We start from the raw sequence: 54996 nt of genomic DNA on the forward strand, positions 1-54996 counted from the left end.
ATCTGCCGCATCTCATCGCCTACAACATCGTCGGCACGGCCGAAGACCTGGAGGCGGTGACGCAGTCCGAGGTGATCAAGTTCTCGGCCGGCGGCTTCCGCGATTTCACCCGTATCGCGGCGTCGGACCCGACGATGTGGCGCGACGTCTTCCTGCACAACAAGGAAGCGGTGCTGGAGATGCTCGGCCGCTTCAACGAGGATCTCGCCCTATTGACCCGTGCCATCCGCTATGGCGACGGCGAGACCCTGCACAAGCACTTCACTCGCACCCGCGCCATCCGCCGCGGCATCGTCGCGCTCGGGCAGGAGAAGCCGGAGACGGAGAAGCTGCGCAAGGATTGACGGCTGCCGTGTGCAGCCGCGTCGAGACGGTGTGCATGACGGTGAGTTTGGCTTGCCAAGCCATCCGCCTGCTGGTACAGCGCCACCCGTTGCCGCTTTAGCTCAGCTGGTAGAGCACCTCATTCGTAATGAGGGGGTCGGGGGTTCGAATCCCTCAAGCGGCACCATCCAACCGCTTTGGTTGTTGATTCTCCTCGCTAGTTTCGATCTGACGCCGCCCGCAGCGAGGCGCGGACGGCCGTCTTTCACTTCATCGAGCTTTTACGACCCGTCACGCCGCCATTCGACATTGGGCTGCCTCTCGCTCATCGAATACGAAAGGAGGCGTCGCGGGCTGCTCTGATCCGCCCCAGCCATGAACAGTTCACGGAAACGGGGCAACTCCGACTCGGAGCTTCAGGTCTTCCCGGAAGATCGCCCCGGATTGGAGCAAGACCGGCAATGGTGTAAGAATATCGTGAAAGTCTGTGCGGCTCGGCCGTGGACTGTCGGATCGGGTCGCATCCAAATTCGAAGGAGAGCCTTCGATGCTGCGCTGGACCTTGATGGCCTCGTTGATGTTTGCGGCTCTGTCCCACCCGGCCCAAGCGGTCGGCGATCCTGCTGCCGGTGAGAAGATTTTCCAGAGGTGCCGCGCCTGCCACCAGATTGCGGAGGCGGCCAAGAACGCGGTGGGGCCGAAACTGAACGGCCTTATCGGCCGGCCGGCGGGATCGATCGAGGGCTACAGCTATTCAGCCGCTAACAAGAACTCTGGCATCCTGTGGGATGAGCTCACCTTCAGGGACTACATCAAGGCGCCGCAGGTAAAGATCCCGAACACCAAGATGGTGTTTCCAGGCCTCAAGGTCGAGCAGGAGATCGACGACATCGTCGCCTTCCTCAAGCAGTTTGATGCAGACGGAAAGAAAAAATAACCGGGTCGGCGTTCGAATGCAGCTGTTCCGGCGATGGCCTGCGATGCGGGATCGATTGACAACTCCCGCGAGCAGGATGACAACATGATGCGAAGGGCTGAAGGCTTGAAGTTCCTGCAGCCCGGCTGAAAGCTTTTGCATCAGATTCGACGTGTGGTCGTCCAGGCGAACCCAGGGTTCGGCGATGGCGAACAGGAAGCAAAACTTGCAGCCCGAAGGCGCGCTCGCCCGAGCCCGCGCCCCGCAGCGGTCATGTGCCGCAAGCGATGCCTTCAGCCGCGTTCGTTTTGAGCTGGGGCCCGATCCATCGCGGGCCGCGACACTGTTCCCATGCCGAAAGGGAGTTCGTCCACGTAGCGCATGACGCATGCCATGCGCCGCGACATGGCTTGGTTCCTGTTCACGCTGCCCTCGCCAGGAGGAAAGAGGGATGGGCATCGCAATCGTCTTGGTTCTCGTCGTGATCGGCTCGGTCGCCTTCCACTTCCTGAGTCCGTGGTGGTGGACGCCGATCGCCTCCAACTGGCGCTACATCGACGACACCATCATCGTCACGTTCTGGATCACCGGCGTCGTCTTCGCGGCCGTCGTGCTGTTCATGGCCTATTGCGTGCTCCGGTTCCGCCATCGTGAGGGCAACCGCGCCGCCTACGAACCCGAGAACAAGCGGCTGGAATGGTGGCTCGCGATCGGCACCGGTATCGGCGTCGCGGCAATGCTCGCACCCGGCCTCGTCGTCTGGAAGCAGTTCGTGACGGTGCCCGGCGATGCCGCGACCGTCGAGATCGTCGGTCAGCAATGGCAATGGAGCTACCGTCTGCCGGGGGCCGATGGCCGGCTCGGCGCGACCGACGCCGCCCATGTCACCCCGGAGAATCCGCTCGGCCTTGCCCCGAACGATCCGTACGGGCAGGACGACGTCATCATTCAGGGCGATCAGCTCCATCTCCCGCTCGGCAAGCCGGTGAAGCTCCTGCTGCGCTCGCTCGACGTGCTGCACAATTTCTACGTGCCGGAGTTCCGCGCCAAGATGGACATGATCCCGGGCGTCGTCACCTATTACTGGCTGACCCCGACCCGCACCGGCACGTTCGAAGCGCTTTGCGCCGAGCTCTGCAGCACCGGCCACGCCTTCATGCGCGGCGGCGTCGTGGTCGAGCCGGGCAGCAACTACCAGGCCTGGCTGCAGCAACAGAAAACCTTCGCCCAACTGCAGGCGCCGTCCAGGGCGCAGGCGAGGAATTAGGAAGGGGCGGGATCGGCCCTCAACGGGCCGCCCGATCCGACGAGGAGCGGAAGGATGCCCTGATGGCGGATGTGGCGCATGGCGTGGCAGGCCCGGCTCCGGTGGCGGAGCACGACGATGTCGAGCTCTATCACCCGAGGAGCTGGATCACGAAATACGTCTTCTCGCAGGACGCCAAGGTCATCGCTATCCAGTATGCGCTGACGGCGCTGGCAATTGGGCTGGTCGCGCTCGTGCTGTCCTGGCTGATGCGGATGCAGCTCGCCTTCCCCGGCCTGCTGAGCTTCATCGACGCCGAGCGCTACTATCAGCTCATCACCATGCACGGGATGATCATGGTGATCTATCTGCTGACCGCGCTCTTCCTCGGCGGCTTCGGCAACTACCTGATCCCGCTGATGCTCGGCGCGCGGGACATGGTCTTTCCCTATGTGAACATGCTGAGCTTCTGGATCTATTTCCTCGCGGTCATGGTCCTGGTCGCCGGTTTCTTCGTTCCGGGCGGGCCGACCGGCGCGGGCTGGACGCTCTACCCGCCCCAGGCGATCCTCGCCAGCACGCCCGGCCAGCAATGGGGCATCGTCATCATGCTGGCCTCGCTGATGCTCTTCATCATCGGCTTCACCATGGGCGGGCTGAACTATGTCGTGACCGTGCTGCAGGGGCGCTGCAGGGGCATGACCTTGATGCGGATGCCGCTGACGATCTGGGGCATCTTCACGGCGACGGTGATGGCGCTGCTCGCCTTCCCGGCGCTGTTCGTCGGCGCGGTGATGATGACGCTCGACCGGCTGATCGGCACGAGCTTTTTCATGCCCTCGATCATCGCGATGGGCGAGCGGCTGGCCTATCGTGGCGGCAGCCCGATCCTGTTCCAGCACCTGTTCTGGTTCTTCGGCCATCCGGAGGTCTACATCGTCGCGCTGCCGGCCTTCGGTATCGTCTCCGACCTGATCAGCACCCACGCCCGCAAGAACATCTTCGGCTATCGCATGATGGTCTGGGCGCTGGTCGCGATCGGGGCGCTGAGCTTCGTGGTCTGGGCGCACCACATGTATGTCAGCGGCATGCACCCGGCCTTCGGGTTCTTCTTCGCCACGACGACGCTGATCATCGCCATCCCCACCGCGATCAAGGTCTACAACTGGATCCTGACGCTCTGGCGCGGCGATATCCACCTGACGCCGCCGATGCTGTTCGCGCTCGGCTTCATCGTCACCTTCGTCAATGGCGGGTTGACCGGGCTCTTCCTCGGCAATGTCGTGGTCGACGTGCCGCTCTCCGACACCATGTTCGTCGTCGCGCATTTTCACATGGTGATGGGGGTCGCGCCGATCCTCGTCGTCTTCGGCGCGATCTATCACTGGTATCCGAAGATCACCGGCCGCATGCTCAACACGGCGCTCGGCAAGCTGCACTTCTGGATCACCTTCCTCGGCGCCTACGCGATCTTCTTTCCGATGCACTATATTGGGCTGATGGGGGTGCCCCGGCGCTATTACGAGATGGGCGCGATGAGCTTCGTGCCGCCGTCGACCGTGGACCTCAATATCTTCATCACGGTGGTCGCGCTGATCGTCGGCGCGGCGCAGCTCGTCTTCCTGTTCAACCTGTTCTGGAGCCTGAGGCGCGGCGAGTCCTCCGGCGGCAATCCCTGGCGCGCGACGACGCTGGAATGGCAGACGCCGCAGACGCCGCCCGCCCATGGCAACTGGGGCAAGGAGCTGCCGGTGGTCTACCGCTGGGCCTATGACTACAGCGTGCCCGGCGCGGCGCAGGATTTCCTGCCGCAGAACCAGCCGCCCGAGCCCGGCGTGACAGAGGGGGCGCGGCCATGATCGTGATCGTCGCCTTCATGGTCGTCCTGGCGGGCTTTGCCGGCTGGTGGCTCCTGCACCAGGGGCTCGCCGCGAAGCCCTGGCTGGAAGTGGGCATCCCGCAGGCGGCGGACTGGCACGCCCCGGCGCAGCGCCCCATCGCCAAGCTCGGCCTCGCCGCCTTCCTCGCTGTGGCCGGCTCGCTTTTCGCGCTGCTGGTCAGCGCCTATTTCATGCGGATGGGCATGGCCGATTGGCGCATGCTGCCGATGCCGATCGTGCTCTGGTTCAGCACGGGGTTGCTGATGCTGAGCAGCCTCGCGCTGCAGGCCACGGTTGCAGCCGCACGTCGCGGCGAACTCGACGGCATTCGCTCCGGCCTGCTCGCGGCGGGCGTATCGGCGCTGGCCTTTCTCGCCGGCCAGCTGTTGGCCTGGTGCGAGCTTGCCGATGCCGGCTACTTCGCCGCCTCGAACCCGGCGGGCGCCTTCTTCTGCCTGGTCACTGCGATCCATGGCCTGCACATGCTGGGCGGACTGGTCGCGCTCTGCCGCGTCACGACGAGAGCCTTCGTCGTTCCGTTGGGCAGCACGCCACAGGCGATCGGCGCCTTGCGGCTCGGTGTCGAGCTCTGCGCCACCTATTGGCATTTCATGCTCGCGGTCTGGCTCGTGCTGTTTGCCGTGATGATGCGCTGGACGGACGAGCTGATCGCGATCTGCCGGGGGCTGCTGACTTAGAGCGAGGTTGCGAGCGATGAACGAGGTTTTGCCCTACGCCGCGCATAAAGAGGCCGCCGCCTCCGCCGGCCTGCCCGGCCTCGTCTCGGACTGGTCGTCCGACCGGCGGGCCTTCAAGGACATCTCCTGGGGGAAGGCCATGATGTGGGTCTTCCTGCTCAGCGACACCTTCGTCTTCGCGACCTTCCTGATCTCCTACATGACCGCGCGGATGTCGACGACCATAGTCTGGCCCAACCCCAGCGAGGTCTTTGCGCTCGAGGTCGCCGGTCACCATTTCCCACTCCTGCTAATCGCGATCATGACCTTCGTCCTGATCAGCAGCAGCGGCACGATGGCGATGGCGGTCCATTTCGGCTACCGGCGCGACCGCCGGACGACGGCGATCCTGATGCTGCTGACCGCCCTGCTGGGCGCCGCCTTCGTCGGCATGCAGGCCTTCGAATGGTCCAAGCTGATCTCGGAAGGCGTCCGGCCCTGGGGCAACCCCTGGGGCGCGGAGCAGTTCGGCGCGAGCTTCTTCATGATCACCGGCTTCCACGGCACTCATGTCACGATCGGCGTGATCTTCCTGCTCATCATCGCCCGCAAGGTCTGGCGCGGCGATTTCGACGATGGCCGGCGCGGCTTCTTCACCAGCCGCAGGGGGCATTACGAGATCGTCGAGATTGCCGGGCTCTACTGGCATTTCGTCGATCTCGTCTGGGTCTTCATCTTCGCGCTGTTCTATCTCTGGTGAGGTCGCCATGGCACAGGCAGAAGCTCATACCGAGGCTCGGCAGTATCCGATCAGGCTCTATCTTGTCGTCTGGGGCTGGCTGTTCGTCCTCAGCGCCTGCTCCTACCTGGTCGATTATTTCGGCCTTGTCGGCTACCTGCGCTGGTCGCTGATCCTGACCTTCATGATGCTGAAAGCAGGCCTGATCGTCGCAGTCTTCATGCACATGGCCTGGGAGCGGCTGGCGCTGACCTATGCGATCCTCGTCCCGCCGCTGGTGCTCTTGGTTTTCGCCGGGATCATGGTCTTCGAGTCGGAGCACACGCTGTTCACCCGGGTCTTCTACTTCGCGGCCGGTTCATGACGGGCGATCCGGGGGCTCCCGACCGCTGAGCGTGCCGGCGTTTTGGGGGGCGAGGAGGCAATGGCTTGCGCGACAGGGCCGGCCCCATGAACGGCAGGCCGCAGGCTTCGATCCGGCAAAGGGAGGCACTGATGAGAACCTACTGCTTGTTCCAGGCCGCGAACTCCCCTGACCTGCGCGCCTTCGCCGAGGAGCGTACTGGCGGCAGATTGCCTACGGGTCTTGGGCCGTGGACTCTCGTGCGAGAGATCCAGCCCAATGAGGAGTGGGCCATCCCCGTCAGCAGGGCGGTCGTGGCGGCCGGCATCCTCGAGAACGGCTTTTATCTCTGGGGGCCCGCCGAGCGACCGGCTGCGCCGCATCTGATCATCGAAAGTGATCGTGTCGAAGGGACTGCCGTATTTGACCTCAAATATGATCAGATCGGCACCATCAAGCGGCTGTTGATCGAGAAGGTCAGTGGCCGTGTCGTCTTCGTCGACGTGACATTCGGGGGCTTTCTTGGCATCGGCAGCCACCACGTTACGATCCCATGGGACAAGCTCACCTACGACAAGGAGCTGGAGGGTTATCGCACCGACCTCACCGAGGCCCAGATCCGGGGCGCCGCGAGCCTCTACGGGGACAAAGGCGTTTTGCCGGACCGGAAGAGTCAGCAGGAAATGAGCGACTACTGGAACGAGGTTCGCAACTGACCAATCCGAACCCGGTCCGAGGCTGCCTTCGGAGGTCTCGCTATAACCCTAATCTCCGATTCCGGGCGCGCATTCGCCGTCTGGTTGCGGCACCGTTCCGGTTTTCAGTGACAGTCGCAGGCGCCCCGAAAGGGCGGCTTTTTGTTCGGCTTGATCAGGATTTGCGCTGTTACCGTTCAAAGACCGGCTTCGCTGCTCCGCGAATCTCAAAGCGCCTGCCTAGAATGACGCCAATTTTACTCTTCTGGCGCCCCGTGCTCAGGAAATAGGCGTTTCCGGGCCGACATGGCGGGGCGGCGCTATCGTTGAGCACTTGATTGCTCCTTGTACCCCTCGAAAAGGGCCACCAGACCCCGCAAACGGGCGCTGCCACATGGGTTGGCACACCGCTTGCGAAGCTTGGGGACATGGGCCGCACGGTCCGTCGGCGTCGAGGGGCGCCGTCAACAACAATCCTTCGGGAGATGGCCGTGAACAGCAACCGTCGTGAATTCCTCGGCACCGCTCTGGCCGGTGCCGCTTTCCTCGGCTCCTCCCGCCTGCCGGCGGTGGCGCAGCAGGACACCATCAAGGTCGGCATCCTTCACTCGCTCTCGGGCACGATGGCGATCTCCGAGACGACGCTGAAGGACGTCATGCTCATGCTCATCGAGGAGCAGAACAAGAAGGGCGGCCTGCTCGGCAAGAAGCTCGAGGCCGTCGTCGTCGATCCCGCCTCGAACTGGCCGCTCTTCGCCGAGAAGGCGCGCGAGCTGATCACCAAGGACAAGGTCGCGGCCACCTTCGGCTGCTGGACCTCGGTGTCGCGCAAGTCGGTGCTGCCGGTCTTCAAGGAGCTCAACAACATCCTGTTCTACCCCGTCCAGTACGAGGGCGAGGAAAGCGAGCGCAACGTCTTCTATACGGGCGCGGCGCCGAACCAGCAGGCGATCCCCGCCGTCGACTATCTCGCCAAGGAAGAGAAGGTCGAGCGCTGGGTGCTGGCCGGCACGGACTATGTCTATCCGCGCACGACCAACAAGATTCTCGAGGCGTATCTGAAGTCCAAGGGCGTGAAGCCCGAGGACATCATGATCAACTACACGCCCTTCGGTCATTCCGACTGGCAGACCATCGTCTCCGACATCAAGAAGTTCGGCTCGGCCGGCAAGAAGACCGCCGTGGTCTCGACCATCAACGGCGACGCCAACGTGCCGTTCTACAAGGAACTCGGCAACCAGGGCATCAAGGCGACCGACATCCCGGTCGTCGCCTTCTCGGTCGGCGAGGAGGAGCTTGCCGGCATCGACACCAAGCCGCTCGTTGGCCATCTCGCCGCCTGGAACTACTTCCAGTCGATCAAGACGCCGGAGAACGAGGCTTTCATCAAGCAGTGGCAGGCCTTCACCAAGAACCCGAAGCGCGTCACCAACGACCCGATGGAAGCCCATGTCGTCGGCTTCGCCATGTGGGTGAAGGCGGTTCAGAAGGCCGGGACCGTCGATCCCGACAAGGTCATCGACGCGCTGCCCGGCATCGAGGCGCCGAACCTCACCGGCGGCATCTCGAAGATGCTCCCGAACCACCACATCACCAAGCCGGTCTTCATCGGCGAGATCAAGGACGACGGCCAGTTCGACGTGGTCTGGAAGACCGCGGGCCTCGTTCCCGGAGATGCCTGGTCGAAGGAGCTCGACGGCTCGAAGGATCTCGTCGGCGACTGGGTCGAGAAGAAATGCGGCAATTTCAACGTCAAGACCGGCAAGTGCGGCGCCGTCTGAGGTCATGAGGGGGAGGGGCGGCACGGGAAACATCCCGGCCGCCCTTCATTCGCCGCTACGCGGCGCGGCTTTTCCAGGCAATCACCAGCCGACAAGTGAACCGGATCGATGCCGATCTTCCACCGCCTGAAGCATGCGCTCGTCATTCTCGTCGCGCTGGTCGCCGCCTCGTTCGCGTCGATCGCGCAGACCGCAGACGAAGCCTTCACGCGGCTGGCGGCAGACAGCTATTCCGACACGTCCCGCGCCATCGAGATACTGGTCTCGACCGCTCACCCCAATGCCGCGCTGATCGTCGAAGCCTTGAGCGACGGGCGCCTGCTCGCCGGTCCCGGCGGTGTTGCAGTCAAGACGGCGGCAGGTAGCTTCGTCGATGCGAAGACGGGCGCTGCACTCGCAGCCGCTCCTGCCGATGTGAAGCCCGTTCGCCTGAATAATGCCGTCCGTCGCGCGGCACAGGCCGCGCTCGGCGGTCTCGGCCTGCTCAATCCCGATCCGGCGAAGCGCGCGGCTGCGGCGGAAGCGGTCTTCAAATCCCGCGATGCGGGCCTGCTGCCGATCGTCGAGGCGGCCATCGGCAAGGAAACCACCCCCCGTGCGCTTGCCGCTCTGCGCCAGGCCCAGGCCGCAATCCTGATCGCCAAGCCGGACACGCAGCCCCTTGATCGGCACGCCGCGATCGAGGTTCTGCGCGAGCGGGGCGATCAGGACGCCCTCGCGACTTTGCGTGCCTTGCCTGGCGATGCGACGCCGGCCCTCAAGGAAGCGCAGGCCAAGGCGATCACCGCCATCGAAGGCCGTTTGAAGCTCTGGGCCGCCGCTCAGAACCTCTGGTACGGGCTCTCGCTTGGCTCGGTGTTGCTGCTCGCCGCTATCGGCCTCGCCATCACCTTCGGCGTCATGGGCGTCATCAACATGGCCCATGGCGAGATGGTCATGCTCGGCGCCTACACCACCTTCGTGGTGCAGGAGGTGATCCGCTCCAATGCGCCCTGGCTGTTCGACTGGTCGCTGGCGATTGCGCTGCCGGCCGCCTTCATCGTTGCCGGGGCGGTCGGCATCGCCATCGAGCGCGGCGTCATCCGCTTCCTCTATGGCCGTCCGCTGGAGACGCTGCTCGCGACCTGGGGCATCAGCCTGATCCTGCAGCAGGCGGTGCGCACCGCCTTCGGCCCGACCAATCGCGAGGTCGGCGCACCCTCCTTCATGTCGGCCGCCTTCGAACTCGGCGGCCTGGCGATCACCTATAACCGGCTCTGGATCATCGTCTTTGCCGCGCTGGTCTTCGCGACCCTGCTCGCCATTTTGAAGCTGACGCCGATGGGCCTGCAGATGCGGGCCGTCACCCAGAACCGGCGCATGGCCTCGGCGATGGGCATCCGCACCGGCCGTATCGATGCGCTGACCTTCGGGCTGGGTTCGGGCGTCGCGGGACTGGCCGGCGTCGCGCTCTCGCAGATCGACAATGTCAGCCCCAATCTCGGCCAGAGCTACATCATCGATAGCTTCATGGTCGTGGTCTTCGGCGGAGTCGGCAATCTCTGGGGCACGCTGGTCGGCGCCATGACGCTCGGCGTCGCCAACAAGCTGCTCGAACCCTATGCCGGCGCGGTGCTCGGCAAGATCGCGCTGCTCGTCTGCATCATCCTCTTCATCCAGAAGCGCCCGCGCGGTCTGTTCGCGCTCAAGGGCCGGGCGGTGGAAGCATGATCACCCGCTTCCTCCTCCAGAACATGGACCGGCGGGGCGGTATCTTCCTCGCGATCCTGCTGGGCCTGGCCGTGCTGGTGCCGCTGTCGAACCTGCTCCTGCCGGCATCCTCGCCCTTCCATGTCCCGACCTCGACCATGTCGCTCTGGGGCAAATATCTCTGCTACGCGCTGCTGGCGGTCTCGCTCGATCTCGTCTGGGGCTATTGCGGCATTCTGAGCCTTGGCCATGGCGCCTTCTTCGCTCTCGGCGGCTACGCCATGGGCCTCTATCTGATGCGCCAGATCGGCTCGCGCGGCGTCTATGGCAATCCGATCCTGCCGGACTTCATGGTCTTCCTGAACTGGCAGGAACTGCCCTGGTACTGGTGGGGCTTCTCATCCTTCCCCTTCGCCATGCTGATGGTGCTGGCGGTGCCCGGCCTGCTCGCCTTCGTCTTCGGCTGGTTCGCCTTCCGCTCGCGCGTCACCGGCGTCTATCTCTCGATCATCACGCAGGCGCTGACCTATGCGCTGCTGCTCGCCTTCTTCCGCAACGACATGGGCTTCGGGGGCAATAACGGCCTGACTGATTTCAAGGACATCCTCGGCTTCAACGTCCAGGCCCAGACGACACGCGCTGCTCTGTTTGCCATGACCTGCGTCATGCTGGCGGCCGGTTTCCTGATCGCGCGCGGCATCGTCGTCTCGAAGCTCGGCAAGGTCGTGATCGCGATCCGCGACGCGGAATCCCGCACGCGCTTCCTCGGCTACCGGGTCGACCGCTTCAAGCTCTTCGTCTTCACCGTCTCGGCCTGCATGGCGGGCGTGGCCGGCGCGCTTTACGTGCCGCAGGTCGGGATCATCAATCCCAGCGAATTCGCTCCGGCCAACTCGATCGAGACCGTGATCTGGGTCGCTGTCGGCGGGCGCGGCACGCTGGTCGGCGCGGCGCTCGGCGCCGTCGTGGTCAACTGGGCGAAGACGATGTTCACCTCCGGCTTCATGGCGCCGTACTGGCTCTTCGCGCTCGGTGGGCTCTTCGTCGTCGTCACGCTCTTCCTGCCCAAGGGCATTCTGGGCACGGCCGAGGCCTTGTGGGCACGCCGCCGCAAGCGCGATGCAACGCCGGCCGCCGAGCCGGCCCCGGCGGAGTGAAGGCGATGAACGCTCCCGTGCCCGGCGCGCTGACCTCCTCGCTGCTCTATCTCGACGGCGTCAGCGTTTCCTTCGACGGCTTCAAGGCGATCCGTGGCCTGTCGCTCACCATCGAGCCCGGCGAAATGCGCGCCATCATCGGCCCGAACGGCGCCGGCAAGACCACGATGATGGACATCATCACCGGCAAGACGAAGCCGGACGTCGGCACGGTGATGTTCGGCGGCACCGTCGACCTGACCAAGCTCGACGAGGCTGCGATCGCCAATCTCGGCATCGGCCGCAAGTTCCAGAAGCCGACCGTCTTCGACAGCCACACGATCGAGGACAACATCCTGCTAGCCCTGAAGTCGAAGCGCACGGTGGCTAAGACGCTGTTCTGGAAGACGGAAAGCCCGCAGCAGAAGCGCATCGACGACATCCTCGGCATCGTGAAGCTCGCCGACAGGCGGGATCGGCTTGCGGGTTCGCTCTCGCATGGCCAGAAGCAGTGGCTGGAGATAGGCATGCTGCTGGCCCAGGATCCCAGGCTCCTGCTCGTCGACGAGCCCGCCGCCGGCATGACCGACGGCGAGACCGCGCAGACGGCCGTGCTGCTCAAGGAGATCGCACGGGATCATTCGGTGATCGTCGTCGAACACGACATGGGCTTCATCCGCGAACTCGGCGTGAAGGTCACGGTGCTGCACGAGGGTTCGGTGCTGGCAGAAGGCCCGCTCGACCATGTCAGCGCCAATGAGCGCGTCGTCGAAGTCTATCTGGGGCGGTGAGGGATGACCATAACACTCGCCTTGCTCCTCCTCCGTCATCCCGGACAAGCCGCCCTCGGGTCCGACCTTCGGTCGGCCCAAGGACAGGCTCCGCGGCGCCGATCCGGGATCCATGCCGGAGCGTTGCCAATGAAGGTTCCGGCATGGATCCTGGGTCTGCGCTTCGCTCCGCCCGGGATGACCCGCGCTTTTTCCTGCAAGATCAGGGTGGAGGCGACACGATGCTGACCGTCGACGCCATCAACCTGCATTACGGTGCCGCCCAGGCGCTGCGCCGCGTCTCCGTCACGGCCGAGACCGGCAAGGTCACCTGCGTGATGGGCCGCAACGGCGTCGGCAAGACCTCGCTGATGCGCGCCATCGTCGGCCATCAGCCGATTTCCGGCGGCCATATCCGCCTCGATGGAGAAGACATCTCGGTCCTGCGCAGCGAGGATCGCGCGCGGGCCGGCATCGCCTATGTGCCGCAGGGGCGGGAGATATTCCCGCTGCTGACGGTGAAGGAGAATCTGGAGACCGGCTTCGCGCCGCTGAAGCGCAAGGAGCGCTTCGTCCCGGATGAGCTCTTCGACCTGTTCCCCGTGCTGAAGACCATGCTGGGCCGGCGCGGCGGAGACCTCTCGGGTGGCCAGCAGCAGCAACTCGCGATTGCGCGGGCGCTGGTCACCCGACCCAGGCTGCTGGTGCTGGACGAGCCGACCGAGGGTATCCAGCCCTCGATCATCAAGGATATCGGCCGCGCAATCGACTATCTCCGCCAGAAGGGCGGCATGGCGATCGTGCTGGTCGAGCAGTATTTCGACTTCGCCTGCGATCTCGCCGACACGATGTTCGTGATGGATCGCGGCGAGGTCGTGCTGTCCGGTGCGATGGCCGAGCTCGACGGGGCGCAGGTTCAGCGCTTGATTCAGGTCTAGATGCAGCGTCTTCTGCAAACCCTGCTGCATGCGAAGCGGCCCTGACGATGCTGGCGATTGACGATCTCCAGAACTCCGTGACGGCGCGGATGCAGCGCGCCCATGGGCAGGCGAGCGTGAGCTTCCGCTCGCGCGATGGCCAAACCTGCCTCGATCGGCTGTTCCAGGAGGGCTGCGCTAAGCTGCGCTTCCCGCGACCGCTCGGAACCGACGATCCGCAGGCGATCATCATCAACACGGCGGGCGGGCTGACCGGGGGAGACCGCTTCGGTGCCGAGGTGACCCTCGCTGCCGGCGCCGCGGCCGCCGTCACCACTCAGGCCTGCGAACGCATCTACCGCTCGACCGGGGCGGATGCCGCCGTAACCAACCGCCTGCGGCTCGCAGCCGGCGCCCGGCTCGCCTGGCTGCCGCAAGAGACCATCCTGTTCGACGGAGGGCGCCTGTCCCGTTCGCTCGATGTCGATCTCGCCGATGCCGCCGAGTTGGTCGCCGTCGAGGCCGTGCTCTTCGGCCGGCAGGCGATGGGCGAGACCTTGCATAGCGGCCATCTGCACGACCGCTGGCGCATTCGCCGCGACGGCCGACTGCTCTTTGCCGACGATCTGCGCGTCGGGGGCAATATCGCGGCCCGGCTCGCACCGCAGCCCGCCATGGCCGGCTGCCGCGCCATGGCGACGGTGTTGTTTGCCGGAGCCGCGCCCGAGCGCTTTCTCGATCAGGCCCGATCCATCATTGGACCCAACGGCGGCGCCAGCGCCTGGAACGGCAAGTTTCTCGCACGTCTGGTCGAGGAGACCGGGCTCGCGCTCCGGCGACGGCTGGAGCCGCTGCTCACCCTTCTCCTGGGCGGCCGGCCGCTGCCCAAGGTCTGGCAACTCTAGAGGCTTTCATGAACCTGACACCGCGCGAGAAGGACAAGCTCCTGATCTCCATGGCGGCCATGGTCGCCCGGCGCCGGCTCGAGCGCGGGGTGAAGCTCAACCACCCCGAGGCCATCGCCCTGATCTCCGATTTCGTCGTCGAGGGCGCGCGCGATGGCCGCAGCGTCGCCGATCTGATGGAGGCGGGCGCCCATGTCGTCAGCCGCGCGCAGGTCATGGAGGGCATCGCCGAGATGATCCACGACGTGCAGGTCGAAGCCACCTTTCCGGACGGCACCAAGCTCGTCACCGTCCACGAACCCATCCGTTGAAGCCGGAGGCCGCCATGAAGAGATTGTCGATCGCCCTGATCCTGAGCGTCGGTGCGGCTAGCCCGGCCTTCGCGCATCTCAACCCGGCCGAGCACGGCTCCTTTGCCGCCGGCTTCTCGCATCCGCTTTTCGGGGCCGACCATATCCTGGCGATGGTCGGCGTCGGTCTTTGGGCCTTCCTCGTCGGCGGTCGTGCGGTCTGGATGATTCCGACCGCCTTCGTCGTCACGATGATGCTCGGCTTCGCCGCGGCGCTCGCAAACATCGGCCTGCCCTTCGTCGAGCCGGCGATCGCGGCTTCCGTCGTGGTGCTCGGCCTGCTGGCGCTGGTTGCGCTGCAGGTCCCGGTCGCGGTCGGCATGGCCGTGGTTGGATTCTTCGCGCTGTTCCATGGCTATGCCCATGGCGGCGAGCTCGGCGAGGCGACGAGCCTGTCCTTCATGGCCGGCTTCGCGCTGGCGACCGCGCTGCTGCACGCGGCCGGCATCGGCATTGGCCTCGCCGGCAACGCGCTCTCGCATCGCGGCCGGGTTGCTGCACGGATTGCCGGCGGGTTGACCGCGCTCGGCGGCCTCTGGCTGGTCGCGGGAGCCTGAGACGATGATCCCCGGAGAGGTCTTTCCCGCCGCGGGCGACATCGTCCTCAATGCGGGCGCGGAGCAGGTCACGCTGCTCGTCGCCAATACCGGCGACCGGCCGATCCAGGTTGGCTCGCACTATCATTTCTTCGAGACCAACGAGGCGCTCGATTTCGACCGTGCCGTCGCGCGGGGCATGCGGCTCGACATCGCCGCCGGCACCGCCGTGCGCTTCGAGCCCGGCCAGCAGCGCGAGGTCCGCCTCGTGCCGCTTGGCGGCGGGCGCGCCGTCTACGGCTTCCAGCAGAAGGTGATGGGGAAACTCTGATGCCGGCCAAGCTCTCCCACGCCGCTTACGCGCAGATGTACGGACCCACGGTCGGCGACCGCGTCCGCCTCGCCGATACCGATCTCATCATCGAGGTCGAGAAGGACTTCACGGTCTATGGCGAGGAGGTGAAGTTCGGCGGCGGCAAGGTCATCCGCGACGGCATGGGCCAGAGCCAGGCAAGCCGCGCCGAGGGCGCCGTCGACACCGTCATCACCAACGCGCTGATCGTCGACCACTGGGGCATCGTGAAAGCCGATGTGGGTCTGAAGGACGGGCGGATCGTCGCCATCGGCAAGGCCGGCAATCCGGATACGCAAGCGGGCGTCACCATCGTGATCGGTCCCGGCACCGAGGCGATCGCCGGCGAGGGCAAGATCCTCACCGCCGGCGGCGTCGACGCCCATATCCACTTCATCTGCCCGCAGCAGATCGACGAGGCGTTGATGTCCGGCGTCACCACCATGCTCGGCGGCGGCACCGGCCCGGCCCATGGCACGCTGGCGACGACCTGCACGCCCGGCCCCTGGCATCTCGGCCGGATGATCCAGTCCTTCGATGCGGTGCCGATCAACCTCGGCCTCTCCGGCAAGGGCAACGCGTCGAAGCCCGCCGCGCTGATCGAGATGATCGAGGGTGGCGCCTGCGCGCTGAAGCTCCATGAGGACTGGGGCACGACGCCGGCCGCGATCGACAACTGCCTCAGCGTTGCCGACGACCACGACGTTCAGGTGATGATCCACACGGACACGCTGAACGAAAGCGGCTTCGTCGAGGACACGGTCGCGGCCTTCAAGGGCCGCACCATCCATGCCTTCCACACGGAAGGGGCCGGCGGCGGCCATGCGCCGGATATCATCAAGGTCTGCGGCCTCAGGAACGTCATCCCGTCCTCGACCAATCCGACGCGGCCCTACACGCAGAACACCATCGCCGAGCATCTGGACATGCTGATGGTCTGCCATCACCTGTCGCCCTCGATCCCGGAGGACATCGCCTTCGCCGAGAGCCGCATCCGCAAGGAAACGATCGCGGCCGAGGACATCCTGCACGATATCGGCGCCTTCTCGATCATCTCGTCGGACAGCCAGGCCATGGGCCGCGTCGGCGAGGTGCCGATCCGGACCTGGCAGACCGCCCACAAGATGAAGGTCCAGCGCGGGCGCTTGGCCGGCGAGAGCGGCGACAACGACAATCTGCGGGTGCGCCGCTATATCGCGAAATACACGATCAACCCCGCCATTGCGCAGGGGCTGTCCAAGCATGTCGGCTCGGTCGAGGTCGGCAAGCGCGCCGATCTCGTGCTCTGGAACCCGGCCTTCTTCGGCGTGAAGCCGGAGATGGTGCTGGTCGGCGGGATGATCGCGGCAGCCCCGATGGGCGATCCCAACGCCTCGATCCCGACGCCGCAGCCGATGCATTACCGGCCGATGTTCGGCGCCATGGGCCGGGCGCCGGCTATCTCCTCGGTGACCTTCGTCAGCCGGGCGGCGATCGCAAATGGGCTCAAGGAGAAGCTCGGCGTGGCCAAGGGCATGCTCGCCGTCGAGAACACGCGCGGCGGCATCTCCAAGGCTTCGATGATCCTCAACGACGCCACCCCGCATATGGAGGTCGACCCCGAGACCTATGAGGTGCGCGCCGATGGCGAGCTCCTGACCTGCGAACCCGCGACCGTGCTGCCGATGGCGCAGCGCTATTTCCTGTTCTGATCCGAGGCTTGAGCATGCTCCGCGCCATTTCCCATAGCCCCGGCGGTAGCGGCGTTCCGGCCGGCACGCTCCGGCTCGACCATGCCGCCCGCCACCTGCGCCGCAAGTTGGTGACGACCGATCAGGGCGAGGAGATCATGGTCGACCTGCCCGAGCCGGTGCTGTTCGCCGATGGCGATCGGCTCGTGCTCGACGATGGCCGCGCCGTCGCGATCCTCGCGGCGGAGGAGGAGCTTTACGAGGTGCTGCCGGGCACATGTCCGTTGCGTCATCTCGCCTGGCATCTGGGTAACCGCCATTTGCCGGCGCAGATCGACGAAACCCGCATCCTGATCCAGCGTGACCACGTCATCCGGGCGATGCTCGAAGGGCTCGGTGCCTCCGTTCGAGAAGTCGTCGCGCGCTTCCAGCCGGTGCATGGCGCCTATCATGCCAACGGGCATGATCACGGCCATGGCCACACGCATGGACATGGTCACGCACATGGCCACGACCATCATCATCATGACTGAGGCCGTCGCGCTCACGCGTCTGATGACATGGCTCTCTCCGGCCTTTCCGGTCGGAGCCTTCGCCTATAGCCATGGGCTGGAACGGGCGATCCATGACGGGCTGATCCGCGACCGCGCGAGCCTGTGCGAATGGCTGGAAACGCTGCTGGAGCGTGGCTCCGCTTGGAACGACGCCGTTCTTCTGGCCGAAGCTTGGCGCAACGTTGCGGCGGGTGAGAGCCTGAACGCCGTCGCCGAACTCGCCGACGCGATGTCCGGTTCGCGCGAGCGCCATATGGAGACGACCCTGCAAGGCAGCGCCTTCGTCGAGGCTATGACCGCCTGGGGCGGCGAGGCGGCAGGCGGGGAGGGGGCGCTCGCCTATCCGGTGGCCGTCGGTTCCGCCGCAGCGCGCCACGACATCGGGCTCGCCGATGCGCTCATCGCCTATCTCCATGCCTTCGCCTCGAATCTCGTTCAGGCCTGCGTGCGACTGGTGCCGCTCGGCCAGCGCGACGGGGTGGCGACGCTCGCGGCGCTGGAGCCGGTCATCCTGCGCACCGCCCAGCGCGCCGCCGTCTCGACCCTCGACGATCTTGGCTCCTGCACCATTCGCGCCGATATCCTCTCGATGAACCACGAAACGCAGTATTCAAGGGTCTTTCGCTCGTGAAATCCTCAAACGGTCCGCTCCGGGTCGGCATCGGCGGCCCGGTCGGCGTCGGCAAGACGACCCTCACCGAAAAGCTCTGCAAGGCGATGCGCGAGCGCTACTCCGTCGCCGTCGTCACCAACGACATCTTCACCAAGGAGGACGAGCTGATCCTCAACCGGCTGCAGGCGCTGCCGGAAGAGCGCATCATCGGCGTCGAGACCGGCGGCTGCCCGCATACCGCGATCCGCGAGGACGCCTCGATCAACCTCGCCGCCATCGCCGAGATGCGCCGCCGTTTTCCCGATCTCGACGTGGTGTTCATCGAATCCGGTGGCGATAACCTCGCCGCGACCTTCTCGCCCGATCTCGCCGACATCACGCTCTATGTCATCGACGTCGCCGGCGGCGAGAAGATCCCGCGCAAGGGTGGGCCGGGCATCACCCGCTCGGACCTGCTGATCATCAACAAGATCGACCTGGCGCCCTATGTCGGGGCCAATCTCGACGTGATGCGCTCGGACACGCAAAAGCAGCGCCCTGGCAGGCCCTTCGTCTTCTCCGACCTGAACCGGCTCACAGGCGTGGAGGAGATCGTCGCCTTCATCGAGAAGAACGGCGGCCTCGCCGCCGCATAGGCAGCCCCGGTCGTTGCGGCCTTCGCGAAGGCGAGCACCGCTGGCGCTGTGGGCTCCTCACCCTGTCTGCGGGCGGAAAGCCGACGGGGCGTATCGCGCCAGTTCCTGCAGCAGCATCGGCCAGGCTCGGAGCCCCAGCGCGACCGAGGGGATGTGGAAGAATTCGTTGGGCGCGTGCACGTCCTCGTCCGGCAGATTGAAGCCGAACATCAGCGTGTCCAGTCCCATCGCCTCCTTGAAGATCGCGGTGATCGGCACGGTCGCGCCGAGGCGCACATGCACGGGCTCCTGCCCGGAGGTACGGTGCAGCACGGCCGTCGCCGCCTGCACCAGCGGGTGTTCCGCTGCGAGCGTGGAGGCCGGCGAGCCCCCGCCGACCGCCTCGAAGCCGATCCGAACGCCGGGCCTTGCCGCGGCGAGGATATGATCCTTCAGCGCCTGGGTGGCCTGGTCGGGGTCCTGCCCCGGCGCCAGGCGGACGGTGATCTTGGCGCGGGCCTCGTCCGGGATGACGGTCTTGGAGCCGGCGCCTGTGTAGCCGCCCCATAGGCCGTTCACGTCGATTGCGGGGCGCAGCGTCAGTCGCTCCCGGACGCTGTAGCCGGGCTCGCCGGCAGCGATGCCGCCGACATCCGCGACGAAGGCGGCCTCGTCGAAGGGCAGGGCCGCCGTATCGCGCCGGTCGCGCTCTGACAGCGGCCGCACGGCATCCATCAGGGCGGGGATGGCGATGGCGCCGTCGGCATCGTGGAGGGTGGCGATAATGGCGGCGAGTTCATGCAGGGCATTGCGGACCGAACCGCCATAGCGGCCGGAATGCAATTCCTTGTCGGCGGTCCGCACGACGAGCTCGAGCTTGGTCAGGCCGCGCGCGCCGACATTGATCGTCGGCACGGTCGGGCTCGCCCGGCCGCCATCGGCCGAGATCATCGCATCGGCTTGCAGCAGGTCGCCGTAGCGGCGGACGATTTCGTGCAGGCTGGGGCTGCCGGTCTCCTCCTCGCCCTCGATGAACAGCTTGATATTGACCGGGCAGCGCCCCTCGACGGCGAGAAAGGCCGCTACCGTCTCGATCGCGATCGTGGTCGAACCCTTCACATCCGAGGCACCGCGCGCATAAAGGCGCCCGTCACGGATCGTCGGTTCGAAGGGCGGCGATTGCCACAGCGCCAGCGGGTCCGGCGGTTGTACATCGTAATGGCCGTAGACGATGATCGTCGGCGCTCCCGGCGCGCCGAGCCAGGCGCCGTAGACGGCCGGCTGCCCGCCGCCGTCGAGGAGCTGGACGTCGCTCAGGCCGATGCCTCTCAGCCAATCCAGCAGGAAGGCGCGCGTATCGGCCATGCCCTGCGCATAGGCGGGGTCGGTGCTGACGCTCGGCAGCCTGAGGAAGGCGTCGAGGCGCGCCATCACGGCGTCATGGCGTCGCCGCAGGTAGTCGACGACAGGTTCGGCGCTCATCGCGAGCCTCCGCTGATGGCTTCGGGAGATGACTCTTCGGCCGGCATCGGCAGCCCGTCCGGCATCTCGATCACAGCCGAGAGCAGCAGGAAGGAGAGCGTCTTGCCGTGGCCGTCGAGCCCGAGGCTGCCGTTGACGCCGCCATCCAGCACGTCGTCGAGGACGAAGTTGAAGGCGTGGAGATTCGGCACGTCATAGCGCCTGACGGCAGTGGGCTGGCGCTCGCGGAAGACGCGCGCGACAAACTCCTCCGTCAGGCGTTCGCGCAGCGGCTCGAAGAATCGCGGTTCGCGGCAGATGACCGCGATATTGAGCCGGTTGCCCTTGTCGCCGGAGCGGGCATGGGCGAGTTCGTAGAGAGAAATCGCGCGGGTCATGCCATCTCCAGAAACGAGACTTGCGGCGCGACGTGCTTGCGATCCACCAGGCAGGACGCGCTGCGCAGCCGGGGCGTCAGGCGTCTGCGGACGCCGCCGCCCCCGGCCGGGCCGGCGCAATACAGCGCCTCGACCTCGTCGAGCAGGCATTCCGCCGCAGTGCGGTCGGCGGACTCGGCCGCGAACCGGACGCGCAGGTCGCTATCGCCGAAATTCGGGACATCGGCCTTCAGCCGCGCTCCGGCCGTATCGCCGAAGACGCTGATCACCCCGATCAGGTCGGCGCGAACCCGCATTGCGGGATGAAGGCGGGCGACGCGCTTCATCACCGTGTCGATGGCGAGGGTGGCGCGGGATCTGGCGTTTGGGCCGGCATAGGAAATCTCGGCCTCGGCCAGAAATCCGCCGTCGAAGCACACCGTCGCCTTCAGCGTCGCGGGCCGTGTCCGTCCGCGCGCGCCGGTCACCCGGACACGGTCTGGCCCGGCTTCCGCGAGTTCGACCTGCGTGAGGTCGAGGATCACATCCGGCGTCAGATAGGCGGCCGGGTCGTGGATTTCGTAGAGGATCTGTTCCGTAACCGTCCGGCGGTCGACGAGCCCGCCGGTCCCCGCCGGCTTGGTGACGACGAAGGTGCCGTCCGGCTCGATTTCGGCGATCGGATAGCCCAGCACATCCATCCCCGGCACGTCCTTGACGCCGGGATCGGCGAAATAGCCGCCGGTCACCTGCGATCCGCATTCGAGCAGATGGCCCGCCAGAATGCCGGCTGCGAGCCTGTCCCAATCGTCATCCGCCCATCCGAAACTGTACTTGAGCGGGCCGAGGACGAGGGCGGGATCGGCGACGCGCCCCGTCACGACGATATCGGCGCCCTCGCTCAGCGCTGCGGCGATCGCATCCGCCCCCAGATAGGCATTTGCCGAAATGATGGCGGGCTCGTCGCGCAGCAGGGCGCCGTCCGTCTCCATGCGGGCGAAATCGGCAGAGCTGAACAGGCCCCGCAGATCGTCGCCAGCCACTACTGCGATCTTCAGGTCGGGGCAGCCGAGTTCGATGGCCCAGCTCCTTATTTTCGTGGCGGCCCCGAGCGGATTGGCCCCGCCGAAATTGCCGATGATCTTGATGCCCGCGGCGGCGCAGGGCGCCAGCGCCGGCCAGAGCAGGCGCTTGAGAGCCGGAACCTCGCCGCGCGTCGGATCTGCCAGGCGGTCGAGCTGTGCGAGCGCGAGGGTGCGTTCCGCCAGTGTCTCGAAAATCAGGAAGCGCGGGCCATCGTGACGCGCGAGCGTTGCGATCAGCGGCCCCGAAGCGTCGGCGCGATCGCCTGCGAAGCCGGCCGCAGCCCCGATCCAAACCTGCTGTGTCACCACTGCGTTTCCATGCCGTCCGCGTCATTCATGCGCAGGCATGCAAGCGCTCGGACGGCAAAACGTCAAATAATGGCGATTAATTTATACATAGGCTTAGTCTATGAATGGCGTCGCCTTTCCGCCCGGCTTCGCCAATGAACCTGACCCTGCGCCAGCTCGAAATCCTCGTCGCCATCGGCGATACCCTGAGCCTGACCGCTGCGGCGGAAAGGCTTGGCGTATCGCAACCCTCCGTCAGCGAAACCTTGAGGCGCGTCGAGGCGGAACTCGGTTGCAGGCTGGTCGACCGGACGACGCGGCAGCTGGCTCTGACCTATGAAGGCCAGCATGTCGTGGCCAGCGCGCGGGAAGCGATGCGAAGCCTGGCGGGTACTTTCGAAGCGATCGCGCGGCGGGGCGACAGCGTGCATGGCCGCTTGTCCGTCGCCGCATTGCCGTCTGCCGTCTGTACCTTGCTGCCGCCGGCGCTGCGGGCCTTCCGTGATCGTTATCCGGGCATTGCGGTCGCGGTGCGCGATGCCTTGCAGGAGCGCGCGATGGCGATGCTGCAGGATGGCAGCGTCGATCTCGTCATCGCCGGCAGGCCCGACGGCCAGGCCGCTTTCGCCTTCGAAGAGATCGCGAGCGACCGGCTGATGCTCGTCGTGTCGCGCCGGCATCCCTTGTCCGGGCGCGGCAGCGTCGACTGGAGCGAGCTGGCGCCCTTCGACTTCATTGCGATGTCGCCGTCCTCCTCGGTCCGGCGCCTCACCGATGCAGGCTTCATCCACGCCGATCTGCCGGCCGCGCCGGCCTATGAGGTCGATCAGATTTCCTGTGCCGCGGCGCTGGCTGCGGCGGGGCTCGGCGTGACGGTGCTACCGACGATGACCTTCGCCATGTTCAACGCCGACGAACTGGCCATGGTCCCTCTCGTCGCGCCAGTGATCCAGCGCAGCATCGGCATGACCTCGCTGAAGGATCGGCCGCTCTCGGCCAGCGCGATCAAGTTCGTCGCCGTCCTGCGCTCCGCTGGCGCTTAGGTCGGCGGGTCTATTTGAGCTGACTGTCCTTGCTGCCGCGCCGGTTGTAGCCGGAGAGCGCCGCCGATCGGTCATGGCCGGATTGGCAGCCGATGCAGAGCCGCGCGCCGGGCATGGCAAGGCGCCGCGCTTCGGGGATCTCCTCGCCGCATTCCTGGCAGTGGATTTCGCCGGGGCCATTCGGCAGGCGCGAGCGCGCGAGGCGAACCGCGTCCGAAATCGAGCCGTCGACCTGGTCCTGAACCGCTCCGTCCGGAGCCCATCCGCTCGCCATCGCACCATCTCCTTGGCCCTTAAGATGGCCTTGGGCTGCGCGAAATCCAAGAGCTTCGGTTCAGGCGAAGCGCTTCGCCCCGCCGACGCAGAGAACGACGACGGCGGTCGCCGCGATCATGGTCCAGGCGATCGGTTCGCCGAGCAGCCAGCCTGCCAGCGTCAGCCCGAAGAACGGTTGCAGCAGCTGAAGCTGGCCGACCGTCGCCGTGCCCCCGATCGCCAGCCCCCGGTACCAGAACACGAAACCGACCAGCATGCTGAAGACCGAAACATAGCCGAGGCCGATCCAGGCCGGCGTCCCGATGCCCTGCCAGGTCGACGGCCAGAACAGCAGGGTGATCACGGCCATCGCCGGTAGCGACAGGAGCAGCGCCCAGGAGATCACCTGCCAGCCGCCGAGCCGACGCGAGAGCGTTGCGCCCTCGGCATAGCCGAGCCCGCAGAGCAGGACAGCGGCGACCATCAGCAGGTCCCCCGTCAACGAGCCGCTGTCGCTATTGGCGAGCGCGAAGCCGACGACCGTCGCGCTGCCGAGGCCTGAAAACAGCCAGAACACCGGCTTCGGCGTTTCGCCGCCGCGCAGCACGCCGAACAAGGCAGTCGCCAGCGGCAGGAGCCCGATGAAGACGATCGAGCGCGCCGAGGGGATATGCTGAAGGGCGAGCGCCGTCAGCAAGGGAAAACCGAGCACGACGCCGAGCGCGACGATCGCGAGCGGGCGGATATCGGCGCGGCTTGGCCATTGCTGACGCAAGAGCATGAGGCAGGCGGCGCCCAGCAGGGCTGCGATGGCGGCGCGGGCGCCGGTCAGGAACAGGGGCGAGAAGCCGGCCACGGCGACGCGCGTCGCCGGCAGCGAGCCGCTGAAGATCAGCACGCCGAGCAATCCGCTGCCCCAGCCCTTGCCGCCCCAATCCTTCATCATGCGATCTGCCTGCTCCTTCACGCTAAGCCGTGCTCTAGGCGTGGGCAGTCAAGGAAGCCAGCGACAGACCGATACATTCATGGCAAACTGTATGGCTATGGATGACCATACAATCCGACTAAGCGAAGCCGCCGCGACGCGAACGGAGGCGGTGATGGCTGCGATCCGCGGCCGGCTGGCGGCGCGCACGCTCGCACCGGGCGACCGCCTGCCTTCGATCCGCGGCTTCGCGGCGGCGATGAAGGTCTCGCCTTCCACCGTCGTCGAGGCCTATGATCGCCTCGCGGCCGAAGGCCTGATCCGGGCCCGTCAGGGCTCGGGCTTCTACGTCACCGGCGGTGGCCTGCCGCCCTTGGCGTTGACGCAAGCTGCTTCGCCGCAGGAGCTCGCGGTCGATCCCTTCTGGGTCTCGCGCCAGTCGCTCGATGCAGAGCCGGGCGCGCTGAAGCCCGGCTGCGGCTGGCTGCCGGCAGACTGGATGCCGGAGGAGGCATTGCGCCGCGGCTTTCGGGCGCTGGCGCGGGCCGATGGCGCGATTCTCACCGATTACGGCGGCACGCGCGGCGCCTCCGTCCTGCGCCGGCTCCTGCTCGGGCGCTTCGCCGAGGCCGGGCTCGCGGTTTCGCCGGAGCAGCTCATGCTGACCGGCTCGGGCACGCAGGCGCTCGACCTGATCTGCCGCTTCCTGTTGCGGCCGGGCGATGCCGTCCTCGTCGACGATCCCTGCTATTTTAACTTTCAGGCTTTGCTGCGGGCGCATCAGGTGCGCGTCCTGAGCGCGCCCTATACGCCAACAGGGCCGGACATCGCCGCTTTCGAAGCGGTGGTCTCGGCCGAGCGCCCGCGCCTCTATCTCACCAATTCCGGGCTGCACAATCCGACCGGCGCCAGCCTGTCGCCGCAGGCCGCCTATCGCGTGCTGAGCGCCGCTGCTGCCAACGACGTGATCATCGTCGAGGACGACATCTTCGCCGATTTCGAGCCCGAGCCTTCGTCACGATTGGCGGCGCTTGACGGGCTGGAGCGTGTCATCCGGATCGGCAGCTTTTCGAAGACGCTCTCGGCCGCCGTCCGCTGCGGCCATATTGCTGCACGCGCCGATTGGATCGAAGGACTCGTCGACCTGCAGGTTGCGACCAATTTCGGTGGGCCAAGCCCGGTCTCCACTGAGTTTCTGGCGGGTGTCCTCGCCGGCGGCAGCTATCGCAAGCACATGGAGGAGCTGCACCGCCGCCTCGCACAGGCGCGGCGCGAGGTCGCGGCGCGGCTTGAGACGCTCGGGATTCGGCCCTGGCTGATGCCGCGCGGCGGCTTCTATCTCTGGTGCCGCCTGCCTGAAGGCATCGATTCCGCCGAGCTGGCCCAGCTCGCGGTGATGCAGGGCGTTGTGCTGGCGCCGGGCAATGTCTTCAGCGTCGCCCAGGCCGCCGGCAGTTTCATGCGCTTCAACGTCGCCCAGTCGCGCGATCCGCGCGTGTTTGAGGTGCTCCGGCAGGCGATGGTGACCATACGATTGCAGGGTGGGGCCGCCGCCCGCGATTGATCCAGCGCAGTATGGGCATGTGCCGCACTCGTCAGCCCGCCGCCCCGCTGTTATAGACCGCCGCAACAACCGGCCCGGCCGGACAAGACCGAAAGCTTTGAGATCATGCATCTGAGGATCGGCACGCGCCGCAGCCCGCTGGCGATGGCCCAGACCCACCATATCATGGGCCTGATCCGGGAGAAGTTCCCGCAGGCGGAATTCACCCTCTGCCAGATCGCCACCATCGCCGACCGCGACCGCGTCTCCGAATTCCACCAGTTCGGCATGGTCGGCGTCTTCGCGGTCGAGCACGAGCAGCAACTGGTGAAGCGCGAGGTCGACTTCGTCGTCCATTCGCTGAAGGATCTGCCGACCACCCTGCATGAGGGACTCGTCCTGGCTTCGGTGCCGCCGCGCGAGGACCCGCGTGACGCGCTCTGCGGCGCGACCATGGCCTCGCTGCGCCAGGGAGCGCGCGTCGGCACGGGGTCGCTTCGGCGGCGCGCGCAGATCCTGAACCTGCGGCCGGATGTGACCGTTGTTCCGATCCGCGGCAATGTCGGGCCCCGCCTCGCCAAGATCGGCGGAGAGGATGCGCTCGATGCGGTCATTCTCGCGCAAGCCGGCTTGCGCCGGCTGGGACTGGACGAAGCCTCGTCGGAGACGCTCGCCCCGTCCCTGTTCCCTTATGCGGTCGGGCAGGGCGCGCTCGGGCTCGAGGCCCGCGCCGAGGATACGGCGGTGATCGAGGTGCTGAAGGCGATCGAGTGCCCGCAGGCCCGTGCCGAGGCCGAGGCCGAACGCGAGATGATGCATGCGCTGGGGGCTGGTTGCAGCCTGCCGGTCGGCGCCTGTGCGACATGGCAGGACGGCCGCCTGACGCTGCATGCGCAGGTGACCTCGATCGAGGGTACCGAGCGCGTCGTCGCGGATCAGAGCGCGCTGCCGGAACAGGCGCGTGAACTCGGCCTTTCGGTCGCGCAGATTCTGAAGGAGCGCGGCGGCGTCGCGATCCTCGAGAAGAGCTATCGCGGGCATTATCCGAGCTTCAAGTCGCTGTAGCGCTCCGTTCGGGGCGGCCGGTCTTTCGCCACCGCGTCGAGTTCGGCGCGGCGGTGTGTCGTCTATCCCTTTGCTGCCGCTGGAGATTTCGCGGAGGCGGCATCAGCCTCTCGGCTCCTTGCCGTCGTCGAGCATATTCACCACAATTCGACAAGCGCGCAGGTTTCTGGGGATGCATGCGCGAAAATCAGTGGCCAAAATCCAGTTGTCTCGCCAAAACTGTCAAAAAAATTGAACGACACGTTTTGGGGAGATGACGGTGCCGCGCGTTTTGATCGCCGAGTTCATGCATGAGACGAACACTTTCAGTGTTCAGCTTACGGACGAGGCCACGTTCCGGGCGCATGGCGCCTTCCGCGACAACGAGATCCCCGGGGCCTTCCGCGGCACGCGCACCTCGATGGGCGCGGCCTTCGAGGCGGCCGACAAGTTCGGCTGGAGCCTCGTCCACCCGCTGGTGACCGGCGCCAACCCGTCCGGCCGCGTCACCGATGCCGCCTTCGACCTCTTCGCCGGCCAGATCGTCGATGCCGCTCCCGGCGTCGACGGCGTGCTGCTGCATCTCCATGGCGCCATGTCGACGGAAAGCTCTGATGACGGCGAGGGCGAGTTGCTCGCCCGGCTTCGCAAGCGCATCGGCCCTGACGTTCCTGTCGTTGCGGTGCTCGACCTGCATGCCACGGTGACGCAGCTGATGGCCGACAACGCCAACGCGCTGATCTCCTACCGCACCTATCCGCATATCGACCAGTACGAGCGGACCTGGCAGGCTGCCGAATTGCTGCAGCGTGCGATCAAGGGCGAGATCAAGCCCAGGGTCGCGCTCGCTCGCCGCCCGATCCTCTACGCGCTAGACGGCGGCCGCACGACCTCGCCGCCCTTCCTTGAGCTGCTGCGCCGTGGCGATGCGCTCGAAGCTTCCGGCGATGCGCTGGTCGTCAGCGTCCAGGCCGGCTTCTCCTCGGCCGACGTCCACGATATCGGCCCTTCGATCGCGGTCACGGCCGATGATCGCGCCAAGGCGCAAGCCATCGCCGAGGAGCTGATGGACTATGCCTGGGAGCAGCGCCGCTTCTCCTCGATCCATTTCACGCCGCTGGCCGAGGCCATGGCCCGCGCCAAGGCCGGCGAGGCCGATACGGGCAAGCCCGGCTACAAGCCGGTGGTGATCTCGGACTATTCCGACAATCCCGGCTCCGGCGCCTATGGCGATGCCACCAACCTGCTGCGCGCCGTGCTCGATGCCGGGCTGAAAAATGTCGGCTTCCACGCGATCAACGACCCCGAGGCCGTGCTGGCCGCGCAGGCGATCGGCGTCGGCAAGCGTGGCCGGATCAAGCTCGGCGGCAAGGTCGACCCGACCATGGGCGGCGGGCCGCTCGATCTCGACGCCCATGTCGTCGCGATCACCGACGGCTATTTCCTCTGCCATGGCCCGATGGCTGGCGGCGTCTGGCGCAATTACGGGCTCTCGGCGCTGCTCCGCGTCGACGATGTCGAGATCATCGTCATCACCCATAACGGCCAGGCGACCGACCTCGCGCAGTTCACCTCGCTGGGCGTCGATCCGACCCGAAAGTCGACGGTGATCGTCAAGTCGATGCAGCATTTCCGCGCCGCCTTCGAGCCGATCGCGCGCGAGGTTCTGGAGGTCGATACCGGCGCGCTCTCGACCCGCAACTTCAAGGAGCGGCCCTACAAGAAGGTGCGCCGCCCGATCTTCCCGCTCGACGATATCTGACCGCCGCTCGTAAGCGCCGGCGACGACTGAATGTGAGGAGAACACCATGGCGATTCAGGCCGATATCGTATTGCGCAACGGGCCGATCTGGTGCGGGCGCGAGGAGGGCGTCGTCGAGGCGCTGGCGATCTTCCGCGACAAGGTGCTGGCGGCCGGCAGCGATGCCGAGATCAAGCCGCTGATCGGGCCGAAGACCCGCGTCATCGACCTGAAGGGCCGGCTGGCGACGCCGGGCCTCAACGACTCGCATCTGCATCTGGTCTCGCTCGGCATGACCATGGGCTGGGTCGATTCCAAGCCCGAGAGCGCGCCGACGCTGGAGGCGCTGCTCGGCGCGATTTCGGCCCGCGCCGCACAGTCCAAGCCCGGCGAATGGATCCTCTCGCGCGGCTACGATCAGACCAAGCTCGACACCGGCCGCCATCCCTATCGCGAGGAGCTGGACCGCGCGGCTCCGAACAATCCGGTGATGCTGGTGCGCGCCTGCGGTCATATCGCGATCTGCAACTCGGAAGCGCTGCGCCTCGGCGGCATCGACGAGAAGTCCCCGACGCCGCAGGGTGGCCTGATCGAACAGCAGAACGGCCGCCTCACCGGCCTGCTCGCCGAGAATGCCCGCGCCCCGGTCCAGGCTGCGATTCCGGCTGCGACCGAGGAGGACATCATCGCCGGCATCGAGCGCGGCGGGCAGTATCTGCTCTCGCTCGGCATCACCAGCTGCATGGACGCCGCCGTCGGCCAGAAGGGCGGCTTCCGCGAGATCGCGGCCTATCACCGCGCCAAGCGCGACGGCCGTCTGCCGGTCCGCACCTGGCTGACGCTGCTCGGCGACGATGGCCGCTCGATCGTGCCGCAATGCTACGACGCCGGACTGATCTCCGGCACCGGCGACGAGATGCTGATGATCGGCGGCGTCAAACTCTTCCTCGACGGTTCGGCCGGCGGCCGTACCGCCTGGATGACCGAGCCCTATCTCGGCGATGACAAGACCACCGGCGTCTGGATGTGGGAGGATGCCGAGCTCGAGCGCATGGTGCTCGATGCCCACAAGAAGGGCTACCAGCTCGTCTGCCACGCCATCGGCGACGCCGCGATCGAGCAGCTCATCACGGCTTACGAGAAGGCGCTCGCCGCCTATCCCGATCCGGACCGGCGCCACCGCATCGAGCATTGCGGCTTCTCGACCGCGGCCCAGCACGAGCGCATGGTCAAGGCCGGCATCTATCCCTGCCCGCAGCAGGTCTTCATCCATGATTTCGGCGATGCCTATGTGAAGGTGCTCGGCCCGGAGCGCGCGATGCCGAGCTATCCGTTCCGCACCTGGTTCGATCTCGGCCTCAAGCCGGCGACGGGCAGCGACGCACCGGTCTGCGATCCCAATCCCTTCCCGAATTTCCACACCATGCTGACGCGTGAGACCTGGAAAGGCACGGTGATGGACGAAAGCCAGCGCGTCTCGATCGAGGAGGCGCTGCAGGCCTATACCGAGTTCGGCGCCTTCTCGCAGAAGCAGGAGAATGTGAAGGGCCGGCTCGCGCCGGGCCTCCTCGCCGACGTCGCGGTGTTCTCGCGCGACCTGCTGAGCGCCGCTCCCGCCGACATCTTCAAGGACACGCGCTGCGATCTGACCATCCTCGGCGGCGCGGTCGTCTATGAGCGGGGAGCTTGAGGCAGAGCATCTTCGAGCGAAAAATACCGGTTCGCGTGAAGAAAATGCGAAACGGGGCTCCGAACAGCTCTGCGACACCGTGAATCGCAGAGCTGTTCGGGGAATTTGACCGTGCGGGGGAAGACAAGCGCGGCAAAGCCGTTATGGTTCCACTTCAAAGCAAACAACTCCGGATCAGCCGGAGCAGATGGGAAACGGGAGGATTGATCGTGTTGTTGAAGAAACTTGCCTTCGCTACCGCGCTGACGCTGGTAGCCTTCACCGTATCTGCACAGGCTCAGGAGCCGCGTCGCGGCGGAACGATCCGCTTCACGGCGCCCTATGGCGCCTCCTTCGTCAGCAATGACAGCCACGTCTCGAACCAGATCCAGGACGAGATCTACGGCTATGCGCTGCACGGCATGCTGTTCCGCTGGGATTCCAATACCGGCAAGCCGGAGCCCGAGCTCGTCGAGTCCTTCTCGACCTCGGCCGACGGTCTGACGCATACGCTGAAGCTGCGCGAGGCTTATTTCCACAATGGCCGCAAACTGTCGGCCGATGACGTGATCTGGTCGTTCACCCGCCTCGTCGACGGATCGAAGAGCTATCCCGGCGCGCGCCACGTCTCGCGCATCAAGGGCGGCGCCGAGGTTCGCGAAGGCAAGGCGAAGGAAATCTCCGGCCTGAAGAAGATCGACGATCGCACCATCGAGATGACGATGACCGACGCGGTCGATCCGGGCTTCCTGTTCTTCAGCGCCCCCACCGCGATCCTGCCGGCCAAGGAGGCGCAGGAGGCGGACTTCTTTAACAAGCCGATCGGCCTCGGCCCCTTCAAGTTCGTCGAGCATGTGCCCGGCTCGCGCATGGTCTTCGAGCGCTGGGAGAAGTACTACAAGGCCGGCAAGCCCTATGCGGACAAGCTGGTGATCTCGCCGATGGGTGAGGCCGCGGCCCGCGACGTCGCCTTCCGCAACAAGGAGATCGACGTCTCGATTCTCGGCTCGACCCAGTACGTTGCGTACAAGGCCGATCCGAACCTCTCGAAGGGCATCCTTGAGGTCGCGGAGGTCTTCACCCGCAACATGGGCATGAATCCCGAATTCAAGCCCTTCTCCGACAAGCGGGTGCGCCAGGCGATCAACCATGCCATCGACAGCGAGCTGATCATCAAGCGCCTGGTGCGCGACAAGGCCTATCGCGCCGTGAGCTGGCTGCCGCTGTCTTCGCCGGCTTTCGACAAGGGCGCCAAGCCCTACGCCTTTGACCCGGATAAGGCGAAGAAGCTCCTGACCGAGGCGGGCTATCCGGACGGCTTCGAGTTCGAGTGGACAGCCACGCCGAACGAGAGCTGGGGTATCCCGATCGTCGAGGCGACGATCCCGATGCTCGCCAAGGTCGGCATCAAGGTGAAGGTCAAGCCGGTGGAAACCTCGGCTCTCGGTGGCGTCGTCGCGAAGGGCGATTTCCAGGCCTATATCTGGTCGAACACGTCCGGACCGGATCCGCTGACCACGCTGAAGTGCTTCCATTCGGCGACGCCGCGCTCGTCCTGCAACTACACCGGCTTCAAGAACCCGGCCTACGACAAGGTGCTGGACGATGCTGCCGCAGAGAAGGACGCTGCCAAGAAGGTCGAACTGCTGAAGAAGGCCAACGCGCTGCTGCAGGACGAGGCTCCGGTCTGGTTCTTCAACTACAACAAGGCGGTGCTGGCCTATCAGCCCTGGCTGCATGGCCTGCAGGCGAATGCGACGGAGCTCGCGCTCCAGCGCTACGAGGATCTCTGGGTCGACGCGACTTCGCCTGCGGCGAAGTAAGCGCGCCTCAGCGGAGGTTCTCGCCAGCTCGATGACACCCGCACCCCGGACCGGCGGCGATGCTGCTCGTCCGGGGTGACGGCGATTTTCGAGCCTTGACCTGAGTCCGCCTTGCGGCGGCGATCAGGAGTTTACCATGCTGCCCTATGTCATCCGTCGCCTGCTGCAGGCCATTCCGATCCTGCTTGCGGTCGCCGGGCTGATCTTCGTGATGTTCAGCGTCATTCCCGGCGATTTCGCCTCGACTCAGATGTCCGACGGCCGCTCGGTCGTCGATGCCGAGCAGGTCGCGCGCATGAACAAGCAATTCGGCCTCGACGATCCCGTCCATGTTCGCTTCGCGAATTATGCCGTGAAGCTTGCGACGTTCGATCTCGGCACCTCGTTCCGCACCCGCCAGCCGGTGATCAATTCACTGGTCGAGCGAATCTGGCCCAGTCTTCAATTGGCCATCGCCGCCATGACGTTCGCGATCGTCCTCGGCGTTCCGCTCGGCTTCCTGGCGGCACTGAAACCGGGTGGCTGGCTCGACATGCAGTCGATGTTCGTCGCCGTGTCCGGCCTGTCCCTGCCGCAGTTCTGGCTCGGGCTGATGCTGATGTATGCCTTCGCGCTGGTGCTCGGCTGGTTCCCGAGCTTCGGCTATGGTGACGGCAATCCGCGCTACATCGTGCTGCCGGCGGTCGCGCTCGGCGTGGCGCCGCTCGCGTTGCTCGCCCGCACCACGCGCGCTGCCGTGCTCGAGGTGATGAACGCCGACTTCGTCCGCACCGCCCGCGCCAAGGGCAACAGCGAGGTCCGGGTGATGCGCTGGCATGTCGCGCGCAACGCCATGGTCATCGTTCTGACGACGCTCGGCCTGCAATTCGGCTCGATCATGGGCGGCGCCGTGGTGATCGAGAAGCTCTTCGCCTGGCCGGGCATCGGCTCGCTGCTGGTCGACAGCGTGTCGCTGCGCGACATTCCCGTCGTCCAGGCCTGCATCCTGCTGCTCGTGCTTTTCTTCCTCGTCGTGAACATCATCGTGGACGTGCTCTGCGCTCTGATCGATCCGCGCATCAAATACACCTAGGGGCGGGGCACCGATGAAATTCCGGGCTAATCTGTGGATCGGCGGCGTGCTCTTCGCTGCCGTCGTCGTCGGCGGGACGCTGGCGCCCTGGCTGGCGCATACCGATCCCGTCATGGATGCCAATCTGATGAATGCCGAGGTTCAGCCCGGTGCCGAGTTCTGGTTCGGCACGGATGCGCAGGGCCGCGACATCTACAGCCGCGTGCTCTACGGCGCGCGCATCTCGTTGACGGTCGGCATCGTCTCGCAGCTGATCAACACCGTGATCGGCGTGGCACTGGGCATGTCGGCGGGGTACTTCGGCGGTTGGTGGGATGATTTCGTCAACGGCCTGACCAATCTCATGCTGTCGATCCCCTCGCTGGTCTTCGCGCTCGCCATCATGGCGATCCTCCAGCCGGGCCTCACCAGCCTGCTGATCGCGCTCGGCCTGACCAACTGGTCCTATACCTGCCGGCTGTCGCGGGCTGCGACGCTGTCGATCAAGCAGCAAGGCTATGTCGAGGCGGCGCGCTCCTTCGGCTCGAGCAACCTGCGCATCATGCTGCTGCAGATCCTGCCGAACATCGCCGGCCCGATCATCGTCATCGGCACGCTCGGCATGGGCGGCGCCGTGCTGGCGGAGGCGGCGCTCTCCTTCCTGGGCCTCGGCATCCGCCCGCCCTTCCCGAGCTGGGGTTCGATGCTCTCCGATGCGCGCGACCAGATCACCACGGCACCCTGGATCTCGATCTTCCCCGGCCTCGCCATCTTCATGACCGTGCTCGGCCTGAACCTGCTGGGCGACGGCCTGCGTGACATCCTCGACCCGCATTCGCAACTTCGCAAAGCCTGACACTAGAGCCTATGACGACGCCTGACCTGATCGATCCGCCGCTCGAGACCATCCGCTTCCACGGGCTGAAGGCGGGGCCGAAGCTTCTCGTCTTCGGCGCCGTCCACGGCAACGAGACCTGCGGGCCCAACGCCATCGCCCGCGTGATCGAAGATTGCCGCGCCGGCCGGGTTTCGATCCAGCGCGGCGAGGTCACCTTCCTGCCCGTCGCCAATCCCAAGGCCTACAGGCAGAACACCCGCGAGGGCGATCGCAACCTCAACCGTGACCTGCGCGAGCGGCCGCAGCCTGTCGATAACGAGGACAGGCTCGGCAACCGCCTCTCCGCCATCCTGCGCCAGCACGACATGCTGCTCGACGTCCATTCCTTCACCGGGGAAGGCGTCCCCTTCGTCTTCTTCGGCCCGGACGACAATCACGGCACGCTCGAACCCTTCCGGCATGGCGCGGCCGAGGCCGCCTTCGCCCCCAGCCTTGGTGTCGACCTGATGATCCATGGCTGGCTCGACATCTATGTTCGGCTGATCGCGGCGCGCGAGCGCCTGGGCCTGCCACGGCTCGCCGTAACCGAAGGCTTCGGCACGACCGAGTTCATGCGCTTCGCCGGCGGCTATGGCGTGACGCTGGAATGCGGGCGCCACGAGGACCCGGCCTCCGTCGATGTCGGCTACAAGGCGATCCGCAACGTGCTCGCCCATCTCGGGTTGACCGACGAGGCGCCGCCGGCCCCCGAGAAGCGCGTCGTCGTCCATATGGACGACCTCGTCATCTGCGAGGCCGAGGGCGACCGGGTCGAAGGCTCGTGGAAGACCGGTGACCGGGTCGCTGGGGGCACGCCGATCGCGCGCCGCGCCGACGGCACGATCGTGACGATGCCGCGCGACGGCTTCATCATCTTCCCCAATCCCAAGGCCAAGCCGGGCGAGGGCATCTGCTATCTCGGGACGGAGAGCACCCGCCGGTTCTGAGAGCATTTTCGAGCGAAGTGGATACCGGTTCGCGTGAAGAAAATGCGCTAAAGCAAGACTCTGAGGCCGGCTATTGCACGATGCCGCGCTTGGAGCCGAAACCCGGGATATTGCAGCCGCAGCCCGAGCCATAGGGCAGCGGCGGCGTCCGGCAATCGCCCCGGCTGGTCACGCAGATATTGCCGTAGCGTGGCTGCCTGTAATACGGGCGCTCATAGCCGTAGTCGCGGCGGTCATAGCGCCGCCGCGGACGGTCGTCGTCATCATCGTCATCATCGTTATAGGACGGCGCGCCGCGATAGGGGCCGCCGTAATACTGGGCCTGGGCCGGGATTGCGCTGAGCAGGACGGCGCAGGCCAGAACCGAGATCGTGAGTTGGCGACTCAGCATGTTCGTTCCTTTCGATATCCGCGCCGGCAAGCGGGCCGGCGCAGCGTTCGTCCTCTCTCTAGCCGGTTCATCATGAACGGCTTCTGAGGCGGCCTAGAGGCGCGGGAAGGACGCTTCGAAGCGGGCCGATGGGTCGACGAAAAGTGGTCTCGCCGACAGCAGCAAACGGCGGGCGCGGCTATCGCCGATCCAATCGCTAAAATGCCCGGGGTCGGGCTGACGGGTTCTTAGAGCCTCGCGCGTAGAGCCTGCGCCATGCATCTGCTGATGAGGCCCCGCAAACGCGCCGCGCAGCTGCCCGCGGATATCGAGATCGAGATCATCTCGCGTCTCTTCGCGGCCCTGCCACAAATCCTCTGCATCGCGGCCGGGCTGATCGTCGGCTCCGCCATCATGGCCGTGCAGACGGGTGAAACGATCTTCTGGTGGCTGACGGGAGCCGGCGTCGTGACGACGCTGCTGCGCATCGCCAATATCGCCGGCTTCAAGCGGCGCGATCCCGCGCGCAAGCTGACCCTGGCGGAGGCGTGGCGCTGGGAGGCCGGCTATGCCTACACGGCCTTCGCCTTCACGCTGGTCATTGCGGCGTTGACCCTGACGGCTGCGGCTGTCGACCATGCCGAAGGCTTCGTTCTCAGCCTCGGCCTGACCATGGCGCTGACCGCGGGGTCCTATCTGCGCACCTTGCGCTACTGGATCTGCGCGGTGCTCTCGACCATCGCGATCGGCACGCTGGTCGTCGCTTTCCTGAGGTCCGGCGATCCTCTCTATCAGGCGCTGAGCGTGCTACTGCTCGTCTATCTCTATTCGATCTACGAGAGCTCCGATCACATCATCGGCCAGTTCGAGGAATTGCTGATGGTTCGGCGCGAACTCGATTTCGCCGCGAGTCACGACCCTCTGACCGGGCTCCTGAACCGCCGCGGACTGGATAGCGTTCTCGACGAGGCCGGCGATAGTGGAGAGGCGCTGGGGCTTCTGCTGCTCGATCTCGACGGCTTCAAGCTCATCAACGATCGCCACGGCCACCAGGCCGGCGACGACTTGCTCAAGCAGGTCGCGATGCGCCTGAAGGGCGTCGTGCGGCCGGACGACATCGTGGCGCGGCTGGGCGGCGACGAGTTCGCCCTGGTCGTGCGCGGCCTCGAGGATGCAGCTGCGATCTCCGAAGTTGCCAACCGAGCGGTGTCGATCGTCAAGGCGCCGTTCATGCTGATGGGGCAGCTCGTCACCGTCGGCGCCAGTGTCGGGGTCTCCGTCAAGCCGGAACGGGATTCCGGACAGTGGACGGCGGAGGTGCTGACGCGCGCGGCCGATCAGGCGCTCTATGGCGCCAAGCGCGCCGGCAAGGGCCGCAGCATGATCGCCCACTGGGACGACGTCGCCTGACATCACCGCGAACTGCGGGTAGCTTGATCTCGGCGGGCCATTCACCTACCGTCCGGCAGGTAGCTCGCCGATGGCGCTGCGCAGAGACGGGAGAGGGCGATGTCGTCAGGCGGAAAGATTGTCGCGGAAGGCGCGCGCCGCTCGCCTTACTTCACCGAGGAGCATGAGGCGCTGCGCGACCAGGTCCGCCGCTTCGTCGAGACCGAGATCAAGCCGCATGCCGTGCAATGGGAGAAGGACGGTTTCGTTCCGCGCGACGTGCTGCGCAAGATGGGCGAGCTCGGCTTCTTCGGTATCCGCTACCCCGCCGATTATGGTGGCTCCGAGATGGACACGATGGCGACTGTCGTGCTGGCCGAGGAACTGGGCCGCTCGACCTTCTCCGGCGTCGCGATCACCGCGCTGGTCCATACCGACATGGCCTCTGTCCACATCGCCAATGCCGGCAGCCAGGCGCAGAAGGACAAGTACCTGCCCGATATCATCGCCGGCGAGAAGATCGTTGCCGTCGCCGTGACCGAGCCCGATGCCGGCTCGGACGTGAAGGGCATCCGCACCACGGCGCGGCGCGAGGGCGACCATTACGTCCTCAACGGCGCCAAGATGTTCATCACCAACGGCGTCCATGCCGATCTCTACTGCGTCGCCGCCAAGACGGATCCGCAAGCGCGGCCCTCGCAATCGGTCTCGATCTTCCTCGTCGAGAAGGGCATGACGGGCTTCTCGGTCTCGCGCGCCCTCGACAAGCATGGTTGGCGTTCCTCGGACACCGCCGAACTCTCCTTCGTCGATTGCAAGGTGCCGGCCGAGAATCTGCTCGGGCAGGAGGGCCGCGGCTTCTACGCGATCATGAGCAATTTCCAGAACGAGCGCACGGTGATCGGCGCCATGGCGATGGGCGAGGCGCAGGCCGCCATCGACCTGACGCTGGACTATGTGAAGACGCGGAAAGCTTTCGGCGCGCCGCTCTGGGAGAAGCAGGCGATCCGCCAGCGTCTGGCCGAGCTTGCGGGCAAGGTCGAGGCCGGCCGCCAGCTCGTCTATCACGCCGCCTGGCTCGACGCGCAGGGCTTCGACGCCACGCGCGAGGTTTCGATGGCCAAGGCCTATTGCGGCGAACTGGTCAACGAAGTCATGTACGACTGCCTGCAGTTCCATGGCGGCATGGGCTACATGCGTGAGAGCGCGATCGAGCGCATGACCCGCGACGCCCGCGTCCAGTCGATCGGCGGCGGCGCGACCGAGGTCATGCTCGAAGAAGTGGCGAAGCGGCTGTGAGCCAGAGGCGCTGTCATCCCGCACGCGTTGCAACACGCAGTGTTGCTGCGCAGATGCGGGACCGCCCTCAGGAAAAGGCGCCCTCTCGTCGCGCGGTCCCGTGTCTGCGCAGCGGCACTACGCGCCGCAACGCGCACGGGAAGACATCCTATGAGTGAAGCGCCCACGACGCGCACGGCAACCGAAGGTGGCTCGCGCCGCTTGATCCTCGACCATGCTGCGCGGCTGCTGCGTGGCGGCGGCTATCACCAGACCACCTTGCGCGAGATCGCCGAGGCCGTCGGCATCCGCAAGGCGAGCCTCTACTACCATTTCGGCTCGAAGGAGGAGATCGTCGAGGCGGTCGTCAATGACGGTGTGCGCTTCGTCCATGAGGCGGTCGTCGCAGCGCTGGCCGCGGAAGAGGGCGCCTCGCCGCGAGCCCGACTGGAGGCGGCCATCCGAGCGCATCTCTCCACCCTGCACGGCCATGGCGATTACACATCGGCCAGCATCAAGGTCTTCACCTTTGGCGCTGCGCCGGTGCCGGAAAGCGTGCGCGCCGTGCGCCGCGCCTATGAGGATGTCTGGCGCCGCCTGATCGCCGAATGGCAGGAGGCGGGCGGCATGCCGGCGGGCAACTCGCCGGATGTGCTCAGGCTCTTCCTGCTCGGCGCGCTCAACGGCTCGACCGACTGGTACCGGCCGGAACGCTATGCGATCGACACGTTGGCGCGCGAGTTCGTGGCGCTGCTCTCGCCGAACTGAAGCCTGCCCCGCCCTCCACGCAGGGGCGGGCGGCATCACCATGGCTGACCGGCGCGGCGGCGGTTGCTAGCATCGCTCACGCGGGGCTGACGGTCGCCTCGCGATCTGACGAGGATCCTTCGCCCGATGCGCGCCTTCTATCACCCCGACCAAGCCCTTCACGATCCCCAGCAATATATGCGCTTCGGCAAGGTCGTGGCCCCCAAGGACCTGCCGGAACGGACGGAGCGCCTGCTTGGCGCGCTCAGGAAACACGGCATCACGCCGGAGCAGCCGGCGGCGCATGGCACTGAACCGGTTCTGGCGATCCATGATGCCGGTTTCGTCAAGTTCTTGGAAACCGCTTGGGCACGCTGGCAGGACCTGCCGGCCGAGCGCGGCCCGGAAGTCTGGCCGAGCACCTTCCCCTATTGGAGCGGCCGCCCGGACGAGGATGTCCGCCCGCCCTGCCGCCCCACCGGCTTCATCGGCCAGCTTGGCTGGTATCTCGGCGATCTCTCGGTCCCGATCGGCGAGCATTGCTGGCATTCGACGCTGCGCTCCTCGGAGACCGCGGTTTCCGCAGCCGATGCGATCCTGGCCGGCGAGCGCGCCGTCTACTCGCTCTGCCGTCCGTCCGGCCACCATGCCCGCGCCGATCGCGCCACCGGCTTCTGCTATCTCAACAACACCGCGATCGCGGCCCAGCGCCTGCGCTCGCAATTCGGCAAGGTCGCGATCCTCGATGTCGATGCCCATCACGGCGACGGCACGCAGCAGATATTCTACCGCCGCAACGACGTGCTGACGATCTCGGTCCATGCCGATCCCACGAACTACTATCCGTTCTTCACCGGCTATGCCGACGAGCGCGGCAACGGCCCGGGCGAGGGCTTCAACCTCAACCTGCCCTTGGCGCATGGTGCGGGCGGTGCGGCGATGGAGGCGGCCGTCGCCGAGGCCGGCAAGGCGATCCGCGATTTCGGCGCCGAGGTCGTGGTGATCGCGCTCGGCTACGACGCCCACAAGGACGACCCGATCGGCGTGCTGAAGCTGGAAGCTTCGGATTTCGGCACGATCGGCCGGCAGGTGAAGGGTTTCGGCCTGCCGACGCTCGTGGTGCAGGAGGGCGGTTACGCCATCGAGGCGATCGGCGATTGCCTCGACGCGTTCCTGGGCGAGTTCAAGTAACGCTCTTCTTCGTAACCCCATGTGTCTTCCCGTGCGCGCTGCGGCATGAAATGCCGCTGCGCAGACACGGGACCGCATGACGAGAAGGCACTCTTTCCTGCGGACAGTCCCGCATCTGCGCAGCAACACTGCGTGTTGCAACGCGTGCGGGATGACGCCCCACGTCAACGGCCCCCGTGCAGCGTTTGCGACCGCCAACCACCGCGTCATCCCGTGCGCGCTGCGGCATGTGAATGCCGCTGCGCAGACACGGGACCGCGTGACGAGAAGGCGCCCTTTCCTGCGGACGGTCCCGCATCTGCGCCGCAGCACTTCGTGCCGCAGCGCGTGCGGGATGACACCCTTTGGCGATCCTCAGATCGCCGCTTCGATCAGGAACGGCCCCTTGCGGCTCAGCGCGGCCTTGAACAGGCTCGCGAACTCCTCGGCCGTCGTCGCCCGCGCGGCTTCGACGCCCATGCCCTTGGCCATCATCACCCAGTCCAGCGCCGGCTCGTCGATATTGAGCATCAGCGTGGCGTTGCGGCCGAAATCGTTGACGCCGACGGCGCGCATCTCGCCATGCAGGATCTGGTAGGTCCGGTTGGCGAAGACGACGGTGACGATGTCGAGGTTCTCGCGCGCCTGGGTCCACAGCCCCTGCACCGTGTACATGCCTGAGCCGTCGGCCTGCATGCCGATCACCTTGCGGTCGGGGCAGGCGACGGCCGCGCCGATGGCGAGCGGAATGCCTTCGCCGATCGCGCCGCCGGTGAGCTGGATATAGTCGTGCTGCGGCGCGCTGTGGCAATCGTAATAGAAGCTGCGGCCCGACGAGACCGATTCGTCGCAGACGATGCAGTTCTCCGGCAGCAGGGCGGAGACGATGGCGCAGGCCTTGTCGGCATCGAGCTTGCCGGTCGGCAGGCCGAGCTGTTCCTTGCGTGCCGGGGCGATGTAGAGCGGGGCCGTCTTCGTTGCGCCCATCTCCTCGGCGAGCCCGGTGATCGCGGCCGGCAGGTCGTCGCCGGGGATCGCGAGCTTGGCGACCTCGCAGCCGTCATGGATCAGGCGGCCGGGCTTGCCGGGATAGGCGAAGAAGCCGACCGGGACCTGCGCGCCGACGAGCACGAGATAATCGACGTCCTTGAGCTGCTCGAGCGCCTTGTCGATCGGATAGAACACCTTGGGCATGGCGACGCGGCCGGCGCCGCGCTGGATGCGCCCGTTCGACATCTGGCTGAAGATCTGGGCGCCGGTCACCGCGCAGATGCGAGCGGCCATCTCCATCGGCTTTTCGCGGAGCGCGAGGCCGGTCAGCATGATCGCGCCGCGCTTGCCATGCTTGCGCAGCCCGGCTGCGACCTCGCGGATCGTCGCGCCATCGACGCTCTTGAGCGCCGGCAGTTCGGTCGGCTTCAACGTGGCGGGCTCGACGCTGCCCCAGGCGCAGTCGGCCGGCAGGATCACGGTGGTGACGCCGGGCAGGGTCAGCGAGGCGACATAGGCCTCTCCGATCGCCGGGCCGACATCCTCCGGCGTCGCGATGCGGCGGACGAAATGCGACATCGGCTCGGCCAGGCTCTCGATATCGCTGGTCAGCGGCGCATCATGCTGGAGATGGTAGGTCGCGTGGTCGCCGACGACATTGATCATCGGCGTGCGGGCGCGCCGCGCGTTGTGCATGTTGGCGAGCGCATTCGCCATGCCAGGGCCGCAATGCAGCAGCGTAGCCGCCGGCTTGTCGGCCATCCGGGCATAGCCGTCGGCCGCGCCGGTCACCACACCCTCGAACAGGCCGAGCACGCAGCGCATTTCGGGCTTGCGGTCGAGCGCCGCGACGAAATGCATCTCGGAGGTTCCGGGATTGGCGAAGCACGTATCGACCCCGTTGATCAGAAGCGTGTCGCAAAGGCGGTCGGCGCCGTTCATCGGAAAACCTCGACTCAAAGAAATAAGGGCGTCTACGCGCCGGCGGGCGGAAGAGGAGGAAATTCCCTCTGCCCTGTCAAACGAGAGAATGTCATGACTTTCCCAAGCGGCGCTGATCGGCCGCTTGACGTTTTTGCATATGCAATTACGCTGATCTGGAACGAAGGTTGCATCGCACCATGGATGACGTTTAGGCGTCTGAGTGAGGTGTCAGCCAAAAAACAGGGGAAGGGTTTCAATCATGGCAGTTTTCAAACGCGCTGGCGCGGCAGTCGGTTTTGGCCTTGTTGCGCTTCTCGCGGCGGGCGGTGTCCAGGCGCAGACCAAGGTGAATATCGGCATTTCCGGCTGGACCGGCTTTGCGCCGCTGGTGCTTGCCAAGGAGGCCGGCATCTTCGCGAAGAACGGCCTCGACGTGACCATCAAGAAGATCCCGCAGAAGGACCGCCACCTCGCCATCGCATCGGGCGACATCCAGTGCGCCGCGACCACGGTCGAGACCTGGATCGTCTGGGATGCGGCGGGCGTCAAGACCAAGCAGATCTTCCAGCTCGACAAGAGCTACGGTGCCGACGGCATGGCCGTGCGCAAGGATGTCGCGGCGATCAAGGACCTGAAGGGCAAGACGGTTGCGGCTTCCGCGCCCGGCACCTCGCCCTATTTCGCGCTGGCCTGGATTCTCAAGGAGAACGGCCTCTCGGTGAAGGACGTCAAGGTCGTCAACATGGAGCCGGGTCCGGCCGCGCAGGCTTTCATCGCCGGCCAGAACGACGCGGCCATGACCTACGAACCCTATCTCTCCACGGTCCGCGACAATACCGCTGCCGGCAAGATCATCGCCACGACGCTCGATTACCCGATGGTGATGGACACCTTCGGCTGCACGCCGGCTTTCCTCGTCAACGACAAGGCCGCGGCGGCACTGACCCAGAGCTATTTCGAGGCACTCGAGATGATCAAGAAGGACCAGGCCAAGGCCTACGAGATCATGGGCGCCGACGTGAAGCAGACCGGCGAGCAGTTCGGCAAGTCGGCCGGCTTCCTGCGCTGGTCGGATGCCGAGGGCAACAAGAAGTTCTTCGCCGGCGACTGGCAGGCCTTCTCGGCCAAGGCTGCGGACCTGCTCCTCGAGATCGGCCTGATCAAGGCCAAGCCCGATCTCGCCACGCTGGTCGACACGAAATTCGTCACCGGCAAGTGACAGCGACTGCGTGATCGGCGACATCCTCCCGGATGTTCTGGAGCCCGGCCTGCGCGTCGTCTTCTGCGGCACGCAGGCCGGTGCCGCCTCGGCCAGGCGCGGCGCCTATTATGCCGGGCCGGGCAACAAGTTTTGGCCGGTTCTCCACCAGATCGGGCTCGTGCCGGAGAGGCTCCAGCCTGAGGAGTTCCGGACCCTGCTGCGCTATCGGATAGGCCTGACCGATGTCGCCAAGCGCACATCGGGTCCGGATTCCGCGCTGCGTGGCGACCATTTCGATCTGGCCGGCTTCGTCGAGCGGATCGCTGCGAACCGGCCCCGCATCCTCGCCTTCAACGGCAAGCGTGCGGCTCAGGCCGCCCTCGGGATCAGCCAGGGGCGGCTCGCCTACGGGCCGCAGGCGCACCGACTGGCCGATGCCGACATCTACGTCCTCCCCTCGACTTCAGGCGCCGCAGCCGGCTTCTGGTCGATCGAACCCTGGAAGCAACTGGCCATGGCCGTGACCGGAACCCTACCGCGATGAGACCCTTGCAACCCGTCTCGGCCTCGGCCCGCATCGGCTACGGCCTGGCCTTCTTCGCACTCTTCGTCGCGCTCTGGTCGGTCGCGACCTTCGGCGGCTATGTCCAGCGCCTCTTCCTGGCCGATCCGCTGACCATGGTCGGCGAGGGCTACAACCTGATGGTCCGCTACGGCTTCGGGTTCGACATCATGATGACGATCTGGCGCGTCGTCGGTGGCTTCATCCTGGCCGTCCTCGTCGCCCTGCCGATCGGCATCCTTATGGGCGCCTACAAGCCGATCGAAGCCTTCCTCGAGCCCTTCGTCTCCTTTGCGCGCTATCTGCCGGCCTCGGCCTTCATCCCGCTCCTGATCTTGTGGGCCGGCATCGGCGAGACGCAGAAGCTGCTCGTCATCTTCATCGGATCGGTCTTCCAGCTCATCTTGATGATCGCGGTCTCGGTAGGCTCGATCCGTCGCGACCTCGTCGATGCCGCCTATACGCTGGGCGCGACGGACAGCTCGGTCGTGCGCCGCGTCATGCTGCCGAATGCGGCGCCCGAGATCGCCGAGATCTTCCGCCTCGTGCTCGGCTGGGCCTGGACCTATGTCATCGTCGCCGAGCTGATCGGCTCGTCCTCGGGCATCGGCCACATGATCACCGACAGCCAGGCGCTGCTGAACACCGGGCAGATCATCTTCGGCATCATCGTGATCGGCCTGATCGGCCTGGTCTCGGATTTCCTCTTCAAGGCGGTCAACCAGCGCCTGTTCCCGTGGGCGCGCGCATGAGCAAGCTTGTCATCGAGAATGTCGGCAAGGTCTTTCCGGCGCAGCGCGGGGCTGAGCCGACGCGCGCCCTGATGCCGACCTCGCTCAACGTTGCCGACAACGACTTCATCACCATCCTCGGCCCCTCCGGCTGCGGCAAGTCGACCTTGCTGCGCATCATCGGCGGGCTGGAGACCGCGAGCGAAGGCCGCGTCCTGCTCGATGGCTCTGCCGTTTCAGGGCCGGGCGCCGATCGCGGCTTCGTCTTCCAGAGCTACACGCTCTTCCCCTGGCTGACGGTGCAGCAGAACATCGCCTTCGGCCTGCGCGAGAAGGGCGTGTCCGAAGCCGAGCGCCTGAAGGTCGCGCGTGACTGGGCGGTGCGCGTCGGGCTGGGCCAATTCGTCGACCATTTCCCGAAACAGTTATCCGGCGGCATGCAGCAGCGCACGGCGATCGCCCGCGCGCTCGCCAACGACCCCAAGATCCTGCTGCTCGACGAGCCCTTCGGCGCGCTCGATAACCAGACCCGGGCGCTGATGCAGGAAATGCTGCTCAGGATCTGGGAGCGCGAGCAGAAGACCGTGCTCTTCGTCACCCATGATATCGAAGAGGCGATCTTCGTCGGCTCGCGCGTTGTGGTGATGAGCAAGCGCCCGGGACGGATCAAGGCCGACATCCCCGTCGATCTGCCGCATCCGCGGCCCTACACCATCAAGACGACGCCGGAATTCGTCGCCCTGAAGGAGCGGCTGGTCGAGGAGATCCGCGCCGAGGTCATCGCCGCGGATCACTAGTCTAGCGCTAGCCCTGCTTCCCTGGCGGAACTGAATCGCATCGCCTGCGTTGTCATGTCGCAGGCGTGTTGCTGCCTTGCGCTGAGGGGCCGTTACGACGGCGCATTGCGTTGCCATCTTCAGCGAAAGGGGCGCTGCCAAAGGTGGGGCCAATGCATTCGCTGATTGCCAGGATGTTGTCTCGGCTCGCGATCGAGCCACGTATCGATGTCGTATTCCCCGATGGTACATTGCAGTCGGTCGGGCAGGGTGCCGCGCCGCGTTTGCGGATGCGCATCGTCGATTCACCGACGGAACTGAAACTCGCGCTCAATCCCGAGCTCGCCCTCGGCGAGGCGGTGATGGATGGGCGCGTGGTCGTCGAGCAAGGCTCGCTCTACGACCTGCTCGACGCACTGGTCGCAGCCATGCACCGGGCGCGCCCCAAGGGCTGGGGCAAGGTTCTGGAAGGCTTGCGCACGGCGGTTCGGCGCTTCCACCAGCACAACACGCCGGCGCTCGCCCGGCGCAATGTCGCGCATCACTACGATCTCAAGAGCGATTTCTTCCGGCTCTTCCTCGATCCGGACATGCAGTATTCCTGCGCCTATTTCGCCGAGCCCGGCATGACACTGGCGCAGGCGCAGCTCGCCAAGAAGCGCCACATCATGGGCAAGCTCGACCTCCAGCCGGGCCAGCGCGTGCTTGATATCGGCTGCGGCTGGGGCGGCATGGCGCTGTCGATCGCGGGCGAGACCGGAGCCTCGGTCACCGGCATCACGCTCTCCGAAGAGCAACTCGCCATCGCCAGGCAGCGCGGCGCCGAAGCCGGCCTGCCGGTCGAGTTCCGCCTGCAGGACTATCGCCATCTGAACGAGCCCTTCGACCGCATCGTCTCGGTCGGCATGTTCGAGCATGTCGGCGTCGGCTTCTACCGCGACTACTTCCGCAAGATCCGGGAATTGCTCAGCGATGACGGCGTGGCTCTGGTCCACACCATCGGTCGTTCGTCACCGCCCGGCGCGACCAATCCCTTCATCGCCAAGTACATCTTCCCCGGCGGCTATATCCCCGCCATGTCGGAGGTGGCCGCGGCGGTCGAGCAGGAAGGGCTCGTGATCACCGATGTCGAGGTGCTGCGCCTGCACTATGCCGAGACGCTGAAGATCTGGCGCGAGAACTTCCTCGCCCGGCGCGATGAGGCCGTCGCCATGTATGACGAGCGCTTCGCCCGGATGTGGGAATTCTATCTCGCCGCCTGCGAGGCAAGCTTCCGGCATGACGACCTCGTCGTGTTCCAATTCCAGCTTGCCAAGAAGCTCGATGGTTTGCCGATCACGCGCGGCTATATCGCGGAGCGCGAGGGTGAACTTCGACGGAAGATTGCCGAGCCGGCTTAGGCAAGCTCAACGCTTGTCATTCCGGGGCGCGCTACAGGCGCGAACCCGGAACCCACGACTGGGCGGAACATGAGGTGTTCGGTTGTGAGCCGCTCGTCCGGTCGTGGGTTCCGGGTTTTTCGCTGTGCGAAGCCCCGGAATGACAACGATGGTTCAAGCCGGCTCCGGCCCGACATAGCGGGCGCGAGGCCGGATCAGGCGTCCGGTCTCGCCCTGCTCCAGCGCATGCGCGATCCAGCCGGCGCAGCGTGCGGCGGCAAACAATTGGAACGGCACGTCCGGCGCGAGCCCGAGTTCGCTCGCGATCGCCGTCAGCACGAAATCGATATTCGGCTCCTCGCCAGTCAATGCGGTGACGGCCCGGCGCGTCTCCTCATAGGCTGGCGGTAGCGTGAAGGCCGTGAGCAGTGCGCGGGCCCGCGCATCGCCATCGGGATAGAGCGGGTGACCGAAGCCGGGCAGGGGCATGCCGGTGGCAAGCCGGGCGGATACCGCCATCTCGACGCCCTCGCTGGCGATCTCGCGCATCAGCCCAAGCACGCGCGGCGTCATTCCGCCATGCAGCGGCCCGGACAGCGTCGCGAGCCCGGCCAGGATGCAGGCGGCCAGCGAGGCGCGCGTCGAAGCCGCGACCCGGACCGCGAAGGTCGAGGCGTTGAGTTCGTGATCGGCGAGCAGCACCAGTGCGCGGCGGATCAGGTCGGCACCGCGTTCGTCGCAGCCCCAGGCCTGCGCCAACCGGTAGTGAATCGGCCCCTGGCCCGGCCGCCCGGCAATGGCATCGACGAGCGAGTCGATGACGGAGGCGGCCTCCAGATAGAGCGCCTTCTTCGTGCGCCCGGCCATGGCGGGGTCGCTGGCGGCGCGCGTGGCGATCACTGCGAACATGCGCTGCCGGGCCGGTGCCTCCGGCACGATCGTGAACAGCGGCGGAAAGCGCTGCGAACCGCAATCCCAGAGCAGCCGCGCGACATCCTCCAGCTTCGCCGTCTCGGCCAGCACCTCGGCATCCTGCCCGCGATACCAGAGCTTGCCGCGCTGGATCGTGGCGATGCCTGAAGCCAGAATCGGCTCACCGAAGGCGATGGCGTCCTCGGCGATGGCGGCGGGCTTACGCCCGCGCGCCTTGCGATGCTCCAGCCGTGCGACGTCCTCGGCCCGGTAGAGCCGCCGGCGCGAATCGCCCGCGTCGCCGCGCGCCTCGATCAGCCCGCGGCTGACATAGGCGTAGAGCGTCTGCGGCTTCAGCCCGAGCCGCTGCATTACCTGTTGTGCCGTCAGCCGCTCGGTCATGGAAAACACATTGATTATATTGTTCAAGATTGATTCTACTGATGAAGCTATCAATCTTCAAGCCTCAGATGTTGAGGAGAGATCGCCATGTCCGATGGCCTTGAAGATGTCGTTGCCGCCCATACCGTGCTCTCGGAAGTCGATGGGGCGGCGGGTCGATTGGTGATGCGCGGCCATAGTCTCGATGAGCTCGCGGGCCATACCTCCTTCGAGGAGATGGCCGCGCTGATGCTCGACGGCTTCGTGCCGGATCTGCCCGCCATGAAGGATCTGCCGGCGGCGCTCGGCGCGGCCCGGCAGGAGCTGTTCGCGACGGTGGTGCAGGAGGCAGTTATCCCCGTGACGCTCGGGCCGGTCGAGATGATCCGCGCGATGACGGCGCTGGTTCCTGACGGCGAGGATGTCGGCACGGTGCTGCGGCTTCTGGCGGCGCCCGCCGTGTTCACCGCCGCGTCGCTGCGCCTACGCCAAGGCCTAGCGCCGGTCGCGCCCGATCCGTCGCTGTCTCAGGCAGCCGATACGCTGCGCATGCTGACGGGCAAGGCGCCGACGAAGCAGCAGGCCGCCGCGCTCGACACCTATCTCGTCACGGTGGCCGATCACGGCCTTAACGCCTCGACTTTCGCCTCGCGCGTCGTCGCCTCGACCCGCGCCGGCCTGGTCTCGGCCGTGCTCGCCGGGATCGGTGCATTGAAGGGGCCGCTCCATGGCGGCGCGCCCGGTCCCGTCATCGAGATGCTCGATGCGATCGGCGCGCCGGCCAACGCCCGTACCTGGCTGGAGACGGCGCTCGATCGCGGCGACCGGCTGATGGGCTTCGGCCACCGCATCTATCGCGTGCGCGATCCGCGCGCCGATGCGCTGAAGGGCGCGATCCGCCGGCTCGGCGCCGATAGCGGGCGGCTCGCGCTGGCCGAGGCGGTCGAGCAGGCGGCGCTCGCCATCCTGCGCGAGCGCAAGCCGAACCGCACGCTGGAAACCAATGTCGAGTTCTACACGGCGCTGCTGCTGGAGGCGCTCGGCTTCTCGCCGGACAGCTTCACCTGCGTCTTTGCGCTCGGCCGTACGACGGGCTGGCTCGCCCATGCCAAGGAGCAGATCGCGGGCGGCCGCTTGATCCGCCCGCAATCGGTCTATGTCGGCCCGCAGCCGCGTCAGGCGGCCTAGCGCGTCGGTGCCAGCTTTACGACGAACAGCTCGCCGCCATTCCCGGCGGCGAGTTTTGCGGTCACCGGAGCTTGGAGCACGGCGCTGTCCCCGGCGGCGAGCGTCGTGCCGTTCACCAGCCAATCGCCCCGGCGCGCGACCAGAACCAGCAATCCGCGCTCGGCCGCAATCTCATACGCTCCGCCTGTCAGCCGCTCGACGCTGTGACTCCAGGCCCCGTGCCGGCTCATCACGTTGAGGTCGTCGATCGCTCCATCGACCAGCACGCCATCCACTGCCCGGTCGGCGGCGAAGAAGAACGGCGCGGTCGCGCGATCGAGCGCCACCGTCTCGCCATCACCGAAAGCCAGCCGAATGCCGTTTCCGGTCAGCACCGACAGGGTGCGATCAATGCCGTGGAAGGACGAGAACGGCCCATCCTGCCCGACATGTGCCATCGAGATGCGCCAGTCGAAATCGCCGAGCGAGGCTCCTTCCGGCGCTACCGCAATTTCGGTCGTGGTGCCGCCGCCGTTCTTCCACGGCATGACCTTGCAATCGGTGGCGCGGATGATGCGCATGTGCTCTGCCCTTCATTGCAAAAGACGCGGGTCATCCCGGACAAGCCGCGTCAGCGGCGCCGATCCGGGATTCATGCCTGAACCGTTCTGGCATGGATCCCGGGTCTCTCTTCGGTCGCCCGGGATGACACGGTAGAGTGCGAGACTAGCTCAGCCCAGGATACCCGGCAGGTTGAGCCCCTTCTCGCGGGCGCAGTCCAGCGCGATGTCGTAGCCGGCATCGGCATGGCGCATCACGCCGGTGGCCGGGTCGTTCCAGAGCACGCGCGAGAGACGGGCAGCCGCGTCATCCGTGCCGTCGGCGCAGATGACGACGCCCGAATGCTGCGAGAAGCCCATGCCGACACCGCCGCCATGGTGCAGCGAGACCCAGGTCGCGCCCGAAGCAGTGTTGAGCAGGGCGTTGAGCAGCGGCCAGTCGGAGACCGCGTCCGAGCCGTCCTTCATCGCTTCCGTCTCGCGGTTCGGCGAGGCGACCGAGCCGGAATCGAGGTGGTCGCGGCCGATCACGACCGGGGCCTTGAGCTCGCCGTTCCTGACCATCTCGTTGAAGGCGAGGCCGAGGCGGTGGCGATCGCCGAGGCCGACCCAGCAGATGCGCGCCGGCACGCCCTGGAACGCGATGCGCTCGCGCGCCATGTCGAGCCAGTTATGCAGGTGCTTGTTGTCGGGCAGCAGCTCCTTCACCTTGGCGTCGGTCTTGTAGATATCCTCCGGATCGCCCGAGAGGGCGGCCCAGCGGAACGGGCCGATGCCGCGGCAGAACAGCGGGCGGATATAGGCCGGCACGAAGCCCGGGAAGGCGAAGGCGTTCTCGAGGCCCGCTTCCTTGGCGACCTGGCGGATGTTGTTGCCGTAATCGAAGGTCGGGATGCCCATGTCCTGGAAGGCGATCATCGCCTCGACATGCTCGCGCATCGAGGCGCGGGCCGCGGTCTCAACCGACTTCGGATTGGCTTCGCGCGCCTGCTTCCACTGGCCCATGGTCCAGCCCTTCGGCAAGTAGCCGTTGATCGGGTCATGCGCCGAGGTCTGGTCGGTGACCATGTCCGGGCGGATGCCGCGGCGGACCATCTCGGGCAGGATCTCGGCGCAGTTGCCGAGCAGGCCGACCGATTTCGCCTCGCCGTTCTTGGTCCAGCGGGCGATCATCTCCATCGCCTCGTCGAGCGTATCGGCCTTCTCGTCGAGATAGCGGGTGCGCAGGCGGAAATCGATCGAGTCGGGATTGCACTCGACGGCAAGGCAGGACGCGCCGGCCATCACCGCCGCCAGAGGCTGCGCGCCGCCCATGCCGCCGAGGCCGCCGGTCAGGACCCATTTGCCCTTGAGGTTGCCGCCATAGTGCTGGCGGCCGGCCTCGACGAAGGTCTCGTAGGTGCCCTGCACGATGCCCTGAGTGCCGATATAGATCCAGGAGCCGGCCGTCATCTGGCCGTACATCGCGAGCCCCTTCTTATCGAGCTCGTTGAAATGGTCCCAGTTGGCCCAGTGCGGCACGAGGTTCGAGTTGGCGATCAGGACGCGCGGCGCATCCTTGTGCGTGCGGAACACGCCGACCGGCTTGCCGGACTGGACGAGCAGCGTCTCGTCGGCCTCGAGCTGGCGCAGGCTCGCGACGATGCGGTCGAAATCCTCCCAGGAACGGGCGGCACGGCCGATGCCGCCATAGACCACGAGCTCCTGCGGATTTTCGGCGACATCAGGATGCAGGTTGTTCATCAGCATGCGCAGCGGCGCCTCGGTCAGCCAGCTCTTGGCGCTGAGCTCGGTGCCGGTGGCGGGGCGGATGACGCGGGTGTTGTCCAGGCGGGTCATGAGCGGCTCCGTTCGAGTTCCTTGGCCGCGTCCAGAGCGGCGGCGATGATGGCGGACAAGGCGGTTTGCAAGGCGGCGGCCTTCGGCGCGTCGAAGGTCCAGGGCGCGGCTTCCTCGGAGAGATAGGCCGAGAGCGCGATTTCCATCTGGAGCGCGTGAACGCGCTCGAAGGGGCGCCCGTAATGGCGCGTGATCCAGCCGCCCTTGAAGCGGCCATTGGCGATCTGGGTGAGCGGCTGGCCAGCCATCGCTGTGACGGCGGCGGCCTCGATGGTTCCGGCGCAGCTCTGGCCGGAATTCGTGCCGAGATTCAGCGTCGGCAGCGTGCCCTCGAACAGGCGCGGGATCGCCGACTTGATCGAGTGGCAATCCCACAGCACGCAATAGCCGTGCTCGGCTTTGACACGCGCGATCTCCGCAGCTAGCGCCGCGTGATAGGGCTGGAAATAGGCCGCCTTGCGCCGCTCGATCTCGGCCGCGTCCGGCGTAGTCTGCCAGATCGGTGCGCCGTCGAAGGTCGTCGTCGGCACGAGCTCGGTCGTCGCCTGGCCCGGATAGAGCGAGGCGCCGGCCGGGTCGCGATTGAGGTCGATGACGAAGCGCGAAAGCTGCGCCTCGACGATGGTCGGCGCGAACGGCGCGGCGAAGCCGTAGAGCTGGCGCATATGCCAGTCGGTATCCTCGACCAGCTTTCCGCGCGCGTTGAGCTGCGCCGCGACCTCCGGCGGAACGCCGGTGCCGGGATGCGGCATCGAGAGGATCAGCGGGGACGAGCCCCGCGTGATCGTGACGATCTCGGCGCTCATGCGCTGCACTCGGCGAAGCTGTCGAGGCCGGCGGCCTTGCCGACGGCGCCGGAGAGCACGAACTCGGTCGCGGCCGCGAGATCGGGCGCGAGATAGCGGTCCTCGGTCAGCGGCGCGATCTTGCTGCGCAGCAGGGCGAGCACCGGCTCCAGCCGCGCACTGGTCTTCAGCGGGCGGTGATGCTCGATCGCCTCCGCCGCCGCCATCAGCTCGACGCCGATGACGCTGGCGGCATTCTTCGCCATGTCGATCAGGCGGAAGGCGCCATGCGTCGCCATCGAGACATGGTCTTCCTGGTTGGCCGAGGTCGGGATGGTGTCGACCGAGGCCGGATAGGCCTTCTGCTTGTTCTCGGAAGCGAGCGCCGCGGCGGTGACCTGCGCGATCATGAAGCCCGAGTTCAGGCCGGCATCGCGGGCGAGGAAGGGCGGCAGGCCGCTCATCACGGGGTCGACCAGCAGGGCCATGCGGCGCTCGGAGAGATTGCCGATCTCGCAGACGGCCATCGCCAGAATGTCGGCGGCGAAGGCGACCGGCTCGGCGTGGAAATTACCGCCCGAGACGATCTCGCCGGGGCCGAGCACCAGCGGGTTGTCGGTGACGGCGTTGGCCTCGATCGAGAGCGTCGCGGCGGCGTTGCCGATGAGATCGCGCACGGCACCCATCACCTGCGGCTGGCAGCGCAGCGAGTAAGGGTCCTGCACCTTTGTATCGCCATGGCGATGGCTCTCGCGGATCGCGCTGCCGGCGATGAGGTCGAGCAGGATCTTGGCGACCTTGATCTGGCCGGGCTGGCCGCGCAGCGTCTGGATGCGCGGATCGAAGGGCGTGTCCGAACCCTTGAGCGCATCGACCGAGAGCGCGCCGGCGACGAGCGCTGCATCGAACACGCGGCTGATCGCGGCAAGGCCGGTCAGCGCCAGCGTGGTCGAGACCTGCGTGCCGTTGATCAGCGCGAGGCCTTCCTTGGCGCCGAGCGCCAGCGGAGCGAGGCCCGCGCGCTTCAGGGCGTCCGCCGCCGGCAGGGTCTCGCCCTTCAGGCGGATCTCGCCATAGCCCATCAGGGATGCGGTCATATGGGCCAGCGGCGCGAGGTCGCCGGAAGCGCCGACCGAGCCCTTGGCGGGGATCACCGGCAGGGCATCGGCCTTGAGCGCATTGGTCAGGGCCTCGATCACGACGGGACGCACGCCGGAGGCGCCGCGCGCCAGGCTCGCCGCCTTCATCGCCAGCAGCAGGCGGACGACGCCGTCGGGCAAGGCAGGGCCGGTGCCGACGGCATGCGAGACGATCAGGTTGCTCTGGAGCTTGGCGAGATCGGCATCGGCGATGCGGACGCTGGCGAGCTTGCCGAAGCCGGTATTGACGCCATAGGTCACGGTGCCGGCGGCGACGATCTCCTCGACGATCTTCTGGCCGGAAGCGATGTTCTTGGCGCTCTCGCCACCCAGAGAGGCGACGGCGCCGTCGAGGATCGCGCGCCAGTCGGTGAGATGGGCTGCGCCCGGGTTCAGCGAAACCGTGGTCATTGTCCGTTCCAGATGCGGGTGTGAAGGGGATTGAAACCGATGCGGTAGGCGAGTTCTGCGGGGCGCTCGATCTCCCAGATCGCGAGATCGCAGCGCTTGCCGGCTTCGAGCGTGCCGACCTCGTCCTGGAGGCCGAGCGCGGTCGCGGCATGACGGGTGAGCCCGGCCAGCGCCTCCTCCGGCGTCATCCGGAAGAGCGTGCAGGCCATGTTGAGCACGAGCAGTGGCGAGGTCAGCGGCGAGGAGCCGGGATTGGCATCGGTCGCGAGCGCGATCGCCGCGCCATGCTTGCGCATCAGTTCGATCGGCGGCTTCTGCGTCTCGCGCAGGAAATAGAAGGCGCCAGGCAGAACGACCGCGACCGTGCCGGCCTTGGCCATGGCGATGACGCCGTCCTCGTCGAGATATTCGAGATGGTCGGCCGAAAGAGCGCCCATCTCGGCGGCGAGCTTCGCGCCATGCAGGTTGGAGAGCTGCTCGGCATGGACCTTGATCGCGAGGCCCTTGGCCTTGGCGGCCTCGAACACGGCCTTGGTCTCGTCCGGCGAGAAGGCGATACCCTCGCAGAAGACGTCGACGGCATCGGCCAGCCCCTCGGCCGCGACGGCATCGAGCATCGGTCCTGCGACGAGCGCGGCGTAGTCGCCCGAACGGCCCTTGTATTCCGGCGGCACGGCATGGGCGCCGAGGAAGGTGGTGCGCACGGTGACGGGCCGCTCGCGGCCGATCCGGCGCGCGACGCGCAATTGCTTGAGTTCAGCCTGCTGCTCCAGCCCGTAGCCGGATTTGATCTCGACGGTGGTGACGCCCTCGGCCAGCAGCGCGGCGAGGCGCCGGTCGGCGGAGGCGAAGAGCGCATCCTCGCTCGCCTCGCGCGTTGCCTTGACGGTGGAGAGGATGCCGCCGCCGGCCCGCGCGATCTCCTCATAGGTCGCGCCCTGGAGACGAAGCTCGAACTCATGCGCCCGGTCGCCGCCATAGACGAGATGGGTGTGGCAATCGATCAGTCCGGGCGTGATCCAGCGCCCCGCGCAATCGACGGTCTCGGCGGCCTGGAAGGCGGGCGCCTCATCGCGCGGCCCGACATAGACGATGCGCCCGTCGTGGGCCGCGATCACGCCATCCTCGATCGCTCCATAGGGGGTATCGACCGTCGGCGACATCGTCGCCAGCCGCGCATTCGTCCAGAGCTTGTCGCAAGCCAGCGTCTCACCAGGCGCTTTCGCCACCGTGCGTCCTCCCGCTACTCTTTGATGTGAAGCCATGCTATCTAATTGCATATGCAATTGGCAAGTGTTATTTGCATATGCAATTAGACGCCAGCGAGCGACGGAGCGAAACGGTGACCGAGACCCTGCATCTGGCCGAGGCTCTTCTGCCCGAAGGTTTTGCCAGCGATGTGAAGCTGACCGTCACTGAGGGGGCGATCGTTTCCGTCGAGGCGGGGGT

At 66.4% G+C, this 54996-nt stretch carries 54 protein-coding genes and 1 tRNA gene (2 of these 55 cut by a window edge); 42 read left to right on the forward strand and 13 right to left on the reverse strand.

Annotated elements, in window-relative coordinates; genetic code table 11:
- From ACODTJ_RS01355 to ureG, 22 genes are all read left to right on the forward strand, one after another.
- Positions 1 to 344, forward strand: partial view of a prephenate/arogenate dehydrogenase family protein gene (locus tag ACODTJ_RS01355; protein WP_454658047.1) — the 3' end only. Its footprint begins 595 nt before the window's first position; only the last 344 of its 939 coding nucleotides appear in the window; its start codon lies beyond the left edge, outside the window; it ends in the stop codon at positions 342 to 344.
- A gap of 91 nt (positions 345 to 435) precedes the next feature.
- Positions 436 to 511, forward strand: a tRNA-Thr gene (locus ACODTJ_RS01360).
- Between the two features lie 360 nt (positions 512 to 871).
- Complete coding sequence (locus ACODTJ_RS01365; RefSeq protein WP_488847442.1) at positions 872 to 1261, forward strand: c-type cytochrome; 390 nt, start codon at positions 872 to 874, stop codon at positions 1259 to 1261.
- 430 nt (positions 1262 to 1691) lie between these two features.
- Positions 1692 to 2507 carry a cytochrome c oxidase subunit II gene (locus ACODTJ_RS01370; protein WP_454658045.1) on the forward strand — a complete coding sequence of 272 codons (816 nt, stop codon included), beginning with the start codon at positions 1692 to 1694 and terminating at the stop codon, positions 2505 to 2507.
- 62 nt (positions 2508 to 2569) lie between these two features.
- The gene (locus tag ACODTJ_RS01375) at positions 2570 to 4345 is read left to right on the forward strand and encodes a cbb3-type cytochrome c oxidase subunit I (RefSeq protein WP_454658044.1); all 1776 of its coding nucleotides are present in this window, start codon (positions 2570 to 2572) and stop codon (positions 4343 to 4345) included.
- Complete coding sequence (locus ACODTJ_RS01380; protein WP_454658043.1) at positions 4342 to 5064, forward strand: cytochrome c oxidase subunit 3; 723 nt, start codon at positions 4342 to 4344, stop codon at positions 5062 to 5064. The genes ACODTJ_RS01375 and ACODTJ_RS01380 overlap by 4 nt, the downstream gene beginning before the upstream one ends.
- Before the next feature lie 16 nt (positions 5065 to 5080).
- Positions 5081 to 5803, forward strand: coding sequence for a heme-copper oxidase subunit III family protein (locus ACODTJ_RS01385; RefSeq protein ID WP_454658042.1), 723 nt, complete (start codon positions 5081 to 5083; stop codon positions 5801 to 5803).
- Between the two features lie 7 nt (positions 5804 to 5810).
- Complete coding sequence (locus ACODTJ_RS01390) at positions 5811 to 6146, forward strand: cytochrome C oxidase subunit IV family protein (RefSeq protein ID WP_454658041.1); 336 nt, start codon at positions 5811 to 5813, stop codon at positions 6144 to 6146.
- 131 nt (positions 6147 to 6277) lie between these two features.
- On the forward strand, positions 6278 to 6841 hold the full coding sequence (locus ACODTJ_RS01395) for a PRC-barrel domain-containing protein (protein WP_454658040.1): 564 nt from the start codon (positions 6278 to 6280) through the stop codon (positions 6839 to 6841).
- 464 nt (positions 6842 to 7305) lie between these two features.
- Positions 7306 to 8601: an urea ABC transporter substrate-binding protein gene (urtA, locus tag ACODTJ_RS01400; RefSeq protein ID WP_454658039.1), complete on the forward strand. Its 1296-nt coding sequence runs from the start codon at positions 7306 to 7308 to the stop codon at positions 8599 to 8601.
- Between the two features lie 108 nt (positions 8602 to 8709).
- Positions 8710 to 10311, forward strand: coding sequence for an urea ABC transporter permease subunit UrtB (gene urtB / locus ACODTJ_RS01405; RefSeq protein WP_454658038.1), 1602 nt, complete (start codon positions 8710 to 8712; stop codon positions 10309 to 10311).
- Complete coding sequence (urtC, locus tag ACODTJ_RS01410; RefSeq protein ID WP_454658037.1) at positions 10308 to 11447, forward strand: urea ABC transporter permease subunit UrtC; 1140 nt, start codon at positions 10308 to 10310, stop codon at positions 11445 to 11447. The genes urtB and urtC overlap by 4 nt, the downstream gene beginning before the upstream one ends.
- Positions 11448 to 11452: 5 nt before the next feature.
- Positions 11453 to 12217: an urea ABC transporter ATP-binding protein UrtD gene (gene urtD / locus ACODTJ_RS01415; protein ID WP_454658036.1), complete on the forward strand. Its 765-nt coding sequence runs from the start codon at positions 11453 to 11455 to the stop codon at positions 12215 to 12217.
- A gap of 221 nt (positions 12218 to 12438) precedes the next feature.
- Positions 12439 to 13134 carry an urea ABC transporter ATP-binding subunit UrtE gene (gene urtE, locus ACODTJ_RS01420; protein WP_454658035.1) on the forward strand — a complete coding sequence of 232 codons (696 nt, stop codon included), beginning with the start codon at positions 12439 to 12441 and terminating at the stop codon, positions 13132 to 13134.
- Between the two features lie 47 nt (positions 13135 to 13181).
- Positions 13182 to 14018: an urease accessory protein UreD gene (locus tag ACODTJ_RS01425; RefSeq protein ID WP_454658034.1), complete on the forward strand. Its 837-nt coding sequence runs from the start codon at positions 13182 to 13184 to the stop codon at positions 14016 to 14018.
- An 8-nt stretch (positions 14019 to 14026) separates the two neighbouring features.
- Positions 14027 to 14329: an urease subunit gamma gene (locus ACODTJ_RS01430; RefSeq protein WP_454658033.1), complete on the forward strand. Its 303-nt coding sequence runs from the start codon at positions 14027 to 14029 to the stop codon at positions 14327 to 14329.
- Positions 14330 to 14343: 14 nt separating this feature from the next.
- A complete protein-coding gene (locus ACODTJ_RS01435; protein ID WP_454658032.1) occupies positions 14344 to 14925 on the forward strand; it encodes a HupE/UreJ family protein in 582 nt (193 codons plus the stop codon).
- A 4-nt stretch (positions 14926 to 14929) separates the two neighbouring features.
- The gene (locus ACODTJ_RS01440) at positions 14930 to 15235 is read left to right on the forward strand and encodes an urease subunit beta (protein WP_454658031.1); all 306 of its coding nucleotides are present in this window, start codon (positions 14930 to 14932) and stop codon (positions 15233 to 15235) included.
- Positions 15235 to 16947 (forward strand): urease subunit alpha, encoded by a 1713-nt coding sequence (ureC, locus tag ACODTJ_RS01445; RefSeq protein WP_454658030.1) that lies wholly within the window; start codon positions 15235 to 15237, stop codon positions 16945 to 16947. Before ACODTJ_RS01440 ends, ureC begins: the two co-directional genes overlap by 1 nt.
- 14 nt (positions 16948 to 16961) lie before the next feature.
- Positions 16962 to 17459 carry an urease accessory protein UreE gene (locus ACODTJ_RS01450; RefSeq protein ID WP_454658029.1) on the forward strand — a complete coding sequence of 166 codons (498 nt, stop codon included), beginning with the start codon at positions 16962 to 16964 and terminating at the stop codon, positions 17457 to 17459.
- Entirely contained in the window at positions 17431 to 18111 is a 681-nt protein-coding gene (locus ACODTJ_RS01455; RefSeq protein ID WP_454659039.1) for an urease accessory protein UreF, read from the forward strand. Before ACODTJ_RS01450 ends, ACODTJ_RS01455 begins: the two co-directional genes overlap by 29 nt.
- Entirely contained in the window at positions 18108 to 18728 is a 621-nt protein-coding gene (ureG, locus tag ACODTJ_RS01460) for an urease accessory protein UreG (RefSeq protein ID WP_454658028.1), read from the forward strand. Before ACODTJ_RS01455 ends, ureG begins: the two co-directional genes overlap by 4 nt.
- 57 nt (positions 18729 to 18785) lie before the next feature.
- Here the strand turns inward: ureG and ACODTJ_RS01465 are convergent, their stop codons facing one another.
- The 3 genes from ACODTJ_RS01465 to ACODTJ_RS01475 are packed head-to-tail and all read right to left on the reverse strand — an operon-like array spanning position 18786 to position 21936.
- Entirely contained in the window at positions 18786 to 20189 is a 1404-nt protein-coding gene (locus ACODTJ_RS01465) for a dipeptidase (RefSeq protein ID WP_454658027.1), read from the reverse strand.
- On the reverse strand, positions 20186 to 20566 hold the full coding sequence (locus ACODTJ_RS01470; RefSeq protein WP_488847458.1) for an AtuA-related protein: 381 nt from the start codon (positions 20564 to 20566) through the stop codon (positions 20186 to 20188). The genes ACODTJ_RS01465 and ACODTJ_RS01470 overlap by 4 nt, the downstream gene beginning before the upstream one ends.
- The gene (locus ACODTJ_RS01475; RefSeq protein WP_454658025.1) at positions 20563 to 21936 is read right to left on the reverse strand and encodes an acyclic terpene utilization AtuA family protein; all 1374 of its coding nucleotides are present in this window, start codon (positions 21934 to 21936) and stop codon (positions 20563 to 20565) included. Before ACODTJ_RS01475 ends, ACODTJ_RS01470 begins: the two co-directional genes overlap by 4 nt.
- A 137-nt stretch (positions 21937 to 22073) precedes the next feature.
- On the opposite strand from ACODTJ_RS01475, the gene ACODTJ_RS01480 reads away from it, so the two are divergent.
- Positions 22074 to 22961 carry a LysR family transcriptional regulator gene (locus ACODTJ_RS01480; RefSeq protein WP_454658024.1) on the forward strand — a complete coding sequence of 296 codons (888 nt, stop codon included), beginning with the start codon at positions 22074 to 22076 and terminating at the stop codon, positions 22959 to 22961.
- A 10-nt stretch (positions 22962 to 22971) separates the two neighbouring features.
- Here the strand turns inward: ACODTJ_RS01480 and ACODTJ_RS01485 are convergent, their stop codons facing one another.
- Positions 22972 to 23235, reverse strand: a complete 264-nt coding sequence (locus ACODTJ_RS01485) for a DksA/TraR family C4-type zinc finger protein (protein WP_454658023.1) — start codon at positions 23233 to 23235, stop codon at positions 22972 to 22974.
- 60 nt (positions 23236 to 23295) lie between these two features.
- Positions 23296 to 24162: a DMT family transporter gene (locus ACODTJ_RS01490; protein ID WP_454658022.1), complete on the reverse strand. Its 867-nt coding sequence runs from the start codon at positions 24160 to 24162 to the stop codon at positions 23296 to 23298.
- Positions 24163 to 24316: 154 nt separating this feature from the next.
- Between ACODTJ_RS01490 and ACODTJ_RS01495 the strand changes: the two genes are divergently transcribed.
- From ACODTJ_RS01495 to ACODTJ_RS01530, 8 genes are all read left to right on the forward strand, one after another.
- Entirely contained in the window at positions 24317 to 25705 is a 1389-nt protein-coding gene (locus ACODTJ_RS01495) for an aminotransferase-like domain-containing protein (RefSeq protein WP_454658021.1), read from the forward strand.
- A 105-nt stretch (positions 25706 to 25810) separates the two neighbouring features.
- Entirely contained in the window at positions 25811 to 26749 is a 939-nt protein-coding gene (gene hemC, locus ACODTJ_RS01500) for a hydroxymethylbilane synthase (protein ID WP_454658020.1), read from the forward strand.
- A gap of 259 nt (positions 26750 to 27008) precedes the next feature.
- Entirely contained in the window at positions 27009 to 28490 is a 1482-nt protein-coding gene (locus tag ACODTJ_RS01505) for a M81 family metallopeptidase (RefSeq protein WP_454658019.1), read from the forward strand.
- A 46-nt stretch (positions 28491 to 28536) separates the two neighbouring features.
- Entirely contained in the window at positions 28537 to 30159 is a 1623-nt protein-coding gene (locus ACODTJ_RS01510) for an amidohydrolase (protein ID WP_454658018.1), read from the forward strand.
- A 215-nt stretch (positions 30160 to 30374) separates the two neighbouring features.
- Positions 30375 to 31961, forward strand: coding sequence for an ABC transporter substrate-binding protein (locus ACODTJ_RS01515; protein ID WP_454659038.1), 1587 nt, complete (start codon positions 30375 to 30377; stop codon positions 31959 to 31961).
- Between the two features lie 136 nt (positions 31962 to 32097).
- The gene (locus ACODTJ_RS01520) at positions 32098 to 33033 is read left to right on the forward strand and encodes an ABC transporter permease (protein ID WP_257733956.1); all 936 of its coding nucleotides are present in this window, start codon (positions 32098 to 32100) and stop codon (positions 33031 to 33033) included.
- Between the two features lie 13 nt (positions 33034 to 33046).
- Positions 33047 to 33868: an ABC transporter permease gene (locus ACODTJ_RS01525; RefSeq protein WP_454658017.1), complete on the forward strand. Its 822-nt coding sequence runs from the start codon at positions 33047 to 33049 to the stop codon at positions 33866 to 33868.
- Between the two features lie 11 nt (positions 33869 to 33879).
- Positions 33880 to 34836: a succinylglutamate desuccinylase/aspartoacylase family protein gene (locus ACODTJ_RS01530; RefSeq protein WP_488847466.1), complete on the forward strand. Its 957-nt coding sequence runs from the start codon at positions 33880 to 33882 to the stop codon at positions 34834 to 34836.
- A gap of 70 nt (positions 34837 to 34906) precedes the next feature.
- Here ACODTJ_RS01530 and ACODTJ_RS01535 read toward each other — a convergent pair whose 3' ends face one another.
- Positions 34907 to 35227: a hypothetical protein gene (locus tag ACODTJ_RS01535; protein WP_454658015.1), complete on the reverse strand. Its 321-nt coding sequence runs from the start codon at positions 35225 to 35227 to the stop codon at positions 34907 to 34909.
- Between the two features lie 267 nt (positions 35228 to 35494).
- Here ACODTJ_RS01535 and ACODTJ_RS01540 point away from each other — a divergent pair, with 267 nt between their 5' ends.
- The 4 genes from ACODTJ_RS01540 to ACODTJ_RS01555 all read left to right on the forward strand — a co-directional run bounded on the left by ACODTJ_RS01540 (position 35495) and on the right by ACODTJ_RS01555 (position 39811).
- Positions 35495 to 36616, forward strand: a complete 1122-nt coding sequence (locus tag ACODTJ_RS01540) for a diguanylate cyclase domain-containing protein (RefSeq protein WP_454658014.1) — start codon at positions 35495 to 35497, stop codon at positions 36614 to 36616.
- Between the two features lie 99 nt (positions 36617 to 36715).
- Complete coding sequence (locus ACODTJ_RS01545) at positions 36716 to 37894, forward strand: acyl-CoA dehydrogenase family protein (RefSeq protein ID WP_454658013.1); 1179 nt, start codon at positions 36716 to 36718, stop codon at positions 37892 to 37894.
- A 150-nt stretch (positions 37895 to 38044) separates the two neighbouring features.
- Positions 38045 to 38641: a TetR/AcrR family transcriptional regulator gene (locus ACODTJ_RS01550; protein WP_454658012.1), complete on the forward strand. Its 597-nt coding sequence runs from the start codon at positions 38045 to 38047 to the stop codon at positions 38639 to 38641.
- Between the two features lie 126 nt (positions 38642 to 38767).
- Positions 38768 to 39811: a histone deacetylase family protein gene (locus ACODTJ_RS01555; RefSeq protein ID WP_454658011.1), complete on the forward strand. Its 1044-nt coding sequence runs from the start codon at positions 38768 to 38770 to the stop codon at positions 39809 to 39811.
- A 354-nt stretch (positions 39812 to 40165) separates the two neighbouring features.
- Here ACODTJ_RS01555 and ACODTJ_RS01560 read toward each other — a convergent pair whose 3' ends face one another.
- Complete coding sequence (locus tag ACODTJ_RS01560) at positions 40166 to 41722, reverse strand: acetolactate synthase large subunit (protein ID WP_454658010.1); 1557 nt, start codon at positions 41720 to 41722, stop codon at positions 40166 to 40168.
- A 241-nt stretch (positions 41723 to 41963) separates the two neighbouring features.
- Between ACODTJ_RS01560 and ACODTJ_RS01565 the strand changes: the two genes are divergently transcribed.
- The 5 genes from ACODTJ_RS01565 (at position 41964) to ACODTJ_RS01585 (ending at position 46374) form a co-directional block, all read left to right on the forward strand.
- Positions 41964 to 42923, forward strand: coding sequence for an ABC transporter substrate-binding protein (locus ACODTJ_RS01565; protein WP_454658009.1), 960 nt, complete (start codon positions 41964 to 41966; stop codon positions 42921 to 42923).
- A gap of 10 nt (positions 42924 to 42933) precedes the next feature.
- Positions 42934 to 43449: a mismatch-specific DNA-glycosylase gene (locus ACODTJ_RS01570; RefSeq protein ID WP_454658008.1), complete on the forward strand. Its 516-nt coding sequence runs from the start codon at positions 42934 to 42936 to the stop codon at positions 43447 to 43449.
- Positions 43446 to 44219: an ABC transporter permease gene (locus tag ACODTJ_RS01575; RefSeq protein WP_454658007.1), complete on the forward strand. Its 774-nt coding sequence runs from the start codon at positions 43446 to 43448 to the stop codon at positions 44217 to 44219. Before ACODTJ_RS01570 ends, ACODTJ_RS01575 begins: the two co-directional genes overlap by 4 nt.
- Positions 44216 to 44995 carry an ABC transporter ATP-binding protein gene (locus ACODTJ_RS01580; protein WP_488847476.1) on the forward strand — a complete coding sequence of 260 codons (780 nt, stop codon included), beginning with the start codon at positions 44216 to 44218 and terminating at the stop codon, positions 44993 to 44995. Before ACODTJ_RS01575 ends, ACODTJ_RS01580 begins: the two co-directional genes overlap by 4 nt.
- A 173-nt stretch (positions 44996 to 45168) precedes the next feature.
- On the forward strand, positions 45169 to 46374 hold the full coding sequence (locus tag ACODTJ_RS01585) for a class I SAM-dependent methyltransferase (protein WP_454658005.1): 1206 nt from the start codon (positions 45169 to 45171) through the stop codon (positions 46372 to 46374).
- A gap of 153 nt (positions 46375 to 46527) precedes the next feature.
- On the opposite strand, the gene ACODTJ_RS01590 is transcribed toward ACODTJ_RS01585, so the two are convergent.
- Positions 46528 to 47667, reverse strand: coding sequence for a citrate/2-methylcitrate synthase (locus tag ACODTJ_RS01590; protein ID WP_488847479.1), 1140 nt, complete (start codon positions 47665 to 47667; stop codon positions 46528 to 46530).
- 87 nt (positions 47668 to 47754) lie between these two features.
- Between ACODTJ_RS01590 and ACODTJ_RS01595 the strand changes: the two genes are divergently transcribed.
- Entirely contained in the window at positions 47755 to 48834 is a 1080-nt protein-coding gene (locus tag ACODTJ_RS01595; RefSeq protein WP_454658003.1) for a citrate synthase/methylcitrate synthase, read from the forward strand.
- On the opposite strand, the gene ACODTJ_RS01600 is transcribed toward ACODTJ_RS01595, so the two are convergent.
- The 5 genes from ACODTJ_RS01600 to hutI form a co-directional block, all read right to left on the reverse strand.
- Positions 48831 to 49394 (reverse strand): HutD/Ves family protein, encoded by a 564-nt coding sequence (locus tag ACODTJ_RS01600; RefSeq protein WP_454658002.1) that lies wholly within the window; start codon positions 49392 to 49394, stop codon positions 48831 to 48833. The two genes, ACODTJ_RS01595 and ACODTJ_RS01600, sit on opposite strands and share 4 nt — an antisense overlap.
- Before the next feature lie 150 nt (positions 49395 to 49544).
- Positions 49545 to 51212 (reverse strand): urocanate hydratase, encoded by a 1668-nt coding sequence (gene hutU / locus ACODTJ_RS01605; RefSeq protein ID WP_454658001.1) that lies wholly within the window; start codon positions 51210 to 51212, stop codon positions 49545 to 49547.
- Positions 51209 to 52018, reverse strand: coding sequence for an N-formylglutamate deformylase (gene hutG / locus ACODTJ_RS01610; protein ID WP_454658000.1), 810 nt, complete (start codon positions 52016 to 52018; stop codon positions 51209 to 51211). Before hutG ends, hutU begins: the two co-directional genes overlap by 4 nt.
- Positions 52015 to 53547, reverse strand: coding sequence for a histidine ammonia-lyase (hutH, locus tag ACODTJ_RS01615; RefSeq protein ID WP_454657999.1), 1533 nt, complete (start codon positions 53545 to 53547; stop codon positions 52015 to 52017). The genes hutG and hutH overlap by 4 nt, the downstream gene beginning before the upstream one ends.
- Positions 53544 to 54710, reverse strand: a complete 1167-nt coding sequence (gene hutI, locus ACODTJ_RS01620; protein ID WP_454659037.1) for an imidazolonepropionase — start codon at positions 54708 to 54710, stop codon at positions 53544 to 53546. The genes hutH and hutI overlap by 4 nt, the downstream gene beginning before the upstream one ends.
- A 179-nt stretch (positions 54711 to 54889) precedes the next feature.
- Here hutI and ACODTJ_RS01625 point away from each other — a divergent pair, with 179 nt between their 5' ends.
- Positions 54890 to 54996, forward strand: partial view of a formimidoylglutamate deiminase gene (locus ACODTJ_RS01625; RefSeq protein ID WP_454657998.1) — the 5' portion only. 1261 nt of this gene lie beyond the right edge of the window; 107 of the gene's 1368 nt are visible here — the first part of the coding sequence; it begins with the start codon at positions 54890 to 54892; its stop codon lies beyond the right edge, outside the window.

Source organism: Allobosea sp. FG18 (assembly GCF_057809495.1).

What these genes read in the sequence shown, in the direction of transcription:
- ACODTJ_RS01365 (WP_488847442.1), top strand. Translation starts at nt 872, where the DNA reads ATGCTGCGCTGGACCTTGATGGCCTCGTTGATGTTTGCGGCTCTGTCC.
- ACODTJ_RS01370 (WP_454658045.1), top strand. Translation starts at nt 1,692, where the DNA reads ATGGGCATCGCAATCGTCTTGGTTCTCGTCGTGATCGGCTCGGTCGCC.
- ACODTJ_RS01375 (WP_454658044.1), top strand. Translation starts at nt 2,570, where the DNA reads ATGGCGGATGTGGCGCATGGCGTGGCAGGCCCGGCTCCGGTGGCGGAG.
- ACODTJ_RS01380 (WP_454658043.1), top strand. Translation starts at nt 4,342, where the DNA reads ATGATCGTGATCGTCGCCTTCATGGTCGTCCTGGCGGGCTTTGCCGGC.
- ACODTJ_RS01385 (WP_454658042.1), top strand. Translation starts at nt 5,081, where the DNA reads ATGAACGAGGTTTTGCCCTACGCCGCGCATAAAGAGGCCGCCGCCTCC.
- ACODTJ_RS01390 (WP_454658041.1), top strand. Translation starts at nt 5,811, where the DNA reads ATGGCACAGGCAGAAGCTCATACCGAGGCTCGGCAGTATCCGATCAGG.
- ACODTJ_RS01395 (WP_454658040.1), top strand. Translation starts at nt 6,278, where the DNA reads ATGAGAACCTACTGCTTGTTCCAGGCCGCGAACTCCCCTGACCTGCGC.
- urtA (WP_454658039.1), top strand. Translation starts at nt 7,306, where the DNA reads ATGGCCGTGAACAGCAACCGTCGTGAATTCCTCGGCACCGCTCTGGCC.
- urtB (WP_454658038.1), top strand. Translation starts at nt 8,710, where the DNA reads ATGCCGATCTTCCACCGCCTGAAGCATGCGCTCGTCATTCTCGTCGCG.
- urtC (WP_454658037.1), top strand. Translation starts at nt 10,308, where the DNA reads ATGATCACCCGCTTCCTCCTCCAGAACATGGACCGGCGGGGCGGTATC.
- urtD (WP_454658036.1), top strand. Translation starts at nt 11,453, where the DNA reads ATGAACGCTCCCGTGCCCGGCGCGCTGACCTCCTCGCTGCTCTATCTC.
- urtE (WP_454658035.1), top strand. Translation starts at nt 12,439, where the DNA reads ATGCTGACCGTCGACGCCATCAACCTGCATTACGGTGCCGCCCAGGCG.
- ACODTJ_RS01425 (WP_454658034.1), top strand. Translation starts at nt 13,182, where the DNA reads ATGCTGGCGATTGACGATCTCCAGAACTCCGTGACGGCGCGGATGCAG.
- ACODTJ_RS01430 (WP_454658033.1), top strand. Translation starts at nt 14,027, where the DNA reads ATGAACCTGACACCGCGCGAGAAGGACAAGCTCCTGATCTCCATGGCG.
- ACODTJ_RS01435 (WP_454658032.1), top strand. Translation starts at nt 14,344, where the DNA reads ATGAAGAGATTGTCGATCGCCCTGATCCTGAGCGTCGGTGCGGCTAGC.
- ACODTJ_RS01440 (WP_454658031.1), top strand. Translation starts at nt 14,930, where the DNA reads ATGATCCCCGGAGAGGTCTTTCCCGCCGCGGGCGACATCGTCCTCAAT.
- ureC (WP_454658030.1), top strand. Translation starts at nt 15,235, where the DNA reads ATGCCGGCCAAGCTCTCCCACGCCGCTTACGCGCAGATGTACGGACCC.
- ACODTJ_RS01450 (WP_454658029.1), top strand. Translation starts at nt 16,962, where the DNA reads ATGCTCCGCGCCATTTCCCATAGCCCCGGCGGTAGCGGCGTTCCGGCC.
- ACODTJ_RS01455 (WP_454659039.1), top strand. Translation starts at nt 17,431, where the DNA reads ATGGCCACGACCATCATCATCATGACTGAGGCCGTCGCGCTCACGCGT.
- ACODTJ_RS01465 (WP_454658027.1), bottom strand. Translation starts at nt 20,189, where the DNA reads ATGAGCGCCGAACCTGTCGTCGACTACCTGCGGCGACGCCATGACGCC.
- ACODTJ_RS01470 (WP_488847458.1), bottom strand. Translation starts at nt 20,566, where the DNA reads ATGACCCGCGCGATTTCTCTCTACGAACTCGCCCATGCCCGCTCCGGC.
- ACODTJ_RS01480 (WP_454658024.1), top strand. Translation starts at nt 22,074, where the DNA reads ATGAACCTGACCCTGCGCCAGCTCGAAATCCTCGTCGCCATCGGCGAT.
- ACODTJ_RS01485 (WP_454658023.1), bottom strand. Translation starts at nt 23,235, where the DNA reads ATGGCGAGCGGATGGGCTCCGGACGGAGCGGTTCAGGACCAGGTCGAC.
- ACODTJ_RS01490 (WP_454658022.1), bottom strand. Translation starts at nt 24,162, where the DNA reads ATGATGAAGGATTGGGGCGGCAAGGGCTGGGGCAGCGGATTGCTCGGC.
- ACODTJ_RS01495 (WP_454658021.1), top strand. Translation starts at nt 24,317, where the DNA reads ATGGCTGCGATCCGCGGCCGGCTGGCGGCGCGCACGCTCGCACCGGGC.
- hemC (WP_454658020.1), top strand. Translation starts at nt 25,811, where the DNA reads ATGCATCTGAGGATCGGCACGCGCCGCAGCCCGCTGGCGATGGCCCAG.
- ACODTJ_RS01510 (WP_454658018.1), top strand. Translation starts at nt 28,537, where the DNA reads ATGGCGATTCAGGCCGATATCGTATTGCGCAACGGGCCGATCTGGTGC.
- ACODTJ_RS01520 (WP_257733956.1), top strand. Translation starts at nt 32,098, where the DNA reads ATGCTGCCCTATGTCATCCGTCGCCTGCTGCAGGCCATTCCGATCCTG.
- ACODTJ_RS01525 (WP_454658017.1), top strand. Translation starts at nt 33,047, where the DNA reads ATGAAATTCCGGGCTAATCTGTGGATCGGCGGCGTGCTCTTCGCTGCC.
- ACODTJ_RS01530 (WP_488847466.1), top strand. Translation starts at nt 33,880, where the DNA reads ATGACGACGCCTGACCTGATCGATCCGCCGCTCGAGACCATCCGCTTC.
- ACODTJ_RS01535 (WP_454658015.1), bottom strand. Translation starts at nt 35,227, where the DNA reads ATGCTGAGTCGCCAACTCACGATCTCGGTTCTGGCCTGCGCCGTCCTG.
- ACODTJ_RS01540 (WP_454658014.1), top strand. Translation starts at nt 35,495, where the DNA reads ATGAGGCCCCGCAAACGCGCCGCGCAGCTGCCCGCGGATATCGAGATC.
- ACODTJ_RS01545 (WP_454658013.1), top strand. Translation starts at nt 36,716, where the DNA reads ATGTCGTCAGGCGGAAAGATTGTCGCGGAAGGCGCGCGCCGCTCGCCT.
- ACODTJ_RS01550 (WP_454658012.1), top strand. Translation starts at nt 38,045, where the DNA reads ATGAGTGAAGCGCCCACGACGCGCACGGCAACCGAAGGTGGCTCGCGC.
- ACODTJ_RS01555 (WP_454658011.1), top strand. Translation starts at nt 38,768, where the DNA reads ATGCGCGCCTTCTATCACCCCGACCAAGCCCTTCACGATCCCCAGCAA.
- ACODTJ_RS01560 (WP_454658010.1), bottom strand. Translation starts at nt 41,722, where the DNA reads ATGAACGGCGCCGACCGCCTTTGCGACACGCTTCTGATCAACGGGGTC.
- ACODTJ_RS01565 (WP_454658009.1), top strand. Translation starts at nt 41,964, where the DNA reads ATGGCAGTTTTCAAACGCGCTGGCGCGGCAGTCGGTTTTGGCCTTGTT.
- ACODTJ_RS01575 (WP_454658007.1), top strand. Translation starts at nt 43,446, where the DNA reads ATGAGACCCTTGCAACCCGTCTCGGCCTCGGCCCGCATCGGCTACGGC.
- ACODTJ_RS01580 (WP_488847476.1), top strand. Translation starts at nt 44,216, where the DNA reads ATGAGCAAGCTTGTCATCGAGAATGTCGGCAAGGTCTTTCCGGCGCAG.
- ACODTJ_RS01585 (WP_454658005.1), top strand. Translation starts at nt 45,169, where the DNA reads ATGTTGTCTCGGCTCGCGATCGAGCCACGTATCGATGTCGTATTCCCC.
- ACODTJ_RS01590 (WP_488847479.1), bottom strand. Translation starts at nt 47,667, where the DNA reads ATGACCGAGCGGCTGACGGCACAACAGGTAATGCAGCGGCTCGGGCTG.
- ACODTJ_RS01595 (WP_454658003.1), top strand. Translation starts at nt 47,755, where the DNA reads ATGTCCGATGGCCTTGAAGATGTCGTTGCCGCCCATACCGTGCTCTCG.
- ACODTJ_RS01600 (WP_454658002.1), bottom strand. Translation starts at nt 49,394, where the DNA reads ATGCGCATCATCCGCGCCACCGATTGCAAGGTCATGCCGTGGAAGAAC.
- hutU (WP_454658001.1), bottom strand. Translation starts at nt 51,212, where the DNA reads ATGACCCGCCTGGACAACACCCGCGTCATCCGCCCCGCCACCGGCACC.
- hutG (WP_454658000.1), bottom strand. Translation starts at nt 52,018, where the DNA reads ATGAGCGCCGAGATCGTCACGATCACGCGGGGCTCGTCCCCGCTGATC.
- hutH (WP_454657999.1), bottom strand. Translation starts at nt 53,547, where the DNA reads ATGACCACGGTTTCGCTGAACCCGGGCGCAGCCCATCTCACCGACTGG.
- hutI (WP_454659037.1), bottom strand. Translation starts at nt 54,710, where the DNA reads ATGTCGCCGACGGTCGATACCCCCTATGGAGCGATCGAGGATGGCGTG.